The following is a 57,483-nucleotide window of genomic DNA, read 5'->3' as shown; positions in this document are numbered from 1 at the left end:
GGTTCCCTCGGAGCCGACGAGGGCCCCGAGCAGGTCGTAGCCGGGCGCGTCCGGTGACTTGGCCCCGATGTGGGCGATGTCGCCCGACGGCGTCACGAGCTCGAGGCCGGTGACGTGGTTGGCCGTGAAGCCGTACTTGAGGCAGTGCGCCCCGCCCGAGTTCTCCGCGATGTTGCCGCCGATGGAGCACACCTGCTGGCTCGACGGGTCGGGCGCGAAGTAGTAGCCGAGGGGCAGCACCTGGCGGGTGAGCTGGAGGTTGATAACGCCCGGCTGGACCACCGCGCGCTGGTTGTCCCGGTCGACCTCGAGCACCTCGCGCATCTTCGACATGACGACGAGCACGCCGTCCGCGTGGGGCAGCGCCCCGCCGGAGAGCCCGGTCCCCGAGCCGCGGGCGACGAAGGGTATGCCGTTCGCCGCGCACGCCTTGACGACCGTCGCGACGTGCTGCGTGGTCTCGGCGAGCACCACGACGGCCGGCACCACCTTGTAGTGGGCCAGTCCGTCGCACTCGTAGGTCCGCAGGCGCTGCTGGTCGGTGATGACCAGCTCCTCGCGGAGCGTCCGGCGCAGCTGCGCCGCGAGAGCGTGGGCGTCCATGACCTCAGGGCATCCGCTCGTACGCCGGCAGGGTGAGGAACTCGGCGAAGTCGTCGGCGACGGCGACCTCGAGGAAGGTCGACCTCGCCTCGTCGTAGTCGCTCGCCTCGCCGGCCAGCTTGTCGATCTCCTCGGCCACGATCCGGTCGACAAGCTCGCGCGTCACCGTCTCCCCGGTGTCGAGCCGAACGTCGTTGTGCAGCCACTGCCACACCTGCGAGCGCGAGATCTCCGCGGTGGCGGCGTCCTCCATGAGGTTGAAGATGCCGACCGCGCCGGTGCCCTTGAGCCAGGTGTGGAGGTACTGGATGCCGACACTGATGTTGTTGCGCAGGCCTGCCTCGGTCACGTTGCCGGGCGTCGACGCGACGTCGAGCAGCTCCTCCGCGGTGACGTGCACGTCCTCTCGCTTCTTGTCGAGCTGGTTCGGCCGGTCGCCGAGGACCTTGGTGAAGGCCTCCTTGCAGAGCTCGACCATGCCGGGGTGCGCGACCCAGGAGCCGTCGAAGCCGTCGCCCGCCTCGCGCGTCTTGTCGTCGATGACCTTCTGGAAGGCGGCCTCGTTGACCTCGGGGTCCTTGCTCGGGATGAACGCGGCCATGCCACCGATGGCGTGGGCGCCGCGCTTGTGGCAGGTCCGGACGAGCAGCTCGGTGTAGCTGCGCATGAACGGCACGGTCATCGTCACCTGGTTGCGGTCGGGCAGGAGGAACTCCTTGCCGCGCGTGCGGAACTTCTTGATGACGCTGAAGATGTAGTCCCAGCGTCCGGCGTTGAGCCCGGCGGAGTGGTCCCGCAGCTCGTAGAGGATCTCCTCCATCTCGAACGCCGCCGGGTAGGTCTCGATGAGCACCGTGGCGCGGACCGTGCCCTGCGGGATGCCGAGGCGGTCCTGGGCCCGGACGAAGACGTCGTTCCAGAGGCGCGCCTCGAGGTGGCTCTCCATCTTGGGCAGGTAGAAGTAGGGGCCCTTGCCCGCGTCGATCTGGCGCTTGGCGCAGTGGAAGAAGTAGAGGCCGAAGTCGACGAGCCCTCCGGCCATCGGCTCACCGTCGACGAGGAGGTGCTTCTCGTCGAGGTGCCAGCCGCGGGGGCGCACGACGATGGTGGCGAGCTGGTCGGCGTCGGCGAGCGCATACGTCTTGCCCTGCTCGGACGTGAAGTCGATGGTGCGGTCGAGCGCGTCCATGAGGTTGAGCTGGCCGCCCACGACGTTCTCCCAGGTGGGCGTCGACGCGTCCTCGAAGTCCGCGAGCCACACCTTGGCGCCGGAGTTGAGGGCGTTGATCGTCATCTTCCGGTCGGTGGGACCGGTGATCTCGACGCGGCGGTCGACGAGGCCGGGGGCCGGGGCCGCGACCTGCCAGTCGCCGTCCCGGATCTCCTGCGTCTCGGGGAGGAACTGCAGCGTGCCGCCGGCGGCCAGCTCGGCGTAGCGGTCCTGTCGGGCCTGGAGGAGCTCGCGCCGGCGGGCGTCGAACGTGCGGTGCAGGTCCGCGAGGAACTCGAGTGCCTCCGGAGTGAGCACCTCGTCGAAGCGCTCGCCGCTCGGGGCCGCCACGTCCACGTTGTCAACCGTCGTCATCGTCGGACTCTCACTTTCACCTTGCGGAATATGGTTTCTGCATCATGGAGGCTAATAGCCCGTCTCAGGCATGGTCAATGCTCTGGCGCAACGAATCCGCGCACGAGAAAGGGCCCTCCGAGCCGGGTAGGCAGTCGGAGGGCTGGGCTGTGCCGCGGCCGCTCAGGCCGGGGGCCGGACCCCGCGGATCTCAGCCGCGATGGACTCGGCGGTGCGCCGCAAGGGGTCGCACGCCCGGGCGACGAACTCGTCGGTCATCCGCGGCAGCGGGCCCGACACGGACACCGCCATCGGCTGCGCGACGTCGGGCACGGCCACGGCCACGCACCGCACCCCGATCTCCTGCTCGCCCTCGTCGAGCGCATATCCACGTTGCCGTGTGCGCTCCAGCTCCGCCATGAGCTCCTCGGGGCTGCTGATCGTGTGCTCGGTGCGAGAGGGCAAGCCGGTGCGCGCGATGAGCGCGCGCACCTCGGCCGGGTCGAGCTGGGCCATGATCGCCTTGCCGACGCCGGTCGAGTGGGGGTAGGCCCGCCGCCCCACCTCGGTGAACATCCGCATGGAGTTCTGGGAGGCCATCACCTGCCCGACGTAGACCACCTGGTCGCCGTCGAGCAGGGCGAGGTTCACCGACTCTCCCAGCTCGTGGGCCAGGCGCTCCATGTGCGGGCGCGCCCAGCGGCCGAGCATGCGGGACGTCGTCTCACCCAGGCGGATGAGGCGAGGCCCGAGGGAGTACTGCCGGGAGGCCTCCTGGCGCACGTAGCCGAGGTCGACCAGCGTGCGCACGAGCCGGTGGATCGTCGGCAGTGGAAGCCCCGCGTCGCTGGCCAGCTGCGACAGGCTGATGACGCCACCGGCGTCGGCCATCTTGTCGAGGATCGCGAAACCGCGCTCGAGCGACTGCACGCCGCCGCTCCTCGTGGCAGCCCCCTCCGACTTCGTGCCGGCCCCCTCCGACTTCATGCCGGACGTCGTGCCGGACGTCATGCCGCGGTACCAGCCGGGGCGAGGAGGGGACTCTTCCGCGACATGGCTGAAGTGTAGTGGGGCTCCCTCTCGGGCAACACACGCGTCATGGCGGCTCTTTTCACTGGCCGGAAAAGTGTTTCCGATGAGTGAGAGGCTAGGTATCGGGCCGATCCCGGTCAACCCGGACCAGCCGAGACGCACGTCGTGTCGCCCCGGGGCCGACCGGCTGCGTGGGACGATCACGGCCATGCCCGACAAGAGCTTCCGCATCAGCCGCGAGACGACCATCGCCGCACCCCCACCGCGGGTGCACGCGCTCCTCGACGACTTCCACGAGTGGCAGGCATGGTCGCCCTGGGAGGGACTCGACCCGGCCCTGGAGCGGACGTACACCGGTCCGGCTGCGGGCGTGGGCGCCGTCTACGCCTGGCGTGGCAACCGCAGGGCCGGCCAGGGCCGGATGGAGGTCATCGAGTCCGAGCCGCAGCACGTCGGCGTCGACCTGCTCTTCTCCGCGCCGATGAAGGCCCACAACCGGGTCGACTTCACCCTGACACCCGTCGACGGCGGGACCCACGTCGTGTGGTCCATGACCGGGCCGCAGAACGCCGTCATGCGACTCATGAGCAAGGTCTGGTCGATGGAGAAGCTCGTCGGTCCCGACCTCGAGAAGGGGCTCGCCCAGCTCAAGCACACAGCCGAGCACCCATGAGCCACAGCGTGATCCGGCCCGCGACCCGCGACGACGTGCCCGCGGTGGTCGCGATGCTCGCCGACGACCCGCTGGGCGCGGCCCGCGAGGACCTGGGCGACCTGGCGACGTACGACGCGGCATACGACCGGGTGGCCGCCGACCCCGGTCAGCACCTCGTCGTCGCCGAGCGCGACGGGACGGTGGTCGGGACGCTCCAGCTGAGCGTCATCCCCGGGCTGTCGCGCCGGGGCGCCACGCGCTCGGTCATCGAGGGCGTACGCGTGGCGCGGGGTGAGCGCGGCAGCGGGCTCGGCACCGAGCTCGTCATCTGGGCCGTCGAGGAGTCGCGCCGTCTCGGCTGCACGCTCGTCCAGCTGACGAGCGACGCGAGCCGGGTGGATGCGCGACGGTTCTACGAGCGCCGCGGCTTCGTCGCCTCGCACGTCGGCTTCAAGCTCCCACTCGACGACTGACCCCGCCGACCCGGGTGGGCCGGCGGGGCAGGTGGAGCCCGGGCTCCGACGCCGCTCGGAGCCCGGCCGGGTCAGAAGATGCGGACGCGCTCGCCCTCGTCGAGCCACATCCGGTCGCCCGGCTGCACGCCGAACGCCTCGTGGAACTCCGACAGGTTGCGCACGGCGTTGCCCCGCACGTCCTGCGGCGAGTGCGGGTCGACGGCGAGGAGCCGGATCGCCTCCGCCTCGCGCGACTTGCCCTTCCACACCTGCGCCCATCCCATGAAGAAGCGCTGCGGCCCGGTGAAGCCGTCGAGCTCGACCGTGCCGTCCCCCTCCGTCGCGATCCGGTAGGCCGCGTAGCCGATCTGCAGGCCGCCCAGGTCGCCGATGTTCTCGCCGACGGTCAGGCCACCGTTGACCTTGTGCTCCTCGGACAGCCCTGCCGGCGTGTAGCGGCTGAACTGCTCGATGAGGCGCTGGGACAGCGCGTCGAACCGCTCACGGTCTGCTTCGGTCCACCAGTCGCGCAGGGCGCCCGTGCCGTCGTAGCGCGAGCCCTGGTCGTCGAAGCCGTGCCCGAGCTCGTGGCCGATGACGGCGCCGATGCCGCCGTAGTTGACGGCGTCGTCGGCCTCGAGGTCGAAGAACGGCGGCTGCAGGATCGCGGCCGGGAAGACGATCTCGTTCATCGACGGCATGTAGTACGCGTTGACCGTCTGCGGCAGCATGAACCACTCGGTGCGGTCGATCGGCTTGCCGATCTTCGCGAGGTTGCGGTCCACCTCGAAGGCCGTGCTGCGCCGGACGTTGCCGACGAGGTCGGCGGAGTCGATCTCGATCGAGGAGTAGTCGCGCCAGACGTCGGGGTAGCCGATCTTCGGGGTGAACGCGTCGAGCTTGGCGACCGCCTGTGCGCGGGTCTCGGGGCTCATCCACTCCAGTGAGGAGAAGGACCGCCGGAAGGCCTCCACGAGGTTGCCGACCAGCTCCTGCATGCGCGCCTTGGCGGCGGGCGGGAACCACCGCTCGGCGTAGAGCTGCCCGACGGCCTCGCCGATGCACGACTCGACGACCGAGACACCGCGCTTCCAGCGCTCCTTGTTCTCCGGCTGCCCCGAGAGCGTCCGGCCGTAGAAGTCGAAGTCCTCGTCGACGAACGACTGCGGGAGCAGCGCGGCGAACTCGGACAGCACGTGCCAGGTGAGCCACGAGCGCCAGTCGGAGATCTCGACCGACTCGAGGGCGCCGCCGAGGCCCGCGACGAAGCTCGGCTGGCGCACGACGACCTTGTCGAAGGCGCCGGCCGGGGCCTCGAGCCCGGACAGCCAGCTCTCCCAGGCGAACTGGGGAGCGAGCGCCTGGAGCTCGTCGAAGGTCTGGGCGTTGTAGGTCTTGATGGCGTCGCGGTTGCTCACGGTGTCCCAGTGGGAGCCGGCGAGGAGCGTCTCCAGGCCCATGATCCGCGCGGCCGTGTCGTCGGCGTCCGGGATGCCGGCGAGGCCGAGCAGGCGCCCGATGTGCGCGACGTAGGCGGTGCGGATGTCGGCGTACTTGTCCTCGCGGTAGTACGACTCGTCAGGCAGACCCAGGCCGCCCTGCTCGAGGTAGACGACGTAGTCCTCCGGTGAGCGCTCGTCGGGCGAGACGAAGTGGTGCAGGGCGCCCGCCACCCCGTCCCGGGCGAGCCGCCCGAGCGCCCGCGCCAGGCTCTCGAGGTCGTCGACGCCGGCCACCTGCGACAGCGCACCCTGCAGAGGCGTGAGCCCCAGCTCCTCGATGCGCTCGGTGTCGGCGAAGCTGGCATAGAGGTCTCCGACCTGCCGCTTGGGGGTGCCTGCCGCCTCCGCCTCGGCCGCCCGAGCCGCCTCCTCGATGAGGTCGCGCACCCGCGCGGTCGACTCCTCACGCAGGATGTCGAAGGTGCCGAACCGGGCCCGGTCCCCGGGGATCTCGGTGGTGTCGAGCCACGTGCCGTTGACGAACCGGAACAGGTCGTCCTGCGGTCGCGTCGACCGGTCGAGCGCCTCGAGGTTGATGCCGGACTTCATGACCACGTCGTCTCCCCACTGCGAGTGCCGGGCCGTCCCGGCATGCCTGGGCCGAGCCTAACCACGCCGGAGGTACCGCCGGGGCGGACCTCCGGCAACGGCTCGCCGGCGGGGTCGGTCAGTGGCGGCGCAGGCGGCCGGCCACCACTCCGGCGAGCCCGACGAGGAGCAGGATCCCGCCGAAGGCGCCGATGAACGACGGACCGGTGACCGCGAAGCCGGTGTCGGAGTGCGTGAGGTTCGCGAGGAGGAGGTAGGCCGCCACGAGCACCGTCAGCAGTCCGAGCATGATCGAGCCCGGCCGCGGCCCCTTGTGCACCGTGACGAGGGCGGGCCGGGGCGCGGGCTGCGGGGCCGGCTCAGGCGTGGGTCGTGACACCGGCTGCGCGGACGCGGCCGGCGGCGGCAGGTGCGGGAGCTCCGATCCGGGAGTGACGACGTCGTCCGGCACCGGGCGGGACGGCTCGACGCGGAAGGGTGCATGGGCAGGGACGGCCTCTGCCGGCACGGCCTCGGTTGGCATCGCCTCGGTTGGCATGGCCTCGGTCGCCGTCGCCTCGGCCGGCACCGCCTCGGCCGGGAGCGCCTGGGTGGACGTCGACGGGATCTCCGTGGTGGCCGCAGGGTCGGCGGTCGGGTCGGCGGTCGGGTCGGCGGTCGGGTCAGTGGCCGGGCCGCTGGTCGGGCCGCTGGTCGGGTCGGCCGTCGGGTCCGATGCCGGGACGGTGGGGTGGTTGCTGTCGTGGATGCTCATCGCGTTGGTCTCCGCAGGTCTCGTGGTCTCGTTCGTGGAATCGCTCGTCGGTTCCCGTGTCAGGCCGTGGGGCTCGCCTCGCCCGTCGCTGCCCGGCCCGTGGCCCTCGGGGCTCATGACGCGCTCGCGCTGCGGACGTGGATCTCGCCGACGCCGACCTCGGCGTCCACGACGATCTCCGTCTGGCCGGTCTGCGGGCCGTACTGCAGGGTGCGCTGCCAGCTCATCCCGCCGTCGTGCATGCCCATTCCGGGTCCCATGCCCGACTGCCCGGACTGCAGGTCGACGGTGCCCTCGGTCGTGTCGGTGGCGTGCAGCGCGCCGGCCCGGCCGCTGGTGTTGACGGTGATGCGTACGCCCTTGGGGACGACCAGGTCGATCTGTCCGAGCGCAGCCTTCGCCGTCACGCGGTCGGTGCCGGGCGTCGACCGGTAGTCGGCACGCGTCAGGTCCACGGTCATCTGCCCCACTCCGAGCTCGTAGCTCGGCGGCGGCGTCAGGGAGGTGACCAGGTGCGTCCGGTCGCCCACCTGCCACGGCTGGGTGACCCCGGCCGGTGCCGCGGTGGCCGCAGCCGCCGCGATCATCCCGACGACGGCGAAGAACGCGAGCCCTCCCGCGCGCCGGCCGGCCAGACCGGCCACGAGGATGCCGAGCCCGAGCATGCCCACGCCGGAGGCGAGGCCGACGGCCACGTGGTTGCCCGACCACCCGGCCGTCTGGGCCACGGACGACATGACGACGGCGGTGATGATGGCCAGGCCGAGGAGCAGGAGGCCTCCGGCGAAGCCGATGACCGGGGTCCGCTCGTGCACGGGCGTCGGGGCCGGTGGGCGGGGGGCCGCCAGCGTCGCTCCCGCGTTGGCGGCCGCGTTTCCCGTCGAGGCGTATGCCGTCACGGGCGCAGGCGCCCCGGGTGCGGCGGTGCCGGCGCTCGGCTGGAAGGCCGTCGAGTCGCCGCTCGCACCCGGGCCCGGGTCCTGGGCACCGGTGCCCGGTGAAGGCGTCGCGCCGGTCGCGCCCGTCGGGCCGTAGGTGCCCGTCGGGTGGGTCGAGTGGGTCGGGTCGGTCGGGTCAGTGGTCGCGGGTGGAGCACCGCCCTGGTTGCGCCAGGGCGCCTGCGCCCTCAGGTCACGGCCGGCGCCCGTGCGGGTGAGGAACCACCAGGCTCCGGCGACGAGGAGCAGGAAGCCGAAGAAGCGGAAGCCCCGCGAGTCGCCGCCCCACCAGGGGCCACCGCCGGTGACCGAGATGGCGGTGACGACGAGCAGGAAGATCGAGCCGCCCTCGCCGTACTTGAGCGCCCGCTCGACGTGGATCTCGCCTCGCTCGTCGGGCATGAGCAGCCACAGCACGAGGTAGAGCGCCAGCCCCATGCCGAAGAAGATCGAGAAGAGGATGAAGCCGGCTCGGACCACGAGGGGGTCGACACCGAGCCACCGCGCGAGGCCGGTCGCGACGCCGGCGAACCAGCGCCCCTGCGACTGCCGCACGATGCCGGGCCGGCGCAGCGCACTGTAGAAGCCGTCCAGTCCGTGACCTCCGTGGCCACCATGCCGCTGTCCACCGTGCCCACCCTGCCCCTGGCCCGCCTGCTGCGGGGCACCACTGCTGTTCGTCATGACTCCACAGTGGCGCGGCGGGAGGCGCCCAGCCATGAGGGTCGACCCTGAGCGCACCCTGACGCGACCCCCAAAGGTGCCGGCGGAGGTCGCTCCCACCCGCCGGGTGGGCGAGGATGGGACGGTGCAGACGGCATACGAGAACGGAGCGGGGCCCGCGAGGCCGACGTGGCGGACGACGCCGCGGCCGCCACTCGTGCGCCACCGGCAGGGCAAGGTCATCGCAGGGGTGGCCGCCGGTCTTGCCGACCACCTCGGGCTGCCGGTCGTGGCCGTACGCGTGGCGCTCGTCCTGACGAGCATCCCCTTCGGCGCAGGGCTGGTGGTCTACGTCTTCCTCTGGGCCACCATGCGCGAGGTCGGCGACGTCGACCCGGCCGTGGCCGCCACCCCCGGTGCCACGAGCCCCGCCACCCAGGTGCCGGGGACGGCGGGCGCGTCCCGACCCCACGTCGACCTGACGAGCCTGCGGTCGTGGCTGCGCAGCGGCAACCAGGCCGTCGTCATCACCCTTCTCGGCGTCGCGGCACTCGCGGTCGCCGGCGCGCTGTGGCTCGGCAGCGCCGGCCTCGGCGTGCACGTCGAGGTGGTCCTGCCGCTCGTCGCCATCGTGATCGGCGCCATCTTCTTCTGGTCGCAGCTCGACGACACCGACCACCTCGGGACGCGTCGTCCCGTCCGCTGGATCTGGCTCGTGGTCGGGCTCGGCCTCACGATCCTCGGCCTGGTCGGCCTGCTCGTCCGCGGCACGAACCTGGCCGAGCTGTGGCAGGTCGCGGGCGCCGTCCTGGCCGCTCTCGTCGGCGTCGCCGTGCTGTGCGCGCCGTGGATCTTGCGACTGTGGAGCAATCTGCGGCTCGAGCAGGCCGCCCGCATCCGCGCCACCGAGCGCGCCGACATCGCCGCGCACCTGCACGACTCCGTGCTGCAGACGCTCGCACTCATCCAGCGCCAGTCCGGCGACGCGGCGGCCGTGGCGCGGCTCGCCCGCGCGCAGGAGCGCCAGCTGCGCAGCTACCTCTACGACGAGGACGCCCGTGCCGGCACCCTGGGCGCCGCCCTGACGGCCGCCATGGGCGAGGTCGAGGACCTCCACGGCGTGCCCGTGCAGCTCGTCGTCACCGGCGACCGCCCCATGGACGAGCACCTCGATGCCCTGGTCAAGGCGGTCCGCGAGGCCGCCTGGAACGCCGTGCGCCACGCGAGCCCGCCGGTCAGCACCTACGTCGAGGTGGGGCCGGACGCCGTCGAGGCCTTCGTGCGCGACCACGGCGCCGGCTTCGACATCGACGCGGTCCCGGACGACCGGGCCGGCGTGCGCCAGTCGATCATCGGGCGGATGGAGCGCCACGGCGGCACGGCCCGGATCCGCCGCCGCCCCGACGGCACCGAGGTCGAGCTGCGCCTGCCCGTCGGCCAGGCCCCCGACCCCGAGCAGCCCTCCCCCACCTCGCCCGCCGGCAGCTCCGCCGCCGCGACCGCCAGCCCGACGACCAGCGCCACCCCCAGCGCCACCCCCGGCGCCACCCCCGGCGCCACCCCCAGCGTCACCGAGACCCAGGAGCAGCCTTCATGACCGACCCGCGGCGGATCCGCATCGTCATCGTCGACGACCACCACATGTTCCGCACGGGCGTGCGCGCCGAGCTGACCTCCCTGGCTGCCACGCCCCGCGCCGGCTCCGTCGACCTCGAGATCGCCGGTGAGGCTGGGGCGGTCGAGTCTGCCGTGCAGGTCATCAAGGAGCAGCAGCCGGACGTCGTGCTCCTCGACGTGCACCTTCCCGGCGGTGACGGACACGGCGGCGCCGACGTCATCCGCGCGTGCAACGGCACACAGACGGCAGCGGGCACGCCGGTGCGCTTCCTCGCGCTGTCGGTCTCCGATGCCGCCGAGGACGTCATCGCCGTCATCCGCGCCGGCGCCCGGGGCTACGTCACCAAGACGATCAGCGCGGAGGAGCTGCTCACCGCCATCGGGCGCGTGGCCGACGGCGACGCCGTCTTCAGCCCGCGGCTGGCCGGGTTCGTCCTCGACGCGTTCGGCGCGGCGGCAGGCGAGGTCGCCGAGATCGACGAGGAGCTCGACCGGCTCTCGGCCCGCGAGCGCGAGGTGATGCGCCTCATCGCCCGCGGCTACCAGTACAAGGAGGTCGCGAAGGAGCTGTTCATCTCCGTCAAGACCGTCGAGACCCACGTCAGCTCGGTGCTGCGCAAGCTGCAGCTCAGCTCCCGCCACGAGCTGACCGCCTGGGCCATGGGCCGCCGCCTCCTCTGACTGGCCGCGCTGCCCGGCCCTGCCGTCAGGCGGGCGAGTGCAGGAAGCGCCGTAGTGCTGTCACGATGATGGTCGGCGCGTCGGTGTGCACCCAGTGGCCCGCGCCCTTGATGGTGAACAGGCGCGTCCGCGGGAAGTGCCGTCGCATGCGCTCGCCGTCCTCGCGCTGGATGTAGCGCGAGTCGCCGCCGGCGATCCACAGCACCGGGCCGTCGTAGGCCGGGAGCTCGTCGAGCGCCTCCGGCCAGTCGGCGATGCGCGAGCCCGCGCCACGGGCGGCGTCGCGGGCGACGAGGTCGAGGTTGACCTGCCACCGCCAGGCCTGGCCCTCCCGGCGCAGGTTCTGCAGCAGGAACGCCTTGACGCCAGGGTCGGGCTCCGCGAAGCGGGCCTCGGCGTCGGCGCGGCTCGTCAGCTCCTCGAGCGGCAGGGCCTGCATCTCGCGGATGTAGCCCTCGAAGCGCTCGAGGTTCCCGTAGCCCTTCGGTGCGATGTCGACGACCACGAGCCGCTCGACGAGCTCGGGGTGGCGCAGCGCGAGCACCATGGCGACCTTGCCGCCGAGGGAGTGACCGACGACGGCCCATGGCTCGCCCTCGGCTGCCCCCCGCAGCGTCGCCGCCACGGCGTCGGCATACGCGTCGAGTGAGAACTGCTCCGACCACGGCGAGCGCCCGTGGTCGGGCAGGTCGACGAGCAGGCAGCGCGCGTCGGTGCCCTCGGGGCCGGCGACCGCCTTGGCGATCTGGTTCCAGTTCCGGCCCTGGCCGAAGAGGCCGTGGAGGAACGCGATGCGGGGTCCGGCCGTGCCCACGGACAGGGTGTTGAGCAGGGCCTGGTCGGGAGCCGAGGTCATGGCCGCGAGCCTACGCGGCCGACCTCACGCCTCCTGCGACCGGCCGTGAGGCGACCGTCGTGGCCCCTCGTGCGTGACCTCACCGGGGCGGCCGAGTGCCGTGAGAGCGATGTAACCGCGGTGTCACCGCCGGTCGGAGGACGTGCAACACCGGCTTCCTAGCGTGGGCGCCACGCTCTCGCAGCGGCCCCCGACCCCGCCTCCCAGGAGGAACCCGTGAGCACGACCACCGCCACCACGACCGTCCCGAGCGCCGGCACCGGGCCACGCCCGAGCCGGCTGCGCACCCTCACCGCGCCGCGCAAGCGCGTCATCCGTGACTGGGACCCCGAGGACACCGCGGCCTGGGAGGCGGGCAACAAGGCCGTCGCCCGCCGCAACCTGGCCTGGTCGGTCGCGACCGAGCACGTCGGCTTCTCGATCTGGTCCATCTGGTCGGTCATGGTGCTGTTCATGCCGCAGGCCGTCTACGGCTTCACGGCAGCCGACAAGTTCGTCCTCGTGGCCGTGCCGACGCTCGTCGGCGCGGTGCTGCGGGTCCCCTACACGATGGCGACGGCCTGCTTCGGCGGCCGCAACTGGGCCATCGTCAGCGGCATCGCGCTCCTCGTGCCGACGGTCCTCACCTGGTGGCTCATGGTCAACCCGGGCCACTCGCTGGCGACCTTCCTCGTCGTCGCCGGCCTGGCCGGTCTCGGCGGGGGCAACTTCGCCTCGTCGATGACGAACATCAACGCCTACTTCCCCCAGCGGATGAAGGGCTGGGCGCTCGGGCTCAACGCCGGGGGCGGCAACATCGGCGTGCCCGTCGTGCAGCTCGTCGGCCTGCTCGTCATCGCGACGCTCGGCAACCGTTGCCCGGAGGTCGTCTGCGCCACCTACCTCGTGCTGCTGGCGGTGGCGAGCATCGGCGCCGCGGTCTTCATGGACAACCTCGACCACCAGACGGCCAACCCGAAGGCGATGCTCGAGGTCCTCCGGCACGCCGACGCCTGGGTGATCTCCCTGCTGTACGTCGGCACGTTCGGCTCGTTCATCGGCTTCGGCTTCGCCTTCGGCCAGGTGCTCAACCAGACCTTCCTCGCCGGGCTCACCGGCGGCGCGACGCCCACCCCCGCCCAGACCGCGGCCGCCAGCCTGCACGCCGCCCAGATCGCCTTCGTCGGCCCTCTCCTCGGCTCGCTGAGCCGCGTGTGGGGCGGCCGGCTGGCCGACCGCCGCGGCGGCGCGGTGGTCACCGTCTGGACGTTCGTGGGCATGGCGGTCGCCGGCGTCCTCGTCACGACGGCGGCGCGAGCCGACGACGTCACCAAGGGTGCAGCCACGGGCGTGCAGCTGACGGGGCTCATCGGAGGGTTCGTGCTCCTGTTCCTGCTCTCCGGCATCGGCAACGGCTCGGTCTACAAGATGATCCCCGCACTCTTCGAGGCCAAGGCGGCCGCCGTCCCCGGCTCGCGGCTCGAGCGCACCGCCTGGTCGCGTTCGATGTCCGGGGCGCTCATCGGCATCGCGGGAGCCATCGGCGGCCTCGGCGGCGTCCTCATCAACCTCGGCCTGCGGGCGTCGTACCAGGGCGCCGCCCACTCGGCGACGGCCGCCTTCGTGGTCTTCACCCTCTTCTACGTCGGCGCCGCCGTCCTGACGAAGGTGCGCTTCCGCCGATGACGACCACCACCTCACTGCACCTGTCGTCCGGACCGCTCCCGGCCGACGCACCCCGCGAGGCATCGGGCGTGGCGACCCACTGCGCCTACTGCGGGCTCCAGTGCGCCATGACGCTGACCGGGTCGTCGGCCGCCGACCTGGCGGTGACGCCCAGGCGCTTCCCGACCAACCGGGGCGGCCTGTGCCAGAAGGGCTGGACCAGCGCGGAGCTGCTCCGCACACCCGGTCGCCTCACGACGCCGCTGGTGCGCCGCGACGGAGCGCTCGCGCCGGCGTCGTGGGACGAGGCCCTCGGTGTCGTCGCGGACGCCATCCTGCGGACGCAGGCGGCATACGGCCGGGACGCCGTCGCGGTCTTCGGCGGAGGTGGGCTGACCAACGAGAAGGCCTACCAGCTGGGCAAGTTCGCCCGCGTGGCGCTGCGGACCAGCCAGATCGACTACAACGGGCGCTGGTGCATGAGCTCGGCTGCAGCGGCCGGGATCCGCTGCTTCGGTCTCGACCGCGGGCTGCCCTTCCCCGTCACCGACATCGGGTCGGCCCACGCGGTGCTGCTCCTCGGCGCTAACCCCGCCGAGACGATGCCACCCTTCCTCACCCACCTGGTGCGCGCGGCGGACGCGGGCGGCCTCATGGTCGCCGATCCCCGGCTGACCCCGACCGCGGCCAAGGCGCTCGACGGCGGCGGGCTGCACCTGCAGCTGCGTCCCGGCACGGATGCCGCGCTCGCGCTCGGGATGCTGCACGTCGCCGTCACCGAGGGGTATGCCGACCGCCGGTTCATCGCCGAGCGGACCACCGGCTTCGACGACCTCTGGCCTGTTGCGGCGCAGTGGCTCCCGGAGCGCGTCGAGCGGGTCACCGGCGTCGCCGTCACCACCCTGCGCGCGGCCGTCGCGACGCTGGCCAGGGCCCGGGACACCGAGCGCGGCGCCTACGTCCTCTCCGCCCGCGGCGGCGAGCAGCACGCGAGCGGCACCGACACGGTGACCGCGTTCATCGCCCTCGCCCTCGCGCTGGGGCTACCGGGCAACCCGGGCACCGGCTTCGGCACCATCACGGGCCAGGGCAACGGCCAGGGCGGGCGTGAGCACGGGCAGAAGGCCGACCAGCTGCCCGGCTACCGCAAGATCGACGACCCCGCGGCCCGGGCGCACGTCGCCGCCGTGTGGGGCATCGACGCCGCCGACCTGCCGGGCCCCGGGCGCAGCGCGTTCGAGCTGCTCGACGCGCTGGGCACCGAGGGTGGGGCGCGCGTGCTGCTCGTCCACGGCAGCAACCCCGTCGTGTCCGCGCCCGACGCGCGGGTCGTGTCCGAGCGCCTGGCCGCGCTCGACCTGCTCGTCGTCTCCGACTTCGTGCTCTCCGAGACGGCCGCGACGGCCGACGTCGTGCTGCCGGTGCTGCAGTGGGCCGAGGAGGAGGGCACGCTGACCAACCTCGAGGGGCGGGTCCTGCGCCGGAGGCGCGCCCTCGCTGCGCCCAGCGGGTATCGCAGCGAGCTCGAGATCTGGAGCGAGCTGGCGCGCCGGATCGGTTGCAGCACAGGCTTCCCCACCGACCCTCGGGTGGTGTTCGACGAGCTGCGCCGGGCCACTGCAGGTGGGCCGGCCGACTACTCCGCCGTGACGTGGGAGCGGCTCGACGCCGGGGAGAGCCTGCACTGGCCGTGCTCCACGGAGCGTCCGCAGGGCACCCCCCGGCTCTTCCTCGACGGGTTCGCCACGCCCGACGGCCGTGCACGGTTCGTGCCCGTCGACCACGTCGGTCCCGCGGAGGCGGGCGACACGGCATACCCCCTCGTCGCCACGACGGGACGCGTGCTGCAGCACTACCAGTCCGGCGCGCAGACGCGTCTCGTCGACGAGCTGTCCGCCGCGGCGGGCGAGATGTTCGTGCAGGTGCACCCCGACACGGCGGCGACCGCCGGCCTGGCCGACGGGGACGTCGCCGACGTCGTGAGCCGTCGAGGACGCACCCGAGCGACCGTGCGCGTCGACGAGGACCTCCGTCCCGACGTCGTCTTCCTGCCCTTCCACTGGGCCGGTGAGGGGCGGGCGAACTCGCTGACCCACGCCGCGCTCGACCCGACCAGCCGCATGCCCGAGTTCAAGGCGTGCGCCGTCCGACTGGAGGCCGTTCGGTGACGACCCTGACCACCCCCACCCGTCACGTCCTCGTGATCGGCAACGGCATGGCCGGGGCCCGCCTGGCCGAGGAGCTGCGCCACCGCGACCCCGACGCCACGCGGTTCGCGGTCACCGTCGTCGGCGAGGAGCCCCACCCGGCCTACAACCGGGTCCTGCTCTCGACCGTCGTCGCCGGAGGGATCAAGCCGCGCGACACCCGCCTCAAGCCCGACGGCTGGTGGGCGGCACGCCGCATCGACGTCGTCACCGGTGCCCGCGTCACGTCCGTCGACCACGAGGCCCGCACGGCGACGCTCGGTGCCGGTGACACGGAACGCGTCCTCCACTGGGACGAGCTGGTCCTCGCGACGGGGAGCGACAGCTTCGTCCCGCCCACCGACGGGTTGTATGCCGGCACGCCCGGTCCGGGCGCCCGGCTGGCCGACGGCGTCGTGGCGTTCCGCACGGTCGACGACTGCGAGCGCATCGTCGCGGCGGCCGAGTCCGCCTCCAGCGCAGTCGTGCTCGGCGGTGGCCTGCTCGGCCTGGAGGCTGCTCGCGGTCTCCTCGCCCGGGGCGTGGACGTCACGGTGGTGCACCCCCAGGACTTCCCCATGGACCGCCAGCTCGACGCCGACGGCGGCGCGGTGCTCTCCCGCGTCGTCCGCGGGGTCGGCGCCCGCCTCGTGCTCGGGCGCCTCGTCGTGGCCCGGCACCCCGCGCGCGACGGCGCCCCGGCCCACGTCGTCCTCGACGACGGCACGTCCCTCGCGGCGGACCTCGTCGTCGTCGCTGCCGGGGTCAGGCCCCGCACCGAGCTCGCCGTCTCGATGGGGCTCGAGGTCGCACACGGGGTCGTCGTCGACGACCGCCTCTCGACCTCGCTCCCCCACGTCCACGCCATCGGCGACTGTGCCCAGCACCGCGGCGTCGTGCCCGGCCTCGTCCAGCCCGGATGGGACCAGGCCCGCGTCCTCGCCGACCTGCTCACCGGCGCCGACCCGTCCGCCACCTACGAGGGCACGAGCGTGCTCACCCGCCTCAAAGCCCCCGACATCGACCTCGCCAGCATGGGGGCCGTCGACGTCGACGTGCACGACCCCGGGCACGAGGTGCTCGCCTTCACCGACCCCAGCCGCGGTCGCTACGCCAAGCTCGTCCTGCGCCAGGACCGGGTCGTCGGCGCGATCCTGCTCGGGGTCGGGGACGCAGCAGGCGCGCTGACCCAGCTCTACGACACCGGGTCGGCCGTGCCACGAGACCGCCTGTCCCTCATGCTCGGCCGCGCCATCACCCGCGCCTCCCCGACCGAGGGCGCCAACCTCGCCGAGATGCCGGGTGCGGCCGTCATCTGCCGGTGCAACAGCGTGACGAAGTCGACGATCGTCGGCGCCTTCCGCGAGGGGGCCGAGACCGTGCCCGCCATCGCGGAGGCCACCCGCGCGACGACCGGCTGCGGTTCGTGCACGAGCGCCGTCGACGGCCTCTGCTCCTGGCTGCGCTCGGCCGAACCCGTCGCCGCCGCGTCGCCCATCCAGACCCCCGAGCCGGAGCCCGCACCCGCCGCGCTGACCGAAGGAGCCGCCTGATGTCCACCACCACTCCCACCCGTCCCGGCACGGCAACCCGCACCGTCGTCGTCGTCGGCCACGGCATGGTCGGCCACCGCTTCGTCGAGGCCCTGCGCTCGCGCGACACGGAGAGCACGTGGAAGGTCGTCGTGCTCTCGGAGGAGGCGGAGGCGGCATACGACCGCGTGGGCCTGTCGTCCTACGTCGGGGCGTGGGACCGTTCGGCGCTCGCCCTGCCGGGGAACGCGTACGCCGGTGACGACCTCGTCGAGCTGCGCCTCGGCACGCGCGCCGAGCACGTCGACCGCGCGGCGCGCACCGTGACGACGAGCGCCGGCGACGTGATCGCCTACGACGCCCTCGTCCTCGCCACCGGCTCGCACCCGTTCGTGCCGCCCGTCCCCGGGCACGACTCGCCGGGCTGCTTCGTCTACCGCACGCTCGACGACCTCGACGGCATCCGGGCCGCGGCAGAGTCCGCGATCACGCGAGCCCAGGGCGAGGGACGCGCGGCCAATGGCCTCGTCGTCGGCGGCGGGCTGCTCGGGCTCGAGGCCGCCAACGCGCTGCGGCTGCTCGGGCTCACCCCGCACGTCGTCGAGTTCGCTCCCCGGCTCATGCCGCTCCAGGTCGACGACGGGGGCGGTGCGGTGCTCGCGCGGCTCGTCGGCAACCTCGGCGTGCAGGTGCACACGGGAGCCGGCACGAGCTCGATCGCAGCCCAGGACGACGACCGCCTCGCGGTCGAGCTCTCGGACGGCACGGCCCTGCTCACCGACCTCGTCGTCTTCTCCGCGGGGGTGCGCCCGTCCGATGCGCTGGCCCGCACGGCCGGCCTCGAGGTGGGCGAGAGGGGCGGCGTCGTCACCGACGTCGCCTGCCGCACGAGCGACGAGAACGTCTGGGCCGTGGGCGAGGTCGCCGCGGTGGAGGGTCGCTGCTACGGCCTGGTCGCGCCCGGCTACACGATGGCCGAGGTGGTGGCCGACCGGCTCCTGGGCGGGAAGGCGACGTTCCCGGGTGCCGACCTCTCGACGAAGCTCAAGCTGCTCGGCGTCGACGTCGCGTCGTTCGGGGACGCGATGGCCACCACGCCGGGGTCGCTCGAGATCGTGCACACCGACGCGACGAAGGGCACCTATGCCAAGGTCGTCGTCAGCGACGACGCGCGCACGCTCCTCGGCGGCATCCTCGTCGGCGACACCTCGGCCTACACGACGCTCAAGGCGTACGTCGGCCGTGAGGTCCCCGGGGACCCGGCCGCGCTCGTCTCCCCGGCCGGCGCGGAGCTCGGTGCGGACGCGCTGCCGGACGACGCCGTCATCTGCTCGTGCAACAACGTCACGAAGGGCTCCATCTGCGGCGCCATCGGCGAGGGCGCCTGCGACCTGGCAGCCATCAAGGGCTGCACCAACGCCGGAACCACCTGCGGCGGTTGCCTGCCCACCGTCAAGAAGCTCCTCGTCGACTCCGGGGTCGAGCTGTCCAAGGCCCTGTGCGAGCACTTCGAGCAGAGCCGGGCCGAGCTCTTCGAGATCGTCGCCTCGACCGGGATCAGGACCTTCTCGGGACTGCTCGCCCGCTACGGCACCGGCATGGGCTGCGAGGTCTGCAAGCCCACGGTCGCCTCGATCCTCGCCTCGACGAGCAGCGACCACGTGCTCGACGGTGAGCAGGCCGCGCTCCAGGACAGCAACGACCACTTCCTGGCCAACATCCAGAAGAACGGGACGTACTCGGTGGTCCCGCGGATGCCGGGCGGCGAGGTGACGGCCGACCAGCTCATCGTCATCGGCGAGGTCGCGAGGGACTTCGGCCTCTACGTCAAGGTGACCGGCGGCCAGCGCATCGACCTCTTCGGCGCGCGCGTGGAGCAGCTGCCGGTCATCTGGCAGCGCCTCGTCGACGCCGGCATGGAGTCCGGGCAGGCCTACGGCAAGTCGCTGCGCACCGTGAAGTCGTGCGTCGGGTCGTCGTGGTGCCGCTACGGCGTGCAGGACTCGGTCGGCATGGCGGTGGACCTCGAGCACCGCTACCGGGGGCTGCGGTCGCCGCACAAGCTGAAGTTCGGCGTCTCGGGCTGTGCGCGCGAGTGTGCCGAGGCACGGGGCAAGGATGTCGGGGTCATCGCGACCGACCGCGGCTGGAACCTCTACGTGTGCGGCAACGGCGGCCAGACCCCCGTGCACGCGAAGCTGCTCGCGAGCGACCTCGACGACGAGACGCTCGTGCGCTACATCGACCGCTTCCTGATGTTCTACGTCCGCACCGCCGACCGGCTGCAGCGCACGGCCCTCTGGCTCGACTCGCTCGAGGGCGGGCTCGACCACCTGCGGGCCGTCGTGTGTGACGACTCGCTCGGGATCGCCGCCGACCTCGAGGGCGCCATGGCCCGGCACGTCGAGGGGTACCGGGACGAGTGGGCGGCCGTGCTCGAGGACCCCGAGAAGCTGTCCCGCTTCGTGTCGTTCGTGAACGCGCCGGAGGAGCCGGACCCCACGGTCGCCTTCGACGAGTCGGGCCCACGCAAGGTCCCGGTGCTGCTCGGCCTGCCCACCGTCCGCGAGAACGTCTGAGCCCGAGAGGAACTCGTCATGACCACGCTCACCTCCGCGTCAATCGACAGCTCGCCCGTCGACGCCCTCCCAGCGCCCCTCCCCGTCGTCCGGGCCGTCGTCCGGCCAGTGGTCCGGCCGGGCATCCTCCCGGCTCCGGGCGCGCGGCACTGGGTGCCGGCCTGCCCCGTGAACCGGCTCGTGCCCGGCCGCGGGGTGGCCGTGCTCCTGCCCGGCGGGGCGCAGGCGGCGCTCTTCCTGCTGCCCAACGGCATGGTCTACGCCGTCGACAACCTGGACCCCTACACCGGCGCGGCCGTGCTCTCCCGGGGCCTCACCGGCGACCGCCGGGGCGAGCCCACCGTCGCCTCCCCGCTGCTCAAGCAGGTCTTCTCGCTGCGCACCGGCGTGGCGCTCGACGACCCGGACGTCGCCCTGCCGACGTATGCCGTCCGCGTCCAGCACGGCGTCGTCCGGGTCGGCCTCCCCCTCCCCTAGAACCGTCGAGAGGCCACGTCGTGCCGCTCAATCGACGTCGAAAGGCCACGTTCTGCCGCTCAACCGACGTCGAAAGGCCACGTCGTGCCGGTCGATCGACATCGAAAGGCCATCTTCAGCCCCGCCAAGATCGGCCCTTCGACCGTTCGAAGGCGACGCAACGTGGCCTTTCGACGGTTGCAAGGCGACGCAACGTGGCCTTTCGACGGTTGGGGGGCGACCAACCGTGGCCTTTCGACGGTTGGGGGGCGGCGCAACGTGGCCTCTCGACGGTTGAGAGGGGAGGCGTTCAGACGTTGAGGCGGTAGCCGCGGCGGACGACCGTCTGCACCAGGTTGCGGTCGGGAAGCGCGGAGCGCAGCCGGCTCACGGCCATGTCGAGCGCGTGCTCGTTCTCGGCCTCCGGCAGCACGTCGAGCAGTCGCTCGCGGCTGAGCACGGCTCCCGGCTCTGACAGCAGCGCGGCGAGCATGGCGCGGGGGCCACGGGCCAGCGCCACCGTCTCGCCGCCGAACGACACCAGCCGTCCGTGCACGACGAGCGGCCCCAGGGCGGTCTGCACCTCGCGCACCCCGTTGAGGGTCAGGTGCTCGATCACGGTGCGGATCAGCGCACCCATCCGGAACCGCTCCGGCACGATCGGCGTCACGCCGAGGTCGAGCAGCGGCGCCGCGGTGACCGGGCCGACCGCGGCGGCCGTCACACCGTCCCGCAGGGCGTCGACCAGGACGCCGTCCATGCCGAGCTGCGCTGCGGCAGAGACGAGCCCGTCCACGGCAGGCGCCGAGGTGAACGTCACGACATCGACCTCCCGAGCGGCCACGGCGGCGATGAGACGACCCAGCCGGCTCTCGTCGGTGGGCCGCACCCACCGGTAGGGCGCGACCGTCAGCACCGACGCCCCGGCCGACCGGAGGCGCGCGAGCTGCTCGACGTCCTCGTGACCGTGCAGCTGCACCGCCACGATCCTGCCGTCCACCCCACCCTCGATCGCGAGGCCGATGGTGGAGGCGGTCCGCTCGTCCTCGGCGATGCCGTCGTCGTCGTGACCTGCGGCGCGGACAGCCCCCCGGGCCTTCGGTCCGCGCACGATGATGCGCGCGCGGTCGAGCGTGCGAGCCAGCTCCTCCCCCAGTCCCGCGGCGTCCGCGGCCTCGACCCAGCGCCGGAAGCCGTAGGCGGTCGTGACCACCACGACGTCGGGACGGCAGTCGATGACTGCTCGGGTGTCGCCGATGAGGATCTCGTCCTCCTCGACGGGCGCGATGCGTACGGCAGGCGCATGGAGCACCTCGGCACCGCGTCGCGCGAAGGCGTCGATGAGGTCGTCCGACCGCCGGTCGGACGTGACGGCGATCCGGAAGCCCTCGAGCACCGGACCGGTCGGCACGGGACGCGCCGCATCGGAGTCGGGGCCCGACAGCTGGGCCGACCAGGCGGTAGGCGGGTGGTCCCGTCGGCCGGTCCCGCCGGGCAGCGCGGGCCTGGTCTCCGGGGAGGTCTCGTTCATGCCACTCCCACCGGCCCCGAGCGCACGCCGTGGCTGTCACTCCGCCGCTCCCACACCTCCGACTGCCGGACGACCTCGCCGACCACGATGACCGACGGCGAGGCGGCGCCGGCAGACGCGACCAGGTCCGGCAGCGTGGCGGCGGTGCCGACGATGCTGCGCTGGTCGGGGGTGAAGCCGCGCTCGACCACGGCGGCCGGCGTCTCCTCGGGCAGCCCGGCCCGCACCAGGGCCGTTGTGAGGGGCACGAGGTTGTGCATGCCCATGAGGAAGACGAGGGTGCCGCCCAGGTGGACCAGCGCCTCCGCCCGGCGCGGATCGAGCGGCACGTGCCCGGAGACCACGGTGAAGACGTGGCTCACCTCGCGGTGCGTGACCGGTATGCCGGCACTCCCGGGCACAGCGACCGCCGACGAGATCCCCGGGACGACCGTCACCGGCAGGCCGGCCGCCACCGCGGCCGCGACCTCCTCGCCGCCGCGCCCGAAGACGTACGGGTCGCCACCCTTGAGGCGGACGACCGTCAGGCCGCTGAGCGCTCGTTGCACCATGATCCGCTCGATCTCGGACTGCGGCACCGCATGGTGGCCGGCTCGCTTGCCGACGTCGATGATCTCCGCGCCCGGGGCCAGAGCGCCGAGGTCACCGACCTCGGCGAGCCGGTCTGTGAGCACGACGTCGGCGTCCGACAGCGCGCGGACCGCCGCGACCGTGAGCAGGTCCACGCCGCCGGGGCCCGCGCCCACCAGGGCGACGCGACCGCGCGTGACCTCAGCCGCCGGCTCCCTCACGACCGGGCACCGCCCGGCGAGGGCCTCACGCACTCCGCTCCACGTCGAGGCGGTTCCGACGAGCACGGCGAGGCGTACCCGGTCACGCAGCTCCGGCGTCAGCCCGTCGGGTGCGGTGATGACGTCCACGACGGCGCCGGCGCGCCGGTAGCGCCGCGCGACCGCTCCGACCAGCTCTGCGGGCCCCACGACGAGCACGGGCAGCCCCGTGAGGTCGGTCTCGATCAGCACGGCGATCTCCCGTCGCAGCTCGCGTCCACGTCCGCCCACGGTAGGAAAGGCATGTTTCCCCCGCGTTTCGGTCCCGCGATCCGGCGGTAACAGACCGCTCACCCGACCGTACGCGTACGGTGCGGTCCGCGCCCGCCTCACCTCGTGGCCGCCCTCGACGCGCGGCCCGCGCGACCTGAGAGAGTGGCGGCATGTCCAGCCCTTCGCCCGTGCTCGTGGCGACCGCGCACGGCACATCGTCGCCTGCCGGCCGCTCCGCAGTCGGCGGCCTCGTCGCCGCCGTGGCGGCGCGCCGGCCCGACCTGACCGTGCGGGCCTCCTTCGTCGACGTGCAGCCACCCGAACCGGCTGCGGTGCTCGCCTCGCTGTCGGGGCCCGCCCCGGCCCGGCTGGTGCCCCTGCTGCTCTCGGCCGGCTACCACGTCTTCGTCGACCTGACCCGGGCCGCGGAGGCGGTGCCCGGCACGACCGTCGCTCCTGCGCTGGGCCCGGACGACCGCCTCGCCGAGCTGCTCCGTCGACGCCTCGTGGCTGCGGGCCTGCGAGGCGACGACGTCGTGGTCCTCGCCGCGGCCGGCTCCTCGCAGCCGTCCGCCGTCGAGGACTGCCGCGCCGTCGCGGCCGCGCTGTCGCGAGCCCTGGGTCGACCGGTCACCGCAGGGTTCCTCTCCGCGTCAGAGCCCAAGCTGGCGGACGCCGTTGCCGCACAGAAGGTCTCGGGTCAGCGGGTGGTCGTGGCCACCTACCTGCTCGCGCCGGGCTTCTTCGCCGACCTCGCCGCACGTTCGGGAGCCGACGTCGTGACGCCGCCCCTGCTCGTTCCCGGAGAGCCGCCGCCGGACGAGCTCGTCGACATCGTCGTGGAGCGCTACCTCACCCCGTGAGGACGTGGACACCGCGCCGCCACGAGGCCGCCCGCCGGCCCTCGACAGCCCGTCCGCGGCAGTCCCGCGGCAGTCCCGCGGCAGTCCCGGGGCAGTCCCGGGGCGCGGTGGCACGCTATGGTGGCGTCGGCGATGGATCCCGCCGGGGCACCTGCCGGGTGCCCGAACCGCCGACCGGCTGATGGTTCCTGTTCATCCGCGGCGCGTGCCGCGACGATGGGCAGGCCTTGGCGCCGCGCCCGTCACCGAGTGTCTGGAGACCCCAGGATGGGCGAGCACGTGCCACCCCAACCGCACCCCTCCCGGATGACGGCTTTCACCGGGCACCCGCTCGTCGTCGGCGTCGTGCCGGACCAGTCTCCGCTCGTGGCCCTGACGGCCGTGTCCCTGGCCCGCGCCACCGGTGCGCCGGCGATCTACTTCGCGCACGTCGACACCTCCCGCTACGCCGACGTCGAGCACCCCGACGGGACCGTGACGCACCTGTCCATCGACCCCGACCTCGACGACGAGGACTGGCCTGAGCGCGAGGCGGCCCTCGTCGAGCAGGTCGAGCAGTGGATGGCGTCGGCGGACCTTCCGTGGCACTTCCGCTACCTCGCCGGGCGGCCCGACCGCGCCCTGACGCACCTGGCGCGGGCTGTGGACGCGTCGGCGTTCGTGGTCGGCTCGCACGTCCGACGCCACCACCGCCTCACCGACTTCGTCAACGGCTCGGTGTCGATGCAGCTCTCCCACCGCCAGCACCGCCCCGTCGTCGTGGTGCCGGTCAACGTCGTGGACTGGGAGGGTCGCGCGCCGTGGGAGTGAACGACCGGCCCCACCCCAGCTCGGCCACGCGGCGGAGAGCCGGGGCCGCGCACCGTCACCCCGGGCTGCTCGCCCTCATCTTCGTCGGCGGCACGCTCGGGACCGCCGCCCGCGCCGCGCTGGAGAACGCGGCCCCGGCTGCCCCGGCCGGCATCCCGTGGGCCACGTTGCTCATCAACGTCGCCGGCTCGCTGCTGCTCGGTGCGCTCCTCGAGGTCCTGGCCCGGACGGGCGGAGACACCGGCTGGCGCCGCGGCACGCGCCTGACCGTGGGGACCGGCGTCCTCGGGGGTTTCACCACCTACAGCACGTTCGCGGTCGAGACGGTGCAGCGGATGTCGCCGGGGTCGTACGCCGTCGCGCTCGCCTACGCGCTGGGCAGCATCGTGCTCGGGGTGTGCGCGGCCGCCGCGGGCTACTGGTGCGCGCGCCGCCTCACCACGCCGCGGCGCCGACCGACGGAGCCGCGCCGATGATGCTGCTGCTCGCGCTCGGCGGTGGCCTCGGTGCCGTCACCCGCTTCGTCGTCGACGCCGTCGTGGCCCGGCGCAACCCGTTCCGCGTCCCGCTGGGAACCATGCTCATCAACATCACCGGTTCCCTCGTCCTCGGCCTCGTGACCGGGCTGCTGGTCGCCGACTCCGCCGGTTCCGCCTCGGCGACGGTGCGCGCAGTGCTCGGCACCGGCTTCTGCGGCGGCTACACCACCTTCAGCACGGCCTCGGTCGAGACGGTCCGTCTGTGGGTCGCGGAGGGCCGCAGCACCGGAGCGAGGTATGCCGCCGTCACCCTCGTGGGTTCGCTCGTGGCCGCCGCCGTCGGGCTCGGGCTCGCACACCTCCTCGCGCCGACGAGCGCCGGCGCATGACCGGGCCGACGCCCTCGACGCCTTCGCGGCCGCTGCGCTACCTGACCCTGGCGGCTCCCGCCACGGCCGAGCTGGAGGTGAGGCGGTCGCGTTTCATCTGCGACGTCGCCCCGGCCTCCTCCGAGGAGGCCGCCCGCGCGTTCGTCGAGCAGGTGCGGTCGACCAGTCGCGATGCCCGGCACCACTGCACGGCATACGTCCTCGGTGCCGACGGTGCGACGCTGCGCAGCAATGACGACGGTGAGCCGTCGGGCACCGCAGGCGCGCCCATGCTCGACGTGCTGCGGGGTCGCGGGCTGACCGACGTCGTGGCTGTCGTCACGCGGTGGTTCGGAGGCACCCTGCTCGGGACGGGCGGACTCATCCGCGCGTACGGCGACGCGGTCTCGCTCGCCCTCGACGGCGCCACCGTCGTGGCCCGCGAGCTGCGCGAGGCGTGCTCGTCGACCTCGACCACGCGTCCGGACCACGGGTGGAGCACGCACTGCGCGCCCTCGCCGGCGTCGATGTCACGACCGTCGACTACCTCCCGAACGGGGTCCGGCTCCACGTTGCCGCTTCCCCCGCGGCGATGGAGGACGTGGTCCGGACCGTCGCGTCCCTGACCTCGGGTGGCGGCCGACTGGGTCCCGGGCAGCCCTCCTGGGTCGACGCCGAGCCGGGAACCGCGTGAGAACATGCGTCCATGGGCTTCCAGATCGCAGGTGACCCCGACGCCGACCGGGTCCTCGACGACCACCCCTTCGCCGTCGTCGTCGGCATGATGCTCGACCAGCAGTACGGCATGGAGCACGCGTTCCGCGGTGGCTACAAGGTGCTGAGCCGCTTCGGCACCCTCGACCCCGCGGCCATCGCCGCAGCGGATCCCGAGGAGTTCAAGGCCATGGCCAGCACCCCGCCGGCGATCCACCGCTTCCCCGGCTCCATGGCCGCGCGCCTGCAGGAGCTGGCCGCCCTCGTCGAGAGCCGCTACGACGGCGACGTCACGCGCCTGTGGACCGAGGCCAGCAGCGGCAAGGAGCTCCTCCGGCGCGTGCAGGAGCTGCCGGGCTTCGGGCGGCAGAAGGCGCAGATCTTCGTGGCGCTGCTCGCCAAGCAGCTCGGCGTGCGCCCCGAGGGCTGGGAGGCCGCGGCAGGCGACTACGCCCTGGACGGCTACCGCTCCGTGGCCGACGTCGTCGACGCCGACTCGCAGCTCAAGGTGCGGGAGTTCAAGCAGGCGAAGAAGGCCGAGGCCAAGGCCGAGCAGCAGGCCTGACCCACAAGCCCTTCCGTACGTATGCCGCTGGGCCCGCTTCCACGAGAAGCGGGCCCAGCGGCATACGTCGTCTCAGGCGGCGCCTGACGTCACGCTGGCCTCACTCGGCGAGGAAGCCCAGCAGGTCGGCGCGGGTGAGGACCCCGATCGGCTTGCCGTCCTCGACGACAAGCACCGCGTCGGAGTCCTCGAGCTCCTTGCGCGCCGCCGAGACCGGTGAGCCGGCGCCGACGAGCGGGAGCCCCGGCTCCATGTGCTTCTCGACCGAGTCGGCGAGGTGGGCCCGGCCGGTGAAGAGGGCCTCGAGCAGAACGCGCTCGCTCACCGAACCGGCCACCTCGCCGGACATGACGGGCGGCTCGGCCTTGACGACCGGCATCTGCGAGACGCCGTACTCGCGCAGGATCTGGACGGCGTCGCGGATCGTCTCGTTGGGGTGCGTGTGCACGAGCGCCGGCATGTCGCCGGTCTTGTTGCGCAGGACGGCGCCGACGGTCGTCTCGGTGTGGTCGTCGAGGAAGCCGTAGGAGTGCATCCACTCGTCGTTGAAGATCTTGCTCATGTAGCCCCGGCCCGAGTCGGGCAGCAGCACGACCACGACGGCGTCCTCCGGCAGGTCCCGGGCCACCCGCAGGGCCGCGACGACCGCCATGCCGCACGAGCCGCCGACGAGCAGGCCCTCCTCGCGGGCGAGCCGGCGCGTCATGGCGAAGGAGTCGGCGTCGCTGACGGCGATGACGTCGTCGACGACCGAAGGGTCGTAGGCGCCGGGCCAGAAGTCCTCACCGACACCCTCGACGAGGTAGGGCCGGCCGGTCCCGCCGGAGTAGACGGATCCCTCGGGGTCGGCCGCGATGATGCGCACGGCGCCGTCGCTGACCTCCTTGAGGTAGCGGCCCGTCCCGCTGATGGTGCCGCCGGTGCCGGCGCCCGTGACGAAGTGCGTGACGCGGCCGTCGGTGTCGCGCCAGATCTCGGGACCCGTGGTCAGGTAGTGGCTGTTGGGTCCCTCGGGGTTGTAGTACTGGTTCGGCTTCCACGCACCGTCGATCTCGCGCACCAGGCGGTCGGAGACGGAGTAGTAGGAGTCCGGGTGCTCGGGCTCCACGGCGGTCGGGCACACGACCACCTCGGCGCCGTACGCCTTGAGCACGTCGCGCTTGTCCTGGCTCACCTTGTCGGGGCAGACGAACACGCACTTGTAGCCGCGGCGCTGGGCCACGAGGGCCAGGCCGACACCCGTGTTGCCGCTCGTCGGCTCGACGATGGTGCCGCCCGGCTTGAGGAGCCCGTCGCGCTCGGCCGCCTCGACCATGCGCAGGGCGATGCGGTCCTTCACCGAGCCGCCGGGGTTGAAGTACTCGACCTTGGCCAGCACCGTGCACCTCACCCCCGCGTCCGCGACGACGGAGCCGAGCTTGACCAGGGGCGTGTTGCCGACGAGGTCGGCGACGTTCTCTGCGTACTTCATCCGCTCATCCTAGGAGGCGTCCACCCGACCGACCGACCGGCGCGTCCCGGCCGCCTCGCCGCGACCTGCCCGGACCGGGTACGGGACGGGGTACCGGCGGGTTACCGTTGTAGACCCCGGTTCAGCAGTGAGAAGGGAGACCCCGACATGGGGCGGGCACGGCGCGCGCGCAACATCGCCCAGGCGGCGGCATACGGCGGCGGCATGGGAGTGGCCGGCCTCGGGATGCTCGGCGTCCTGGGCTACGGCCTGTTGCGGGCCGAGGCGCTGATGGCACGACGGATCGTCGGCCAGCGCTTCGAGGGCGCGCCGTCGGACAGCGGGACCTACGGCTCGGGCTCGGGCGCTCCCCTGCGCTTCCTCGTGCTCGGTGACTCGACCGGCGTGGGGATGGGGGCCGACCACGCCCACGAGACGATCGGCGCCACCATCGCGACCGCCGTCTCCTCCTACAGCGGGCGACCGGTCGAGCTGACGAACGTCGCCGTCATCGGCGCCGAGTCGCCCGGCCTCGACGAGCAGGTGGAGCGGGCCCTCGCCGCGGTACCCGCCCCGGACCTGGCCGTCATCTCGGTCGGCGCCAACGATGTCACCCACCGCATCGACACGTCCGTCGCCGTCCGCCACCTCGGCGAGGCCGTGAGCCGGCTCCGCCGGGCCGGTGCCGAGGTGGTCGTGGGCACGTGCCCCGACCTCGGCGCCCTCGAGCCGCTGCCCCAGCCGCTGCGGTGGCTCGCCCGACGGTGGTCGCGCGACCTCGCCGCGGCCCAGACCGTGGCGGTCGTCGAGGCCGGCGGGCGTGCGGTGTCGGTGGGCGACCTGCTGAGCGAGGCCTTCTCCGCCGAGCCGCACGTGATGTTCAGCAAGGACCGCTTCCACCCGAGCCCGGCCGGCTACGCGCGGGTTGCCGCCGCCCTGCTGCCGACCGTGAGCGCTGCCCTCGACCTCTTCGGTGAGCGCAGTCACCCGACCGAGCCGAACGCCTGGCGCGGCGAGGGCGTGCGCCCGCTCGTGGTCGCGGCCACGCGCGCGGTCACGCGTCCCGGCACCGAGGTCGCGCCCGCAGAGGTCCGCGGCCGGACCCGGGGCGCTCGAGGCCGCTGGGCGATGCTGCTGCACCGGATGCGTCCCGTCCCGCCGCGGTCGGGCGCCGCCGCCGGCCCACCGGCCGAGCCTGCGCTCGACCGGCCCTCGGTGACGTCGGCCGGGGTCCAGTGAGCTGCTCGGCCCGGTGATCAGCCCGAGGGATCAGCCGGCGGATCAGCCGACGGATCAGCCGAGGGAGATGACCTGGCTCGCGGCCGGGGCCTTGATGCCGAGGTCGGCGTTCCAGTCCGAGAAGTCGAGCTGGCCCGGGTTGGACTTGGACCCGGTGAAGCGCACCACCTGGAAGGTGTCCTTCGAGACGTAGAGCGCGCCCTCGCCCTCGCCCTTCTTGTCGGTGATCACCCAGCAGTCGACGCCGCCGACGCTCTTGCTCCCGACCGTCTTGGCCACCTGCTGCGGCGTCACGGCACCGAAGGCCTTCTGGAGGAAGGACTTGAGGCTGAGGCTCTGCGTCATGGCCGCAGCGGACGCCGGCGCCTTGATGAACTTGTCGCCGGCGTTCTGCACCTTGGCCGGGGCGCCCTGCTTCTTCCAGAACGTCGCGTCGCCCTGGATGTAGACGCCATCGGCCACGGAGATGACGCGGGCCTTGCCGTCGCCCTCCATCTCGATGGAGATGTCGGCGGTCTTGCCGTCGCTCGTGCCCTTGAAGTCGATGTTGATCGTCTTGCCGTTCTGGTCGACCTGCCCGGCGAAGGCACCCGAGCTGGCCGCGAGCGCGTGGGTCTTCGCCTTGGCGAGGATGTCGGCGGCCTGGGGTGCGCCCTTCGCGTCCGTGGAGGCGGAGCCTGTCGTGGCAGAGCTCGAGGGGGATCGGCCGGCGCCGGCGCCTGCCGAGGAGCTGCTCGCCGTGGTCGTCGGCGTCTCGGACTTCGAGCACGCGGCGGCGCCGAGGGCGATCGCGCACGCGCCGGAGACGGCGACCGCGCGCATGGTGAGGTTCTTCATGTGATGGTGCTCCCCTGGTCGTCGGGTCGACCGGGCTCGTCCTGCGCGAGTCCCGCGCGAGTCCCGGACGCGTGTCGGCACCGGGCGGCGACGACGACCCGACCAGCCTAGCCGGGCGGGCGGGACGCCGAGACGCACGTCATGCCCGGCGGCCTGTCCAACCGGTGCGAGGACGTCCTACCATCGTGGGGACTGAGCAAGCGCTTAGTGGCCCGTCGCGCCGTCGCCCGGGCCGAACGTCGCACCAGGAGATCCCCGTGACCGAAGCCGTCATCGTCTCGACCGCCCGTTCGCCGTTCGGCCGGGCCTTCAAGGGCTCGCTCAAGGAGGTGCGTCCCGACGACCTCGCCGCGACCGTCATCCAGGCCGCGCTCGACAAGGTGCCCGCCCTCGACAAGAGCCTCGTCGAGGACATCTACCTCGGCTGCGCCGAGCCCTCCGGCCGCCACGGCTCCAACATGGCCAAGGTCGTCGCCACGCTGCTCGACATGGACTCCACGCCGGCCGCCACGATCAACCGCTTCTGCGCCTCCTCGGCCCAGACGACCCGGATGGCCTTCCACGCCATCAAGGCCGGCGAGGGCGACATCTTCGTCTCCGCCGGCGTCGAGTGCGTCTCGCAGTACACCGACTGGGCCGGCGCCGGCGGCGCGAAGGAGGACCAGCAGAACGGCCGCTTCGCCGAGGCCCAGGCCCGGACCAAGCGCATCGCCGAGACCAACGAGACGTGGACCGACCCGCGCGAGCAGGGCCTGCTGCCCGACATCTACATCGCGATGGGGCAGACCGCCGAGAACGTCGCGACGGCATACGGCATCTCCCGCGAGCGCCAGGACGAGTGGGGCGTCACGTCGCAGAACCGGGCCGAGGCGGCCATCGGGCGCGGCTTCTTCGACTGGGAGATCACGCCCGTGACCACGCCCGACGGCACGGTCGTGAGCAAGGACGACGGACCGCGCGCCGGCGTGACGCTCGAGGCCGTGCAGGGGCTCAACCCGGTGTTCCGCCAGCAGGGCACCGTGACCGCCGGCAACTGCTGCCCGCTCAACGACGGCGCCGCGGCCCTCGTCATCATGAGCGACACCAAGGCCAAGGAGCTCGGCCTCGAGCCGCTGGCGCGCGTCGTCTCGACTGCCGCCACGGGCCTGTCCCCCGAGATCATGGGCCTCGGCCCGGTCGAGGCGAGCAACCTCGCCCTCAAGCGCGCCGGCATGTCGATCGGCGACATGGACCTCTACGAGATCAACGAGGCCTTCGCCGCCCAGGTCATCGGCTCGGCCGACCAGATCGGCATGGACTACGACAAGCTCAACGTCAACGGCGGCGCCATCGCCATCGGCCACCCGTTCGGCGCGACGGGCGCGCGGATCACCGGCACCATCATCAACGCCCTCCGCGAGCGCGACCAGCAGTTCGGCCTCGAGACTATGTGCGTCGGCGGCGGCCAGGGCATGGCCGTCATCTTCGAGCGGCTCAGCTGAACACCCTGCGACGCCGCATCGGCCGCCACTCGGCGGCTGATGCGGCGTCGCACTGTGAGGACGGCCGCATTCGCCGCCAGTCGGCGCGGTCCCGCTGGCGACCACGGGCCTGTGGACGGGCTGGCGTCTCCCTCGCCGGCCACTGACACGCTGCAGTCATAGCATCGCTCGACCGAAGCAGGCCCTTCACCCTCGCCGAGGCCCGCGCTGCCGGTCTGACGCGCTGGCAGGTCGAGGGACGCCGCTTCCAACGCGTCGTCACCGGGGTCTACGTCGCCGCAGACGTCGAGCTCACGACGCCGCTCCGGGCCGCCGCAGCCCTGCTCGTCTGCCCGGGCGGTGCCGTCGTCTCGCACCACACCGCGGCAGCACTCTGGGGCGCCGTCGTGCCGCACTCCCCTGACGTCCACGTGTCCGTGCCGGGCCAGCGACGCGTCGACGTCCGCGGTGTCCGGGCCCACCGGCCCAGTGTGGTACCGCCGACCTCGGCGCGACGTGGCCTGCCCGTGACGAGCCCGGAGCGCACGTTCCTCGACCTGGCCTCGGTCCTCGACCTGGTCGACCTCGTCGTGCTCGGTGATTCTCTGGTCCACGCACGGGTCACCTCCCCGGCTGCTCTCCGGACGGCAGCGTCGAGGCACCGAGGTCGCGGGGCAAGGCTCGCACGTCGGGCGGCGGAGCTCGTGCGCGTGGGTGCCGAGTCCGCCATGGAGACGCGGGTGCGACTGCTCGTCGTCCTCGCCGGGTTGCCTGAGCCAGTGCTCCAGCACCCCGTGAGCACCCGCTTCGGCTCCTACCGCCTGGACCTCGCGTGGCCGGCGGTCGGAGTGGCCCTGGAGTACGACGGGCGCCACCACATCCAGCGAGAGCACCAGTGGGCTGCCGACCTGGGTCGTAGGGAGCAGCTCGAGGGCGACGGCTGGCGCCTCCTCGTCGTGATCGCGGGTGACGTCTTCACCACGCCGGAGACGACGGTGCACCGCGTCGAGACCGCGCTGCGCGCGGCGGGCCTGCCCGTGAGAGCGGGCTCGGGCGAGTGGCGGCGCCACTTCCCCGGTCGGGCCGCCGCCTGACCGGGGACCGCACGAGCCACCACTCGGCGACCGATGCGCCGCCGGGAGCGCAGAGCGACCGCACGAGCCACCACTCGGCGGCCTGCGCAGCCTGTCAAATGGAGCGGCGTATGCCGGCCAGCTCGTCCGCGACCGCGGCTGGGTCGCTGCCCGGCTGGGCGTCGAAGAGGTCGAAGACCATGACGGTCAGCTGGTCCATCACCACGGCCGGCCCGAGGTCGGGCACCGGCCGGGAAGGGCCACCCCGTGATGCCGCCACCCGGTCGGCCATGCTCTGGACGACGGCCTGGACGGACGGCACACGCGAAAGCGCGTGGTCGAGCGGCAGCTGGTGCCACCGCTCGACCACGCGCCGGAGCTCGTCCGACACCTCCTGCGGGATCGGCGAACCCACGCGCGAAGGTGTCATCGGGTGTCAGTCGCGCATGCGCGCGAACAGGCGGACGAACTCGATGTAGAGCCAGACCAGGGTCACGATCAGGCCGTGGGCCAGCAGCCAGGAGTACTTCCTCGGGGCCCCGACCTGGACGGCGCGGTCGATCGAGTCGAAGTCGATGGCCAGGGAGTACGAGGCGAGGCCGACGCCGATGATCGACAGGACGAGGCCCAGGCCACCGCTGCCGCCGAAGCCCCAGCCGCTGATGACGCCGGTCATGAGCAGTACGACCTGCAGCAGCGAGAAGAGGCCGTAGCCGACGAGGGCGAAGAAGAACATGCGCCGCGTCTTGTCGTTGACCTTCACGAAGCCCGTCGCGTAGCCGATGTACATCGCGACGAAGACGCACAGGGTGGCCAGCACTGCCATCTGCACGACGCCGTCGTACCTCGGGATCGAGGCGATGTACTGGCTGAAGGCGCCGAGGAAGGCACCCTGCAGCACCGCGTACGCCATGAGCAGCGGCACCGAGACCTTCTTCATGAAGGCGATGACGAAGCCGAGGACCAGCGTGCCGAACATGCCGCCGAGCCAGAACGGCAGCGTCATGTCGGAGTTGGCCTCGGTCCAGAACCACGAGACGCCGGCGACGGCGACCGTGACGACGAAGAGCGTCAGGCTCTTGACGACGACGTCGTCGACCGTGACCCGACCGGTGTCGACCGGACCGGCCGGCGCCCGGTTGTAGAGGTCGTTGAGCTGCCCGGCCGTCAGGGTGTCCTGGGTCGCGTAGCCGGTGGCCGGCTGCTGCGGGCTGCCCTGAGGCGAGCCGAAGCCGGCGTAGCGCTCCTTCTCGATCTGCTTGTTGAGCCGGTCGAAGACCGGGTTTCCACCTGCCATGTGAGTGCGCTCCTAAAAGCACTGGGTGCCACGACCCGCTCATGGGCGTGGCGACTGTCCCCAAGAGTAAGCGAACGCACCCCGGCCGAAGGTTCCCGAGAGCGTTTCCCGAGAGCGTTTCCCGAGGCAGCTCCCGGGACCGGCGCGCGCGGTCGGCGGTCACGGGAGAGCGGGTGCACCCGGCATACTGGGCGCCTTGCCCCCGTGGCCCAATCGGCAGAGGCAGGCGACTTAAAATCGCCAACGGTGAGGGTTCGAGTCCCTCCGGGGGTACAACAGACGGGTAGGTCGTCGGCGTCGGTGACGCCGGTGCTGCCGGAACGGGCGTGGCGCAACCCGCCCACAGCCGCTGCACCTACAATGACCTGCAGGAACGAGGTCCAGGGGGTCATTCGACGCGCCCTCCGACGGATCGGGCCGCACCAGACGGTGCGACCCCAACCAGATGAAGGAGCAGCGGGTGCTGGAGCATCGTGTCGCCGGAGCGACCACGACGGCTCACCCACCCACGTCCTGGGGCCTCGACCCCCGCGTGGAGGACGTCAAGGACCGGCTGGTCGCAGCGCTGCAGCGCACGTGGGCCGACCCCATGGTGCGTCGCGGCACGCTGGGCATGTCGCTCGTGGCCGCCGGCTCGATCAGCCCGGCGTTCCTGCCCGCCGACACCTTCGAGGAGCCGGCCTCCCCGCTCATCCAGCGCTTCGGGCTCGAGTGGCTCGGCACGGGCGCCGGCCGGGTGGTGACCACCATCCTGCTCGCCGTCGGCATGGCCCTGCTCGTCGACGCCTGGCTGCGCATGCGGCCGACCCACGGTCGCGGGGCGCCGTCGATGGCCTGGCTGTTCTGGAGCCTGCCCGTCATGCTGGCGCCCCCGCTCTTCAGCCGTGACGCGTACAGCTACGCGGCGCAGGGCAAGATCATCTCCCGCGGGATGGACCCGTATGCCGTGGGCCCCTTCTGGGTGCCCGGTCCCTTCGCCGACCAGGTCGACCCGATGTGGGTCGACACCCCGGCGCCCTACGGCCCGTTGGCCCTGCAGGTCCAGCACGGCGTCGTCAGCCTCTTCCCCGACAACGCGTACGTCTCGGCCGTCGCCATGCGCCTGCCCGCGCTGCTCGCGGTCGGGGTGCTCGCGTACGCCCTCCCCCGCCTCGCCGAGCGCTACGGCGTGAGCGGCCGGCACGCCCTGTGGCTGGGCGTGCTCAACCCGCTCGTGATGATGCACTTCATCGGTGGCGCGCACGGCGACGCCGTCATGGTGGCGCTGGTGACGGTGGCGCTGCTGCTGGCCAGCCGGGGACAGCTCGTCGTGGCCTCGATGACGATCGCCGCCGCGGCGGCCTACAAGCAGACGGCCGTCCTGGCCCTCATCGGGGTCGTCGGCATGGCCCTGCAGGCGCAGGCCGACCTCGCTCCCGGCGCCACGGCCCGGTTCCGGGCGATGGTGCGGCACGGCCTCGTGCACGGCGCGGTCGTCCTGGCGACCTTCGCGGCCATCACCGAGGTCACCGGCCTGGGCTGGGGCTGGATCCCCAACCTGTCCGTGCCCGTGACGCTGCGCTCGCTGCTCTCACCGCCGACCTTCGTCGGCAGCACCGTCGAGTGGTTCATGCGGATCGGCGGCATGCCCGAGAGGGTCTACTCCGCACCGGTGCCGATCGCCCAGACCATCGGGCTGCTCCTCGGCCTCGCTGCGATCGGCTGGGTCACCTGGCGGGTGGCGCCGCGCAATCCCGTGCTCGCCACCGCCGCTGCGCTGCTCGCGCTCTGCGCCTCGGGTCCGGTCCTGCACCCGTGGTACCTCCTGTGGGGCGGGCTCCTGCTCGCCGCCGTGCGGCTGTCCGCCCGGCAGGAGCGGGTCATCATCTTCGTGACGCTCTTCTTCGTCACCTACGGCGTCGTCGACGCGACCGTCGTCAACGGGACGTGGGCCCTCGGGGTGTCGGCGGCGCTGTGGATGGCCGCTCGGCTGCGGGCCAACCGCCGCCGAGCCCAGGAGCAGGCCGACGAGCCCGTGCTCGCCGCTCTCTTCCCCCGGCGCTGAGGGGCGGCGCGAGGCCACCTGCGGCGGTCAGCTCCGTCGGGCGACGCTCAGGGCGATGCCGTCGAGGATATCGTGCTCGGACGTGATGACCTCGGTGATGCCGGCACGGCCGACGACCCGCTCGACGACCCGCTGCCACACCAGCGCTCCCGCGCCGATGACATCGACGCGCCCCGGGTGCATGTAGGGCAGCCGGGCGCGGTCCGCGCGGGTCATCGCGAGCAGGTCGTCGCACGCGACGACCATGTCGGCGGGCGCGGAGCGGGCCAGGTGGATGCGGTCCGCCTCGTATGCCGTCAGGCGCAGCAGGTGCGCGGTGATAGTCGTGACGCTGCCGGCGAGGCCGACGAGCGTGGCGACGCCCTCGATCGGCACGACCGACTCGGCGAGGTCGAGCGCCTCGTCGATGTCACGGGTGGCGGCGGCGATCTCGGCGTCGGTGGGTGGGTCGCTCGCGAGGTGGCGCTCGGTCATCCTCACGCAGCCGATGTCGACCGAGCGGGCCGCCTCGACGTGGTCGGTGCCTCGCACCAGCTCGGTCGAGCCACCGCCGAGGTCGACGACGAGGTAGGGGCCACCGACACCCTGGGCGGCCAGGCCGCCGGTCGCCCCGGCGAAGGACAGGGCCGCCTCCTCGTCGCCGGAGACGACCTCGGGCGACACCTCCGAGCCGAAGTGCTCGGTGAAGGCCGCCCGCACGCCCTCGATGAAGTCGGCGGCGTTGCGCGCGTCGCGCGAGGCCGAGGTGGCCACGAACCGCGCACGGGTGGCGCCGAGCTCGCGGCACGCGGCGGCATACTCCCTCGTCACTGCCAGGGTCCGCTCCATGGACTCGGGGGCGATGACACCGGTGCGGTCGACCCCGTGGCCGAGGCGGACGATCTCCATCCGGCGCAGCACGTCGGTGAGCGCCCCGGTCGCGGGGTCGACGTCGGCGACGAGCAGGCGGATCGAGTTGGTGCCGCAGTCGATCGCCCCGACCCGGACGGTGGTGTCGCTCACGAGGCGCTCTCCTCGGTGCTGGGGCGGGCGGCGTCCTCGGCCGCGTCCTCGGCGGCGTGCACGGCGGCGCACGAGGTGGGCTGCCACCAGTCGTCAAGCATCGCGAGGGCCTCGTCGCCGAGCGGGTTGACGCCGGGGCCGGCCGCCAACGCGTGACCGACCAGCACGTGGAGGCACTTCACGCGCGTGGGCATGCCTCCGGCGGAGATGCCCGCGATCTCGGGCACGTCGCCGAGCTCGGCCCGCTGGGCGAGGTAGTGCTCGTGCGCCCTGGCGTACGCCGCGGCCAGCTCCTCGTCACGGGCGAGCCGCTCGGTCATCTCCTTCATCACGCCTGCGGTCTCCAGCGTGCTGACGGCGCCGGTCAGCCGGGGGCACGTGGCGTAGTACGTCGTCGGGAAGGGCGTGCCGTCCGGCAGGCGCGGCTGCGTACGCAGCACGTCGGGCTCGCCGCACGGGCAGCGGTGGGCGACCTCGGCGACGCCACGCGGGCGTCGGCCCAGCTGGCGCTCGACCGCGTCGAGGTCGGCTGCCGAGGGGGTGGGACGGGCGGGGTCGTTCACGCGGGGCTCACTTCGGGCTCACTTGACGGGCTCGGAGCCGACCGCGCGTCACTTCGGACGTGTGACACCCGCGGTCGGACGGTCGGCGATCTGGATCGACTGCCACACCTTGCCATACCAGGGCGACGCGGCGTTGGCCATGGGTGCGGCGACGACCGGGCGAGCGGGGGCGGGCGCGGCCTTGGCGTCGGCGTCGGGGTCGATGACGGTGTAGGCGCGGTCGCCGACACGGACGAACTTGAGGCGCTCGCGGGCCTGCACCTCGATGAAGGCGGGGTCCTTCCAGAGCGCCGCCTCGTGCTGGAGCTGTTCGACGGTCGCGCGCTGCGCGGCCACCTTGTCCTGCATCGCTGCCGTGTCGCCGCGCTGCTGGACGAGCGAGCGGAGCGTGGGGACGATCGTCACGGCGAGGATGACGAGGATCCCGAGGAGGATGACGCCGCGCACCCAGGCGGTCGACGCCGACGGTGGGCTCGTCTGCGGGGTGCGTGGGCGGGCCGCGAGGGCCGGGCGCTCCTTGCCCGCCCCGGGACGGTTGGAGCGGGCTGCAGCCGCCCGGGGCTGGCCGGGCCGCGTCGCGGAGGGGCGACGGGCGGCGCTCGAAGCGGCGCCGGAGGTGGAGGACGCCCGCGGGGTCTGGCGGGCGGTGGCCGGCCGCGCGCCCCCGGCCGGACGGCCCGTCGACGACGGGCGGCCGGGGCGGGACGGCGTGCGGTCGGCCACCGGGATCAGCCCTCGGCGCCGAAGCGGCTCGCGTCGAAGCGGGGGAAGGCACCGGCGCCGGCGTAGACGGCGGCGTCGTCGAGCTCCTCCTCGATGCGCAGCAGCTGGTTGTACTTCGCGACACGCTCCGAGCGGGCCGGCGCACCCGTCTTGATCTGGCCGCAGTTGGTCGCGACGGCGAGGTCGGCGATCGTCACGTCCTCGGTCTCGCCCGAGCGGTGGCTCATCATGCAGCGGTAGCCGTTGGTCTGGGCCAGCGTCACGGCGTCGAGGGTCTCGGTCAGCGTGCCGATCTGGTTGACCTTGACGAGCAGGGCGTTGGCCGTGCCGGAGCCGATGCCGCGGGCGAGGCGCTCGGGGTTGGTGACGAAGAGGTCGTCGCCGACGATCTGGACCTTGCTGCCGAGCAGCTCGGTCATGGACTTCCAGCCGTCCCAGTCCTCCTCGTTGAGCGGGTCCTCGATGGAGACCAGCGGGTAGGCGGCGACGAGCTCGGCGTAGTAGGCGACCATCTCGTCGGCCGACTTGCCGGCACCCTCGAAAGCGTAGGAGCCGTCCTCGTAGAACTCCGAGGCGGCGACGTCGAGGGCCAGCGCGATGTCGCGTCCCGGCTCGTAGCCGGCTGCGCGGATGGCCTCGAGGATGAGGTCGAGAGCGGCCCGGTTGGACTCGAGGTTGGGCGCGAAGCCGCCCTCGTCGCCGAGGCCGGTGGCCAGGCCCCGGTCGTGGAGGACCTTCTTGAGCGAGTGGTAGACCTCGGTGCCCCAGCGCAGGGCCTCGCGGAAGGTGGGCGCGCCGATCGGCGCGATCATGAACTCCTGGATGTCGACGTTGGAGTCGGCGTGCGACCCACCGTTGAGGATGTTCATCATCGGGACGGGGAGCACGTGGGCGTTGGGCCCGCCGACGTAGCGGAAGAGTGGCAGGCCGGCCGACTCGGCCGCCGCGTGGGCCACGGCCAGGGAGACGCCGAGGATGGCGTTGGCGCCGAGGTTCTCCTTGTTGGACGAGCCGTCCAGGGCGGTCATCTCGGCGTCGACGAGGCGCTGCTCGCTCGCGTCGAAGCCGACGAGGCGCGGGTTGATCTCCTCGATCACGGCGTCGACGGCCTGCTCGACGCCCTTGCCGAGGTAGCGCCCCTTGTCGCCGTCACGGCGCTCAGAGGCCTCGAAGGCGCCGGTCGAGGCACCCGACGGGACGGCCGCGCGAGCGAACGTTCCGTCGTCGAGTCGGATCTCGACCTCGACCGTGGGGTTGCCGCGAGAGTCCAGGATCTCGCGGGCGCCAATCTCCTCAATGCTGGCCACTGTGGCTCTCCTGTGCATTCGCCTCTGACGTCCGCAGCGGTCGCGCGGACGCGTCGACCGGGACCGCGCGCAGGCCACCGTGGCGACTGGCGCACGACGCGTCCCGATACCGTCCGCAGCCTAGTCGGTCGCCCCGCGGTGGTCCGTCACCGACGCGGTGGTCGTCCACGACGTGGACCCTGGGCCCAAGTGCAGCAAAGGCTGACAGACATTACTGACACCGTCGTCCAAACGCCGCCAAACCGACGAGGAGTTTACAGATTCTTTACCTCGGGCTCCCAGCGACGGGACATACTCCGAAGTAGTCGCCGGGGGGGTGACACTTCATAGCGGATGTGCGAGGCCAGCGGGGGGTTGGTACTCATGGGTCAAGCTGTCGGTCAGCCAGGAACGATTCTCCTGGACCTCAGCGCGAGAGTGGATGCACGACGTACGACCGCCAGGGCACGCAGCGAACGACTGCTGCAGCTGGCCATCGCCACCGGCGACGTCTTCGTCATCGGGACAGCGACGCTGCTCGCTGCGGCGATGCGCTTCGACGTCCCGGTGGTGCCGACCTCCGGCGACGTCAACTCGATCGCGGTCTCGCTGGGACCGTGGATCCTCGGGGTCTGGATGCTGGCGAACGCCATGCGGGGGACGTACGCCAGGCCGCACCTGGGGGTCGGCACCGTGGAGTACGCCCGGGTGCTGGGGGCGGCAGGGCTCACGGCGAGCCTCGTGGGGATCGCCAGCTACCTGACGAAGTTCGAGCTCTCCCGGGCCTTCTTCGTCCTGCTGTTCTCCATCGGCGCACCCCTGCTGGTGGTGTGGCGGTGGTCTGCCCGTCGCGTGGTGAAGAACCTCCGCCGGCGCGGGCACCTGCTGACGAAGGTGCTGATCTCGGGCGCCCAGGAACGCGTCGACGAGGTCGCGGCGGTCCTGCGCCGCGAGAAGTGGCTGGGCTACCAGATCCTCGGAGCGCTCGTGCCGTCGGCGCGGTCCGTCGACGCCACACCCGGGGGCGTCCCCGTCATCGGCTTCACCCACGAGACCGCGCAGAACGCCCTCGCCTCCGAGGCCGACCTGGTGCTGTTCGCCGAGGGAGCCTTCCCCTCGCCCGTCGACTTCCGGCGGATCGCCTGGGACCTCGAGGGCCACGACGTGCAGATGGCGGTCGTCCCCAGCCTGAGTGACATCTCGTCCGGTCGGATGGCGATGCGTCCGGTCGGCGGCCTACCGCTGGTCCACGTCGAACCGCCGCAGAGCCTTGCCGCCTCCCGCGGCCTGAAGCGCGCCTTCGACCTCGTGGGAGCCACGCTCGCCCTGCTGCTCGCCTTGCCGGTGATGATCGTCTTCGCGCTGCTCACCAAGCTGCAGGACGGAGGTCCGGTGCTCTTCCGCCAGACCCGGGTGGGCCGTGACGGCCAGCTCTTCGAGTGCCTGAAGTTCCGCAGCATGGTCGTCGACGCGGAGGCGCGGCTCTCGAGCATCAGCCACCTGAACAAGAACGCGGGAGGAGTGCTCTTCAAGGCGCAGAACGACCCCCGCGTCACGAAGGTCGGTGCCTTCATGCGTCGGTTCTCCATCGACGAGCTCCCGCAGCTGGTCAACGTCATCAACGGTGACATGAGCCTCGTCGGGCCGAGGCCGGCCCTGCCGGCGGAGGTGCGCCGCTACGAGACCGACGTCCAGCGCCGGCTCCACGTGCGGCCCGGGCTCACCGGCCTGTGGCAGGTCTCCGGCCGCAGCGACCTGTCGTGGGACGACACGGTGCGCCTCGACCTCTACTACGTCGACAACTGGTCGATCGTCCAGGACCTCACCATCCTGGCCCGGACGGTCAAAGCGGTCTTCGCCTCACACGGGGCCTACTGACGACGCCACTGCCACCGACTCCTCACCGGTGTCGGCACGCTCTCCCCTCCGTGCCGACGCCGGTGCAGGTACTCCTGCCGGAGACACCGGCCGACGGCGTATGCCGGGTGGCGCCCTCAGCCGCTCTCGTGCGGCGGGAGCACGACGGCGGCGTGCAGCTGTCGCAGCGTGGCGCGCAGGGCGGCCTCGGCGTCCACGCCCTCGGCGCGGGCAGCCCGGACGAGCGCGAGGGCCCGGGCGCCGACGTCGTCACCCGTCGCCGCCGCGTCGACCACGTCGCCGAGACCGGCCTTCTCGAGCCGGGACACGACCTTGTCGGCTCGCGCGAGCGCCGGCAGGGCGGCCGGCACGCCGTCGAGCGGGTGGGTGCGGTGCGGCTTCTCGCCCGCCTTGATGGCGGCCCAGTTGTCGGCCACCTCGTCGGCCGTGTCGGCCTGCACGTCGGCGAAGACGTGGGGGTGGCGCCGAACGAGCTTGTCGACGAGCGAGCCCGCGACGTCGTCGATGCCGAAGGGCTCGCTCGGGTGCTCCTCGGCGACCCGGGCCTGGAAGGCGACCTGGAGCAGCAGGTCCCCCAGCTCCTCCTGCATGTGGGCGGGGTCGCCGCTCTCGATGGCCTCGATCGCCTCGTGGGCCTCCTCGAGCAGGTAGGGCACGAGCGAGGCGTGGGTCTGCTCCGCGTCCCACGGGCAGCCGCCGGGCGAGCGGAGCCGGTCCATCACGGCGACGACGTCGAGCAGCCGGGCGCCGGGGACGTCGAAGGAGCCGATGAGCAGCTCGACGTCGGGCGGCTCCGGCAGGCGGGAGACCTCGACCGCGATGGCATCGCTCAGTCCGGGGTCGCCGTCGGAGGAGCCGACCCAGACGACGTCGCCGGTCCGGGCCGCCGAGACGAGGTCACGGGCCAGCTCGGTGGGGTGGTCGCCGTCCCGGGGCAGCACCTCGACGCCGGCCTCGACCACGGCGGTGACCTGGGGCTCGTCCGGACGGCCCCACACGGCATACGCCCGCTCGAGCGTGGTCCAGGCCTCGCGGGTGAGCAGGCCCGGCGCGACGCGGGGGGTGGTGACGAGCAGGACGACGCGTGGGGCCACGGCTGGGCGGTCGCTACTGGGCAGTGGGCGGGGCGGAGTTGGTGCCGGGCTTGACCCAGTTGGGGGTCTTCTGGCCGATCGTGAAGTAGACCGGGCCCTCGTCGGACGGCACGACGGTGCCGTACTTCGGGTTGACGGTGATGTCGGCCTTCTTGAGGTCGGCGCGGTAGGCGGCGACATCGGCGGGCGTCATCTTCTGCGACTGGATCAGGGCGACCGCCTCCACGAACTCCTTCGTGGTGTCGGTGGCGTTCGGGATCGAGGCGATGACCGACGCGTAGGTCTCGTCGGGCTGCCAGCTGCCCGACTTGCTGACCGCGTCCTTGAGCAGCGGCGCCGCGACGAGAGCCGTGACGACGATGTTCTCGGCGAAGTCGAGCTTGGCCGACTTCAGCTGGTCGTGGGTCTGCTGCACGTCGGACTCGCTGATGACCTCGCCGTTGACGATCGCAGCAGCCTGCTGACGCGTCTCGAAGCCACACCCGCCGAGCAGCGACACGGCGCCGATCGCGGCGATGCCGAGAACGGCCACGCGCCTGGCGGGTTGAGCAGACCTAGCCTTCACGAACTTCCTCCTCTGGCGGATGCGTGTGCCATCCTACGGTGCCCCGGCGGTCGATCTCGCCGACCCCGAGGCCGCGCCGGGGGCCGTGCCCCGGGAGGCGTTCGCGGCCGCGGCGATGTCGTCGAGGAGCACTGCGGTGATGAGCTGCCGAGCCCAGGTGAGGACCTCGACGTCGCGAAGCGGCTTGCCGCCGACGCGGGCGGTCATGGGCGCCGGGACGAGGATCGTGCCGAGCGCCTCCTTGACGATCGTGCCGGGGTAGAGGCGCATGAGGCGCAGGTGCTGGCTCTCGCGCAGCTCCTTGACCGGACCGAAGCGCACGACCTTGCCCTGGATGCCGATGTCGCCGATGCGGGCGGCCCGCGCCACGACCCGCAGGCGGGCGACCTCGAGGAGGTTCTGGACCGGCTTGGGCGGCGCGCCGTAGCGGTCGCGCAGCTCGGCCTCGATCTCCTCGACGGCCTCGAAGGTCTCGACGGTCGCGAGCTTCTTGTACGCCTCGAGCCGCAGCCGCTCCCCCGGCACGTAGTCGTGGGGCAGGTGGGCGTCGACCGGCAGCTCGATCTTGATCTCGGCCGGCACGTCGACGGCGTCGCCGCGGAAGTCGGCCACGGCCTCGCCGATGAGCCGGACGTAGAGGTCGAAGCCGACGCCCTGGATGTGGCCGGACTGCTCGCCGCCGAGCAGGTTGCCGGCGCCGCGGATCTCGAGGTCCTTCATGGCCACGGCCATGCCGGAACCGAGGTCGGTGTTGCTGGCGATGGTGCGCAGGCGGTCGTGCGCCGTCTCGGTCATCGGCTTCTCGGGCGGGTAGAGGAAGTACGCGTACGCCCGCTCGCGCCCTCGGCCGACGCGACCGCGCAGCTGGTGCAGCTGGCTGAGCCCGAGCATGTCGGACCGCTCCACGATGAGGGTGTTGGCGTTGGAGATGTCGAGGCCCGTCTCGACGATCGTGGTGCAGACCAGGACGTCGAAGCGCTTCTCCCAGAAGTCCTCGACCACCTGCTCGAGCTTGTGCTCGCCCATCTGTCCGTGGGCGGTCGCGATGCGCGCCTCGGGGACCAGCTCGCGCAGCCGCGCGGCCGCCTTCTCGATGCTGCTCACCTTGTTGTGGACGAAGAAGACCTGGCCCTCGCGCAGCAGCTCGCGGCGGATCGCCGCGGTGATCTGCTTCTCGTCGTAGGCGCCGACGAAGGTCAGCACGGGGTGGCGTTCCTCGGGCGGCGTTGCGAGAGTGGACATCTCGCGGATGCCGGTGACCGCCATCTCGAGCGTGCGCGGGATCGGGGTGGCCGACATGGACAGCACGTCGACGGCCGTGCGCATCGTCTTGAGCAGCTCCTTGTGCTCGACGCCGAAGCGCTGCTCCTCATCGATGATCACGAGGCCGAGGTCCTTGAACGTGACGTCCTTGGCGAGCAGGCGGTGCGTGCCGATGACGAGGTCGATGGTGCCGTCGGCCATGCCGGCCATGACGTCCTTGGCCTCCTTGTCGCTCTGGAAGCGTGAGAGCGAGGCGACCTTGACCGGGAACTGGGCGTAGCGCTCGGAGAAGGTCTGCTGGTGCTGGCTGACGAGCAGCGTCGTCGGCACGAGCACCGCCACCTGCTTGCCGTCCTGGATCGCCTTGAAGGCGGCGCGGACCGCGATCTCGGTCTTGCCGTAGCCGACGTCGCCGCAGATGAGGCGGTCCATCGGGACCTGCTTCTCCATGTCGGCCTTGACCTCGTCGATGCTGATGAGCTGGTCCGGCGTCTCGACGTAGCCGAAGGCGTCCTCGAGCTCGCGCTGCCACGGCGTGTCGGGACCGAAGGCGTGTCCCTTCGTGGCCTGGCGCGCGCTGTAGAGGCGGATCAGGTCGGCCGCGATCTGCTTGACGTAGCGCTTGGCCCGCGACTTCGTCTTGGTCCAGTCGGAGCCGCCCATCTTGTTGAGCGTGGGCTCCTCGCCGCCGACGTACTTCGTCACCTGGTCGAGCTGGTCGGTGGGGACGAAGAGGCGGTCACCGGGCTGGCCGCGCTTGCTCGGGGCGTACTCGATGACGAGGTACTCGCGGGTGGCCCCGGCGACGGTGCGCTGCATCATCTCGACGAAGCGACCGACCCCGTGCTGCTCGTGGACGACGTGGTCACCCGGGCGCAGCTGCAGGGGGTCGACCTGGTTGCGGCGGCGCGACGGCATGCGACGCATGTCCTTGGTGGACGTGCTGCCCGGCTGACCGGTGAGGTCGGTCTCCGTGAGCAGCTCGATGCGCGCTGCCTCGTCGACGAAGCCCCGGCCGAGCGATGCGGTCGCGACCAGGGCCCGGCCACTCGGGACGGCGTCGGCGAGCCGCTCGACGGGCACCTCGTGCTCGCGCAGGACCTCCTCCACCCGCTTGGCGAGACCCGGCCCCTCCGTGACGACGGCGACGCGCCACCCGTCGCGGGTGCGTTCCCTGAGGTGGGCGACCGCCCGCTCCGTGTCCCCGTGGAACGCCTCGGGGTCGACCGTGCCCAGGGAGAGCCGGACGTCGACGTCGTCGTCCTCGATGACGAGCTCGGCGTCGGAGCTGAAGGGGGTCAGGGTCCACCACGGCCGACCGGACGCGACGGCGTGGGCGCGCAGCTGCGCGAGCGTCCAGTAGGAGGCCGTGCCGAGGACCGACTGCAGGTCGACCGGCACGTCGTTGCCGGCGGCTGCGTTGGCCCAGCTGGCCTGGAGGAACTCGTCGCTGGTGAGGACGAGGTCGTGGGCCCGGGTGCGGATGCGCTCGGCGTCGGCCAGCACGACGATCGACTCGGTGGGCAGCACGTCGAGCACGGACTCCATGCCGTCCACGAGCGCCGGGGCCAGCGACTCCATGCCCTCGACAGCGATGCCCTCCGCGACCTTCGTCAGCATGTCGGCGACCCCGGGCAGCTGCGTGGCGAGCTCTGCCGCGCGAGCTCGCACCTCGTCCGTGAGCAGGACCTCCCGGCACGGCGGGGCCCAGAGACCGTGCTCGGCGACCTCGAGGCTGCGCTGGTCCGCGACCTTGAACCACCGCACCTCCTCGACGGTGTCGCCCCAGAACTCGATGCGGACCGGGTGCTCCTCGGTCGGCGGGAACACGTCGAGGATGCCGCCGCGCACGGCGAACTCGCCACGGCGCTCGACCAGGTCGGTGCGCGTGTAGGCCGCGGCGGCCAGGGCCTCGACGACGTCGGTCAGCGGGCGCTCGTCGCCGGGACGGAGCGCCACCGGCACCAGGTCTCCCAGCCCCTTCGTGATCGGCTGGAGGACCGCGCGGACGGGGGCCACGACCACCGACAGGGGTCCGTATGCCGCGTCGTCCGGATCGGGGTGCGCGATGCGTCGCAGAACCGCCAGCCTCCGGCCGACGGTGTCACTGCGTGGCGACAGCCGCTCGTGCGGGAGCGTCTCCCAGCTCGGGAAGACTGCGACGGCATCCGGGGACAGGAAGGCTCCGAGGGCTGCGGCCAGGTCGTCGGCCTCCCTGGTGGTGGCCGTCACCGCGACGAGCGGTCCCTGCTCGCCGAGGGTGCGTGCCAGCGCCGCCACGAGGAACGGCCGGATGCCGTCGCTGCCCGAGACGTCGAGGAGCCGGGCGCGCCCCACCTGCTCGAGCACGCGGCCGGCAGCGGGCTCGGCCTGCCAGGCGTCGAGGAGCCCGGACAGCCGGGCCGGGGTGCGGGTGGTGGTTGCGGTCATGAGCAGACGTCCCAACATTCTCAGGCAGCGATCGACGACGACGGCGCGCGCGCAGCACGACTGACCCACGTCGACCGGACACGGGGTGCCCCACCAGAGTAGTCGCGCCGGGCGACACCCTCGCTCAGCGCAGGCGCCACCCTCCCCCGGCGCGGACGGCTCCCCCGCGCCTGGTCGCGGCAGCGGCGGTTCAGACGCTCTCGGTCAGGCCGAGCGGACCGGCCGGTCGCGTGAAGCCGGACAGGTCGGCCCAGTCGTAGCCGAAGGCGGCGATCTCCTCGGCGTGCCGGGAGCCGATGATCCGACGCTGCCAGCCCCCCGGACGCCACCAGCTCCGGTACGACGCCCACCGCTCGGCGTAGGGGTCGCCGTGGCTCGAGCTCAGCTTCGACGAGTCGATCGGCTCCTCGAGCCCGAGGAAGGACTGCACCCGCTGGAGCTCCTCGGCCGGGCTCTGGATCAGGCGCTCGTAGTGCACCACGAGGAGTCGCTCGAGGTGCCGGGCGTCCGCCGCGAGGATCCGGTGGGCGGCCAGCCAGTGCTCCACCATCTGGTTCAGCGACTGGAACTTGCGGGGGTTGGTGGAGGCGAGACGGCGCCACTTCTTGTTGGACAGGGCGACGGCCACGGGATGCCGGACCACCACGATCAGCCCGGACCCCGGGAACTGCGCCTGCAGGAAACGACCCATGATGATGTTGGGCGGCGACTTCTCGACGAGCAGCCGGCGGCTGGTGTCCCAGAAGGGAACCCAGCTGTCCAGCATCGCCTGGGCGCTGGCCGCCGACGCGAGCGGCGAGGCCTCGGTGAGGTGCGCCTCCGGCCGGTGGGCGAAGCGACCTGAACCGCCGTGCACCTTCGCCTTGGGGTAGACGGGCTGCAGGTGCTGCCCCTCGTCCTCACGGACCCCGGTGGCCGCCAGGCCACTCACATCAGGGTGGCCGTCGAGGACCTTCGCGAAGGGCGTCGTGCCGCTGCGGTGCAGACCGCCGACGAAGACGAGCCGCTCCGGGTCCGGTTCGATCCTCACAGGGCGCCCACCAGCTCGGCGGCCGTGCGGTCGGAGACGACCTGGACGGGTGTGGACCCGATCACGGCAGAGCCCGTGGCTGCCGACGGGCTCGGCGCCCCCATCTGCTTGACGGTCTCGCCGGGCCGGAGGCTGACCTTGACGTCGCCGCCCGTGCTCCACACGTACGCCACGGTCTTGCCGTTCTTCTCGAGGGCGACGCCGGTCAGGCCCTTGCCCGCGATCGCAGTCGCCTTCGCACCGGCGGAGGCCTGCGCCATCGCCTCGAAGGCGGCGCCGGTCGACCGGGTCGAGCCGTCGGGGTCGAGCAGGCCGTAGCGCGGCTCGGCGCTGTTGCGCCCAGCCGGGTTCATCACGAGAGGCAGCCACAGCACGCGACGGATGCCTCCGCCCAGCAGGATCGACACCGTCTTGACCAGCTCCTCCGCGCGCTTCTCGTCGGTGAGGTTGCCGTCCTTGAGGAACTGGCCGACCTCCCAGGCTTCGACGGGCATCCCCGCGGGCGTCGTGGCCGACAGGTAGCCGACGAAGAGAGGCGCTGCCTCCCAGCTCTCGTAGAAGTGCACCTGCCGGATGTCGACGACCTTCTCCTTCTGGAGCTTCTCCGCCAGCGCGAGGTACTGGAGGTTGCGCGTCGACTGCGGGGACGCGAGCGCCGCGCGCAGACCCGCCACGTCGTTGACCGCCGGCAGCTGGTCACCGCGGGTGCCGATGCGCCGGGAGTAGTAGGTGTTCCACGCCTTGACCGCCTCGGCCTCCTTGCCCTGGTCGAGCAGGCGCGTGGCGATGGCTGCTCCATAGGCCGTGCTGCTGATGCCGGGGTCGGCGACGGCGGCAGAGGGGTCCGCCGCACGGATGGAGTCCGCCGCGGCCCTGACCAGGGTCTCCAGGTCGGATGTGCTGCCGCCCCAGAACGACTCGGAGTTGACCTCGTTCTCGACGGCATAGGTGTGGACGCCCACGGCGGAGTACCGCTTGACCACCGAGGTGACGAAGGCGCGGTAGCGGTCCAGGTCCTTGGGCATGAACGACTCGGTCTTGTTCTTCGTGCCGCGCACGTGCTGCGGGTTCGACTGGGTGGTGGCCCAGCAGGAACCCACCCGGATCTTGATCATCAGCCGGGCATCGACCGTCTGCGCCTTGCGCACGACGGCGTCCATCGTCTTCCAGTCCTGCTGGCCGTCGGTCGGCTCGATGTCGCACCAGACGAGCTCGTAGAAGGTCGAGCTCCCGGACAGGGTCTTCAGGTACGGCGAGACGACGTCGAACCGCGACCAGTCGTACTTCGCCCCCAGCGGCGCGCTGAGGGGCCCGGACGCGGGCGTGCTGTCCGGGCCCGTCGGGGCCGGGGTGGAGCCGGGCGACGAGCCCTGGGACGCCGATCCGCCTGACGTCCGCGCCGTCCCGCCCGTGCCGGTCCCGTCGCAGGCGCCGAGCACGAGCCCTGCGACGAGCACGGCTGCGACTGCGAGCACCCACGCCTTCGACGTCCTCACGGTGCACTTCTCTCGCTCGGCGAGTGAGCGCTGCCCGCCGCCGTCCGGCGGTCCTGGGCCTCACGCGCGGCCTCGAGGCGCGCATGGACCTCGGTCGCCAGTGCGCGGACCCGGGGGTCGATGTCGAGAGGCTGCGTCCCGTGGGAGACCCTGCGGTCGACGTGCTCGTCGAGCTCGGGCCGGTAGGTGACGCCCACGAAGCGACAGAGGCGCTGCATCTCCGTGGACGGGTCTGCGGCGAACGCATCGTAGGAGACGAGCAGCACGTCCTCACGCCGGTCGAACCCGAGCTCGAAGTAGAGCCGGTTGCGGATGGCCCAGAAGAGGACCGCCGCAGTGAACGGCGTCATCGTGTCCAGGTCGAACGACCGGATGAGCCTGACGCTCTCCTCCGGCAGGCGCTCGCCCTGCCAACGTGTCTCGCCCCGGCCCGCCGCGATGTCTCGCAGGGCCAGCAGGTTGGCCGGCCCGAACTTGGACACCTCCGAGCGGGCCCGGGAGTCCGGCTCGCGGTACACCCAGACCCCACGTCCAGGGGCGAGCCCCTCGAGGTCGAGGAACGTGTCGAGCAGCTGCGAGTCACAGATCGGCTTGACGAAGACGAACTGCTGCTTGCTCGCCAGGACGGTCGCACGCAGCACGTCGATGGAGCGGATCCTGAAGCGGTGGAACAGCGCCCGGTCGTTCTCGTTGCGCACCTCCGTCTCCGGCGCCTCGTCGAGCCCGCGCATGAGCATGTTGGTCCCGGACCGCTGGAGGCCGACGACGTAGACGGGCACGGCCGAGCCGGGAGGAAGCGGGTGGCTCCGGCGCCACCGGCGCTTGCGGATCGCGGCGCGCAGGCGAGGTCGCGGGTCCAGCCGGTCCTCCTCGACGACGCGGCCGATGCCCTCGGTGCGGGCCCAGTGGATCCGGCGCACGACCTTGCGAGTCAGGTGCTGCCTCGAGGACTGCGGCCCGGTCGGCGGGTTCACGTACCGGTCCCACCACGTGCTCACGGCTGCACCCTGTCCAGCCACTGGGCCGCGACCAGGGCTTCGAGCTCGCCGAGACGGTCGGGGCAGGTCTGCTCGACGGCCACCCAGAGCGCGTCCAGCGAGCTCGCCCTCTCGTCGAGGAAACCCAGGGAGAGGAAGGCGGCGTAGTCCTCCTCGCGCAGCCCGAGCGCGGGCGCGAGGATCGCGGTGTTGTCGATGACCTTGCTCGGGCGTGGGTCGATCCGGTGCATCGACGGCTCCAGCCGGCTTCCCGAGCGGTAGAGCAGCGCAAGGCGGTGCCCCCCGTCACCGAGGTGCAGCGCTCGACGGACGAGCACCCCCGAGTCGCTCGTCGTGGGGTGGGCCAGACAGCGCAGCATGATCGGCTTGCCGGTGTCGAAGCCGCGCCGCTGGAACGACTCGAAGGTCGCCACGGCGCGGGCCACGCGAGCGGCGTACGCGGCTGCGACCTCCCGCCGGTCGTCCAGCATCCACGGGAAGAAGCGGCGCAGCTCCACCTCGCGGAACCACACGGCGTAGGGATGTCCTGCAACGGACGCGACGAAGTCCTCGATCGAGCCGCCCTCGGGGCGGTCGGCGACCGCGTCGAACAGCTGTGCCCGGACGACGACGTCGTAACGGAACGGGCTGATCAGCCGTCCCACGTCCAGGCTCTCGGTGCCGTCCTGCTTGGGCCGCCACGTCGCCGCACGGCGCACCGTTCGTCGTGCAGTAGCCACCACGGATCGTGCCACGCTGCCAGGTCCCCCTCCGTGAACATCGACAGCAGGCGGTCCCCACCCCCCCCGGTGGCGCCCCAGAGCCGATGCTGTCCTCGCTCATTATTGATCGGCCCCGGAACTCGTACGGGAGAAACGGCGAAACGCGCCAAGCATGCCTAAAGGATCTGGCGTTGTGCACGATTCACGGACATAGCGGCCAGACGTGTGGTCAACTGTGCGGGGTCAGGAGGGAATGTGATGCGCATTCTTCACGTCAACAAGTTCCTCTACCGGCGCGGGGGCGCAGAGGGATACATGCTGGACGTCGCAGCCCTGCAACGCTCCGCCGGACACGAGGTCGGCTTCTTCGGGATGCAGCACCCCGAGAACGACACCCCTCAGCCGCTGGGCGGGACGTTCCCGCCGTTCGTGGAGCTCGAGCCCGCGCCCGCCGGGCTGTCCGGGCTGATGGCGTCGGCCCGGATGGTGTGGTCGACCTCCAGCGCCCGCGGGATCGAACAGGCGATCCGCGAGTTCCGGCCCGACGTGGTGCACTGCCACAACGTCTACCACCAGCTCTCGCCCTCGGTCCTGCGCCCGGTGAGCCGCGCCGGCATCCCGTGCGTCATGACCCTGCACGACTACAAGCTCGCCTGCCCGAACTACCAGATGCTCGACCACGGACGACCGTGCGACGCCTGCGTGGGGCACGGGACCTGGCACGCCGCGGTCCGACGCTGCAAGAACGGCTCACTCGTCGGCAGCGTCGTCCTCGCCGTGGAGTCCGGCGTCCACCGGGCTCTCGACGCGTACGGCACCGTCGACCAGTTCGTCAGCCCCAGCCGGTTCCTCGCCGCCGTGATGGCGCGCCAGGGCATCGCCGAGGACCGGATCACCGTGGTCAACAACTTCACCCACATCCCCGCACTCACGCACGCTCCCGAAGCCGGGGAGGGTTTCGTCGTCGCGGGTCGGCTCTCGCACGAGAAGGGCATCGACACGGCCGTCCGGGCGATCGGCCGCCTGCCGGGGGCGAGCGTGCTCCACGTCGCGGGGGACGGCCCGGAGCGAACGAGCCTGGAAGAGCTGGCGGCCCAGGTCGCACCCGGCCGCGTCGTCTTCCACGGCCGCCTGAGCGCGAGCGAGCTGGGGACGCTCGTGCGGCGCAGTCGCGCACTGCTGGTCCCCTCCCGCTGGTACGAGAACCAGCCGATGACGATCCTCGAGGCCTTCGCCGCCTCGACGCCCGTGGTGGTCACGGACCTGGGTGGGATGCCGGAGCTCGTCGAGCCGGGCGTCCACGGTCTCGTCGTGCCGGCCGACGACGACGCACGCCTCGCAGAGGCGCTCGCCCGACTCGAGGCAGATCCCGACCACGCCCTGGCCATGGGCATGGCGGGGAGGCGCCGGCTGGAGCAGGACTTCTCGGCCGAGGCCCACCTGTCGCGGCTCGACTCCGTCTACGAGCGAGCCGCGGCCAGAAGGGGCCGACCGGCCCCGCCCTCGGTCGGCGCACGCTCGGGGACTTCCCGGTGAGCGACCAGACGCCCTCACCGAAGGTGCTGTTCGTCGCCGGAACGGGGCGGAGCGGGACGACGATCCTCAGCACGATCCTCGGTCAGCTTCCCGGCGCGATGTCCATCGGCGAGCTGCGCTACGTGTGGGAGCGGGGCTTCATCGAGGACCACCGGTGTGGTTGCGGTCTGCCGTTCAGCGAGTGCCCGGTGTGGAAGGCCGTCGTCGAGCACGCGTACTGCGGCGCGACGCCGCCCGACGCGGGCGCGGTGTCGCGGGACCTGCTCTCCCGCCTGCGGATGTTGCGCATTCCCTCGATGGTGGTGCGACAGCTCCGGGGCCGGCCGGCGGTGCCACCGCACCCCAACGACGAGAAGATCGCGGCGCTCTACACCGCCCTGTCGCAGCTCGAGCATCCCGCTGTGATCGTCGACTCGTCGAAGCTCCCTCCCTACGGCAAGATCCTCGAGCGGCTGCCCGGCATCGACCTCTACGTCGTGCACGTCGTCCGGGACCCGCGGGCCAACGCGTTCTCGTGGCGCCGGGTGAAGGTCACGGGCGACCGCGACGACGACGCCACGATGGAGCGTCTCGAGCTCTGGCGTTCGTCGGCGATGTGGGTGGTGTGGAACTACCTCGTCGAGTTCTGGTGGCCGGTCGAGCGGGGACGCGTGGTGCGCGTGCGCTACGAGGACTTCGTCGACCGCCCCCGGGAGACCGTCGAGCAGATCGCGCAGATGCTGGGCCTGGACACGAGCCGGACGCCCTTCGTCGGCGAGCGCAGCGTGAGGATGCACACGACCCACACGGTGGCCGGCAACCCCAACCGGCACGACCGAGGCCTGGTCCAGCTGCGGCCGGACGAGGAGTGGCGGCGTGCCATGCCGAGGCTCCAACGCGCCGTCGTGTCACTGTTCACGCTGCCGGGGCTGCGCCACTTCGGCTACTCCCTGCGCAGCTGACCGCCGGTGCGCCGGAGCGCACCGGCGAGGCCCGGCGGGAGCGGTTGGCGCGCCCGCCGGGCCCGGTCTCTCCGACCTGGGTCGGGCGTCAGGGCGTGCCGCGGAACAGGGTCAGTCCCTGCGCCACGGTGTTGCGGTCACCGGCGACCGTGAAGTCACCGCCGACCAGCAGGCCCTGCGGGATCGCGGCGAAGGACCACACGCCCATCGGTGAGTCGAACTGGGGGGCGTAGTCGGTCAGCGCCCCGTCGCCGGCCCGGAAGGCGAAGAACCGTTGCTGGGCGATCTCCGTGGTGTTGCTCGGGGACTGCCAGCAGTAGCCGCCGCTGCCCTTGGTGCCACCGTGCGTGCCGTAGTAGAAGGTGCCGTTGACCTCAAGGGCTCCCTGCATGCCGCCGTTGCAGGCCGTGTCCCAGTTGAGGCCGTTGGCCTTGGTCTGCGAGAGGTTGACCGCGTCCCACTGGTAGATCCAGTCGGGACAGACGTCGCCTCCGTAGAGGCGCTGGCCGTCGTCACTGAGCTTGAGGGCGACGACCCAGTGGTAGGTCCCACAGCTCTGGACTCCTCCCAGCTGGCGGGGCAGCACCGCCCCGGTGGCCCCGCTGAGGGCCACGATGCCGTCCGGGAGTGCCACCCCGTTGACGGTCTTGAACGGTCCGGCGAGGAAGACCCGCGAGTTGTCGGGAGCGACGGCCAGGGACAGGACCATGCCCTCGTGGTAGGTCGTTCCGGTGGGTCCGTTGGTGTCGGCGGTCCAGGTGGTGTCGACCGAGCCGTTGAGCGCGGAGATCCGGGCGGCATGCTGGCGCGTCACGGCGCCGATGGCGGTGAACTGGCCTCCGAGGTAGACGTAGCCCTGCCGGACCGCGATGGTGTAGACGTCCTTGTTGACCTTCGGCGCGAAGCCCGTGACCAGCGCCCCGGTGTTGGCGTCGACGGCGGCGAGCCGTTGACGCGTCACCCCGTTGACGGACTTGAACGTGCCGCCGAGGTAGAGCTTGGTCCGGTCCGCCGTCAGCTCGAGGTCGAGCACCATGTTGTCGGCGTCCGCCCTGAAGGTGGGATCGAGCGTCCCGGTGGCGAGGTCGATCTTGGCGACGCCCCGACGGTACTGGCCGCCGGCGCTCACGAAGTCGCCGCCCATGACGGTGGTGCTGCCGAGGTTCGTGAACGTGCGCACCCGCGCCCCCGGCATCGGGAGCCACGAGGTGAGCTGGCCGGTGGCGACCGAGTACGACGCCGCGTCATGGCGCAGGCTGCCCTGGCTCGTCGTGAACACACCACCGACGAAGACCGTTCCGGCCGCCACCTGCAGCGCCTGGACCTCCACCGTGCAGGGCGGGAGGGTGTAGGTCGACTTGAGCGTGTGCGGAGCCTGGCATCCCGCGAGTGCGGCGTTGAAGCCGGTCAAGGCCCCCGCGGCGTCGTAGGCGCCGACCTGGGTGCGGTTCTGCCCGTTCAGCTGGCTGAACGTCCCACCCACGAAGGTGGTGCCTGTTGCGGTGTCGGTCGTGACCGCCCTGACCGGCCCGTTGGCCGACGGCGCCCACGAGGTGATCGCGCCGTTCCCGTCGACAGAGGCGATGCGCGTGCGGGTGGAGGTGACGCCCGAGCCGGTGACCGCCGTGAAGTCACCGCCGAGCTTCACCCTGTCCTGGGCCCTCGTCGCCCCCGCGCGGACGTCGAGCGCGTAGACCGCACCGTTCGTCGTCGCCGTGAAGGTCGGGTCCGTCGCTCCGTCGAGCAGGCGCAACCGCGAGAGGTGGCCGCGGCCCGCTCCGTTGAGGTTGGTGAACGAGCCCCCCACGTAGACGCTGTCGCCGGCGACTGCGACGGCGTTGACCGGGGCGTTCGCCGATGCCCGCCACGTGGAGATGACGTTGCCGTCCAGCCCTATCGCGGCCAGGCGTGACGAAGGCACGCCGTTGACCGCGTCGAAGTCCCCTCCGATGATGAGGCGGTCGCCCGCGACGGCGATCGACGTGACGGAACCGGTCTGCGACTTGGCCACCCCGCCCACCGTCACGGTCGTCGTCACCGCGGACGCCGGCCAGGAACGGTCGACGGTTGCGTCGGGCTTGATGTGCACCAGGCCCTGCCGACGCAGGTCGGACACCCTGGAGAAGTCACCGGCCAGGTAGTAGCCCCCCTTGCCGTCGGGCGCGGAGGCGTTGACCGTTCCGTCGACGATGTTCGAGGAGGGCACGGTGGCGCCCGAGCTGGAGTCGACCGTCACCGCCCGGCCCGTGTTCGGACCCACGTAGTCGAAGCCGCCCGCGATCCACGCCTTGGTCCCGTTGGAGACGATGTCGTCGACCCGACCGTTGGCGCCCCAGAACGAGCTGTCGGCCGTGAGCGAGAGAGCAGGACCCGGCGGCAGGACCGGTGCGGCCGACGCGGTCGGTACCGTCGCCGCCAGCGCCGCCGCGACGACGACGAGCGTCGTCGTGGCCGCGCTCGCCAGGGCGAGCCCGCCCAGGCGTGGTCGTCCGGACGTTCCCGCCCTGCTCGGCCCAGGTCGACCAGATGCACGCAGACGAGACGCACTCATGAACGCTCCCCCAGCTACGAGCGGGCCTCGGCCCGCCTCCCCCAGGTGGTGCACCAGCCGGCGCCCACCGGTCCCCCCCAGGACCCTGAAATGGGACTTTAGCCAAGCCAGGCGGAAATGAATCGCGCTTTGGCAAAAGTCGGACAGAGAACACCACAAGCTTTGATAAAAAGGGCACGTCGGTTAAATACGACTTGGCGCTCCTCCTTTCCCGAGTTGGGAAATGGTATTCAATTTGCGCTTCGTATCTGGGGCCATGCGGCGAGCCGGACTGTTAATTTGCTGAGAGGGCCGTGCTGTCCGCTCGTGCACCGACGGTCCATCGCAGAGCAAGTCTCTTATCTGGGGGGAACCACATGCGTACTCGATTCACGCTTGCCGCGGTATGCGCCGCGGCACTGGTGGCGCTGGGGGCATCCGCCGCCGACGCTGCCGTCGCGCCGACCGCCGTTCGGCCGTGCGCCCAGCCGAACGGGCGCGTCAGCGCCATGGCCATCAGCAACGGGACCCTGTTCATCGGGGGCACCTTCACCTCGGTCCAGGACCGCAGCGGAGTGGCACGGGCGAGGACCCGGCTGGCCGCCATCGACGTCGCCACCTGTGACCTGACGTCCTGGACCGCGCCGGCAAACGGCGAGGTCCTGTCGATCGCGGTGGCGGGCTCCACCGTCTACGTCGGCGGGTCCTTCACCAGCGTCGGGAGCGCCAGCCGAAGCTACCTGGCGGCCCTGAGCGCCTCAACTGCACAGGTGCAGTCGTTCAACCCGGTGGTGAACAAGACGGTGCGGGCGCTCGTGACGTCCTCGACCACCCTGTATGCCGGCGGCGACTTCGCCAAGGTCGGTGCCGCCAGCCGCGCCAAGCTGGCGGCCTTCTCCCTCTCCACCGGCGCCCTCAGCTCCGGCTGGCAGCCCAAGGCCAACGGCAAGGTGAACGCCCTGGCGCTCAGCGCCGACGGAGGGCGGGTCTACGCAGGGGGGCTCTTCACCACCCTCAACGGTCTGGGCGCCTACCAGTACCTCGGAGCCGTCGACTCCAGCACCGGCAAGATCGACGACGGCTTCGCCCCGCACTCGGTGTTCGGCGTCCTCGACCTCGTGACCGACGCGAACGGCGTGTATGTCGGCCAGGCCGGCTCGGGGGGCCACCTCCTGCTGCTCAACCAGGACGGCACCCTGAAGCAGCCCGTGTACCAGCTGGACGGCGACGTGCAGGCTGTCGCCGTCGACGGCGACTCCGTCTACGGCGGTGGCCACTTCACCAACTACTGCGTCGGCAACACCGGCTCCGGCGCACCGTTCAAGTGCGACCAGAACCTCTCGAGGCGCAAGCTGATCGAGGTCTCCGTGTCCGGTGGGCAGGTCACCTCGTGGGCGCCCAGCCTGGA

48 protein-coding genes, 1 tRNA gene and 1 riboswitch (2 of these 50 running past the window's edge) are annotated in these 57,483 nt (G+C 72.2%); of the genes, 24 read left to right on the top strand and 25 right to left on the bottom strand.

All coding sequences use genetic code 11. From position 1 onward, the window contains the following. The 3 genes from ABD241_RS00485 to ABD241_RS00475 all read right to left on the bottom strand — a co-directional run. A protein-coding gene (locus tag ABD241_RS00485; RefSeq protein WP_344057318.1) for an FAD-linked oxidase C-terminal domain-containing protein crosses the window boundary here: on the bottom strand, positions 1-603 show its 5' portion. 855 nt of this gene lie to the left of the window's left edge; only the first 603 of its 1,458 coding nucleotides appear in the window; the start codon lies at positions 601-603; the stop codon falls past the left edge of the window. Between the two features lie 4 nt (positions 604-607). Continuing rightward, on the bottom strand, positions 608-2,188 hold the full coding sequence (gene aceB, locus ABD241_RS00480; RefSeq protein WP_344057316.1) for a malate synthase A: 1,581 nt from the start codon (positions 2,186-2,188) through the stop codon (positions 608-610). A gap of 162 nt (positions 2,189-2,350) precedes the next feature. After that, positions 2,351-3,154: an IclR family transcriptional regulator gene (locus ABD241_RS00475; protein ID WP_344057648.1), complete on the bottom strand. Its 804-nt coding sequence runs from the start codon at positions 3,152-3,154 to the stop codon at positions 2,351-2,353. 148 nt (positions 3,155-3,302) lie between these two features. Between ABD241_RS00475 and ABD241_RS00470 the strand changes: the two genes are divergently transcribed. Continuing rightward, complete coding sequence (locus ABD241_RS00470) at positions 3,303-3,872, top strand: SRPBCC family protein (protein ID WP_344057314.1); 570 nt, start codon at positions 3,303-3,305, stop codon at positions 3,870-3,872. Then, positions 3,869-4,327 (top strand): GNAT family N-acetyltransferase, encoded by a 459-nt coding sequence (locus tag ABD241_RS00465; protein WP_344057312.1) that lies wholly within the window; start codon positions 3,869-3,871, stop codon positions 4,325-4,327. Before ABD241_RS00470 ends, ABD241_RS00465 begins: the two co-directional genes overlap by 4 nt. A gap of 71 nt (positions 4,328-4,398) precedes the next feature. Here ABD241_RS00465 and ABD241_RS00460 read toward each other — a convergent pair whose 3' ends face one another. The 3 genes from ABD241_RS00460 to ABD241_RS00450 form a co-directional block, all read right to left on the bottom strand. After that, the gene (locus tag ABD241_RS00460; protein ID WP_344057310.1) at positions 4,399-6,360 is read right to left on the bottom strand and encodes a M13 family metallopeptidase; all 1,962 of its coding nucleotides are present in this window, start codon (positions 6,358-6,360) and stop codon (positions 4,399-4,401) included. A 118-nt stretch (positions 6,361-6,478) separates the two neighbouring features. Next, positions 6,479-7,114 carry a hypothetical protein gene (locus ABD241_RS00455; protein WP_344057308.1) on the bottom strand — a complete coding sequence of 212 codons (636 nt, stop codon included), beginning with the start codon at positions 7,112-7,114 and terminating at the stop codon, positions 6,479-6,481. Positions 7,115-7,227: 113 nt separating this feature from the next. Further along, a complete protein-coding gene (locus ABD241_RS00450) occupies positions 7,228-8,736 on the bottom strand; it encodes a PspC domain-containing protein (protein ID WP_344057306.1) in 1,509 nt (502 codons plus the stop codon). A 34-nt stretch (positions 8,737-8,770) separates the two neighbouring features. Here ABD241_RS00450 and ABD241_RS00445 point away from each other — a divergent pair, with 34 nt between their 5' ends. Both ABD241_RS00445 and ABD241_RS00440 read left to right on the top strand, forming a co-directional pair. Continuing rightward, a complete protein-coding gene (locus tag ABD241_RS00445) occupies positions 8,771-10,312 on the top strand; it encodes an ATP-binding protein (protein WP_344057304.1) in 1,542 nt (513 codons plus the stop codon). After that, positions 10,309-11,013 carry a LuxR C-terminal-related transcriptional regulator gene (locus ABD241_RS00440; protein WP_344057302.1) on the top strand — a complete coding sequence of 235 codons (705 nt, stop codon included), beginning with the start codon at positions 10,309-10,311 and terminating at the stop codon, positions 11,011-11,013. Before ABD241_RS00445 ends, ABD241_RS00440 begins: the two co-directional genes overlap by 4 nt. Before the next feature lie 25 nt (positions 11,014-11,038). Here ABD241_RS00440 and ABD241_RS00435 read toward each other — a convergent pair whose 3' ends face one another. Further along, positions 11,039-11,869 carry an alpha/beta fold hydrolase gene (locus ABD241_RS00435; RefSeq protein ID WP_344057300.1) on the bottom strand — a complete coding sequence of 277 codons (831 nt, stop codon included), beginning with the start codon at positions 11,867-11,869 and terminating at the stop codon, positions 11,039-11,041. Positions 11,870-12,085: 216 nt separating this feature from the next. Between ABD241_RS00435 and ABD241_RS00430 the strand changes: the two genes are divergently transcribed. The 5 genes from ABD241_RS00430 to nirD are packed head-to-tail and all read left to right on the top strand — an operon-like array spanning position 12,086 to position 20,287. Continuing rightward, entirely contained in the window at positions 12,086-13,534 is a 1,449-nt protein-coding gene (locus ABD241_RS00430; RefSeq protein ID WP_344057298.1) for an MFS transporter, read from the top strand. Then, positions 13,531-15,681, top strand: coding sequence for a molybdopterin oxidoreductase family protein (locus tag ABD241_RS00425; protein WP_344057296.1), 2,151 nt, complete (start codon positions 13,531-13,533; stop codon positions 15,679-15,681). The genes ABD241_RS00430 and ABD241_RS00425 overlap by 4 nt, the downstream gene beginning before the upstream one ends. After that, positions 15,678-17,252, top strand: a complete 1,575-nt coding sequence (locus ABD241_RS00420) for an FAD-dependent oxidoreductase (protein ID WP_344057294.1) — start codon at positions 15,678-15,680, stop codon at positions 17,250-17,252. Before ABD241_RS00425 ends, ABD241_RS00420 begins: the two co-directional genes overlap by 4 nt. Further along, complete coding sequence (nirB, locus tag ABD241_RS00415) at positions 17,252-19,810, top strand: nitrite reductase large subunit NirB (protein ID WP_344057293.1); 2,559 nt, start codon at positions 17,252-17,254, stop codon at positions 19,808-19,810. Before ABD241_RS00420 ends, nirB begins: the two co-directional genes overlap by 1 nt. A gap of 18 nt (positions 19,811-19,828) precedes the next feature. Further along, a complete protein-coding gene (gene nirD / locus ABD241_RS00410; RefSeq protein ID WP_344057292.1) occupies positions 19,829-20,287 on the top strand; it encodes a nitrite reductase small subunit NirD in 459 nt (152 codons plus the stop codon). 289 nt (positions 20,288-20,576) lie between these two features. Here the strand turns inward: nirD and ABD241_RS00405 are convergent, their stop codons facing one another. Together ABD241_RS00405 and cobA are read right to left on the bottom strand one after the other, a co-directional pair. Then, complete coding sequence (locus tag ABD241_RS00405) at positions 20,577-21,797, bottom strand: uroporphyrinogen-III synthase (RefSeq protein ID WP_344057291.1); 1,221 nt, start codon at positions 21,795-21,797, stop codon at positions 20,577-20,579. Then, the gene (gene cobA / locus ABD241_RS00400; RefSeq protein WP_344057290.1) at positions 21,794-22,819 is read right to left on the bottom strand and encodes a uroporphyrinogen-III C-methyltransferase; all 1,026 of its coding nucleotides are present in this window, start codon (positions 22,817-22,819) and stop codon (positions 21,794-21,796) included. Before cobA ends, ABD241_RS00405 begins: the two co-directional genes overlap by 4 nt. 191 nt (positions 22,820-23,010) lie before the next feature. On the opposite strand from cobA, the gene ABD241_RS00395 reads away from it, so the two are divergent. The 6 genes from ABD241_RS00395 to ABD241_RS00370 all read left to right on the top strand — a co-directional run bounded on the left by ABD241_RS00395 (position 23,011) and on the right by ABD241_RS00370 (position 26,639). Further along, entirely contained in the window at positions 23,011-23,703 is a 693-nt protein-coding gene (locus ABD241_RS00395; protein WP_344057289.1) for a sirohydrochlorin chelatase, read from the top strand. Between the two features lie 119 nt (positions 23,704-23,822). Beyond that, positions 23,823-23,901: riboswitch (Fluoride riboswitch) on the top strand. A gap of 108 nt (positions 23,902-24,009) precedes the next feature. Next, entirely contained in the window at positions 24,010-24,513 is a 504-nt protein-coding gene (locus ABD241_RS00390; protein WP_344057288.1) for a universal stress protein, read from the top strand. Further along, positions 24,504-24,989, top strand: coding sequence for a fluoride efflux transporter FluC (locus ABD241_RS00385; protein WP_344057287.1), 486 nt, complete (start codon positions 24,504-24,506; stop codon positions 24,987-24,989). The genes ABD241_RS00390 and ABD241_RS00385 overlap by 10 nt, the downstream gene beginning before the upstream one ends. Next, a complete protein-coding gene (gene crcB, locus ABD241_RS00380) occupies positions 24,986-25,381 on the top strand; it encodes a fluoride efflux transporter CrcB (RefSeq protein WP_344057286.1) in 396 nt (131 codons plus the stop codon). Before ABD241_RS00385 ends, crcB begins: the two co-directional genes overlap by 4 nt. Then, the gene (locus ABD241_RS00375) at positions 25,378-25,986 is read left to right on the top strand and encodes an IMPACT family protein (protein WP_344057285.1); all 609 of its coding nucleotides are present in this window, start codon (positions 25,378-25,380) and stop codon (positions 25,984-25,986) included. Before crcB ends, ABD241_RS00375 begins: the two co-directional genes overlap by 4 nt. An 80-nt stretch (positions 25,987-26,066) precedes the next feature. Continuing rightward, positions 26,067-26,639: an HhH-GPD-type base excision DNA repair protein gene (locus ABD241_RS00370; protein WP_344057284.1), complete on the top strand. Its 573-nt coding sequence runs from the start codon at positions 26,067-26,069 to the stop codon at positions 26,637-26,639. Positions 26,640-26,739: 100 nt separating this feature from the next. On the opposite strand, the gene ABD241_RS00365 is transcribed toward ABD241_RS00370, so the two are convergent. Then, positions 26,740-28,110 (bottom strand): cystathionine beta-synthase, encoded by a 1,371-nt coding sequence (locus tag ABD241_RS00365; protein ID WP_344057283.1) that lies wholly within the window; start codon positions 28,108-28,110, stop codon positions 26,740-26,742. Positions 28,111-28,257: 147 nt separating this feature from the next. Between ABD241_RS00365 and ABD241_RS00360 the strand changes: the two genes are divergently transcribed. Next, positions 28,258-29,328, top strand: a complete 1,071-nt coding sequence (locus ABD241_RS00360; protein ID WP_344057282.1) for an SGNH/GDSL hydrolase family protein — start codon at positions 28,258-28,260, stop codon at positions 29,326-29,328. Between the two features lie 54 nt (positions 29,329-29,382). On the opposite strand, the gene ABD241_RS00355 is transcribed toward ABD241_RS00360, so the two are convergent. After that, positions 29,383-30,165 carry a LolA-like protein gene (locus ABD241_RS00355; protein WP_344057281.1) on the bottom strand — a complete coding sequence of 261 codons (783 nt, stop codon included), beginning with the start codon at positions 30,163-30,165 and terminating at the stop codon, positions 29,383-29,385. A gap of 257 nt (positions 30,166-30,422) precedes the next feature. Here ABD241_RS00355 and ABD241_RS00350 point away from each other — a divergent pair, with 257 nt between their 5' ends. Then, positions 30,423-31,646: an acetyl-CoA C-acetyltransferase gene (locus tag ABD241_RS00350; protein WP_344057280.1), complete on the top strand. Its 1,224-nt coding sequence runs from the start codon at positions 30,423-30,425 to the stop codon at positions 31,644-31,646. Between the two features lie 506 nt (positions 31,647-32,152). Continuing rightward, on the top strand, positions 32,153-32,719 hold the full coding sequence (locus tag ABD241_RS00345) for a hypothetical protein (RefSeq protein WP_344057279.1): 567 nt from the start codon (positions 32,153-32,155) through the stop codon (positions 32,717-32,719). Between the two features lie 94 nt (positions 32,720-32,813). Here ABD241_RS00345 and ABD241_RS00340 read toward each other — a convergent pair whose 3' ends face one another. Next, entirely contained in the window at positions 32,814-33,113 is a 300-nt protein-coding gene (locus ABD241_RS00340) for a hypothetical protein (protein ID WP_344057278.1), read from the bottom strand. A 21-nt stretch (positions 33,114-33,134) separates the two neighbouring features. Continuing rightward, positions 33,135-33,995: a Bax inhibitor-1/YccA family protein gene (locus ABD241_RS00335; protein WP_344057277.1), complete on the bottom strand. Its 861-nt coding sequence runs from the start codon at positions 33,993-33,995 to the stop codon at positions 33,135-33,137. Between the two features lie 198 nt (positions 33,996-34,193). On the opposite strand from ABD241_RS00335, the gene ABD241_RS00330 reads away from it, so the two are divergent. Further along, a tRNA-Leu gene (locus ABD241_RS00330) sits at positions 34,194-34,268 on the top strand. A gap of 187 nt (positions 34,269-34,455) precedes the next feature. Then, the gene (mptB, locus tag ABD241_RS00325) at positions 34,456-36,039 is read left to right on the top strand and encodes a polyprenol phosphomannose-dependent alpha 1,6 mannosyltransferase MptB (protein WP_344057276.1); all 1,584 of its coding nucleotides are present in this window, start codon (positions 34,456-34,458) and stop codon (positions 36,037-36,039) included. Between the two features lie 27 nt (positions 36,040-36,066). On the opposite strand, the gene ABD241_RS00320 is transcribed toward mptB, so the two are convergent. The 4 genes from ABD241_RS00320 to eno are packed head-to-tail and all read right to left on the bottom strand — an operon-like array spanning position 36,067 to position 39,634. Next, a complete protein-coding gene (locus ABD241_RS00320; RefSeq protein WP_344057275.1) occupies positions 36,067-37,041 on the bottom strand; it encodes a Ppx/GppA phosphatase family protein in 975 nt (324 codons plus the stop codon). Then, complete coding sequence (locus ABD241_RS00315; RefSeq protein ID WP_344057274.1) at positions 37,038-37,604, bottom strand: DUF501 domain-containing protein; 567 nt, start codon at positions 37,602-37,604, stop codon at positions 37,038-37,040. The genes ABD241_RS00320 and ABD241_RS00315 overlap by 4 nt, the downstream gene beginning before the upstream one ends. A gap of 48 nt (positions 37,605-37,652) precedes the next feature. Then, positions 37,653-38,327: an FtsB family cell division protein gene (locus ABD241_RS00310; RefSeq protein ID WP_344057273.1), complete on the bottom strand. Its 675-nt coding sequence runs from the start codon at positions 38,325-38,327 to the stop codon at positions 37,653-37,655. A gap of 5 nt (positions 38,328-38,332) precedes the next feature. Next, positions 38,333-39,634 (bottom strand): phosphopyruvate hydratase, encoded by a 1,302-nt coding sequence (gene eno, locus ABD241_RS00305; RefSeq protein WP_344057272.1) that lies wholly within the window; start codon positions 39,632-39,634, stop codon positions 38,333-38,335. Between the two features lie 417 nt (positions 39,635-40,051). Here eno and ABD241_RS00300 point away from each other — a divergent pair, with 417 nt between their 5' ends. Further along, positions 40,052-41,491 (top strand): sugar transferase, encoded by a 1,440-nt coding sequence (locus ABD241_RS00300; RefSeq protein WP_344057271.1) that lies wholly within the window; start codon positions 40,052-40,054, stop codon positions 41,489-41,491. A 116-nt stretch (positions 41,492-41,607) separates the two neighbouring features. Here ABD241_RS00300 and ABD241_RS00295 read toward each other — a convergent pair whose 3' ends face one another. The 7 genes from ABD241_RS00295 to ABD241_RS00265 form a co-directional block, all read right to left on the bottom strand. Then, positions 41,608-42,585, bottom strand: coding sequence for a nucleoside triphosphate pyrophosphohydrolase (locus ABD241_RS00295; RefSeq protein ID WP_344057270.1), 978 nt, complete (start codon positions 42,583-42,585; stop codon positions 41,608-41,610). Positions 42,586-42,598: 13 nt separating this feature from the next. Continuing rightward, entirely contained in the window at positions 42,599-43,150 is a 552-nt protein-coding gene (locus tag ABD241_RS00290; protein WP_344057269.1) for a SurA N-terminal domain-containing protein, read from the bottom strand. 33 nt (positions 43,151-43,183) lie between these two features. After that, the gene (mfd, locus tag ABD241_RS00285; protein WP_344057268.1) at positions 43,184-46,843 is read right to left on the bottom strand and encodes a transcription-repair coupling factor; all 3,660 of its coding nucleotides are present in this window, start codon (positions 46,841-46,843) and stop codon (positions 43,184-43,186) included. A 190-nt stretch (positions 46,844-47,033) separates the two neighbouring features. Next, positions 47,034-47,873, bottom strand: coding sequence for a sulfotransferase family protein (locus ABD241_RS00280; RefSeq protein ID WP_344057267.1), 840 nt, complete (start codon positions 47,871-47,873; stop codon positions 47,034-47,036). After that, positions 47,870-49,369, bottom strand: coding sequence for a hypothetical protein (locus tag ABD241_RS00275; protein ID WP_344057266.1), 1,500 nt, complete (start codon positions 49,367-49,369; stop codon positions 47,870-47,872). The genes ABD241_RS00280 and ABD241_RS00275 overlap by 4 nt, the downstream gene beginning before the upstream one ends. Then, a complete protein-coding gene (locus ABD241_RS00270) occupies positions 49,366-50,367 on the bottom strand; it encodes a hypothetical protein (protein WP_344057265.1) in 1,002 nt (333 codons plus the stop codon). The genes ABD241_RS00275 and ABD241_RS00270 overlap by 4 nt, the downstream gene beginning before the upstream one ends. After that, a complete protein-coding gene (locus tag ABD241_RS00265; protein ID WP_344057264.1) occupies positions 50,364-51,086 on the bottom strand; it encodes a hypothetical protein in 723 nt (240 codons plus the stop codon). Before ABD241_RS00265 ends, ABD241_RS00270 begins: the two co-directional genes overlap by 4 nt. 240 nt (positions 51,087-51,326) lie before the next feature. Here ABD241_RS00265 and ABD241_RS00260 point away from each other — a divergent pair, with 240 nt between their 5' ends. Next, entirely contained in the window at positions 51,327-52,604 is a 1,278-nt protein-coding gene (locus tag ABD241_RS00260) for a glycosyltransferase (RefSeq protein WP_344057263.1), read from the top strand. Continuing rightward, on the top strand, positions 52,601-53,545 hold the full coding sequence (locus tag ABD241_RS00255; RefSeq protein ID WP_344057262.1) for a sulfotransferase: 945 nt from the start codon (positions 52,601-52,603) through the stop codon (positions 53,543-53,545). Before ABD241_RS00260 ends, ABD241_RS00255 begins: the two co-directional genes overlap by 4 nt. Before the next feature lie 88 nt (positions 53,546-53,633). Here ABD241_RS00255 and ABD241_RS00250 read toward each other — a convergent pair whose 3' ends face one another. Beyond that, complete coding sequence (locus tag ABD241_RS00250) at positions 53,634-56,096, bottom strand: hypothetical protein (RefSeq protein ID WP_344057261.1); 2,463 nt, start codon at positions 56,094-56,096, stop codon at positions 53,634-53,636. Between the two features lie 488 nt (positions 56,097-56,584). Between ABD241_RS00250 and ABD241_RS00245 the strand changes: the two genes are divergently transcribed. Beyond that, a protein-coding gene (locus ABD241_RS00245) for an NHL repeat-containing protein (protein ID WP_344057260.1) crosses the window boundary here: on the top strand, positions 56,585-57,483 show its 5' portion. Its footprint extends 124 nt past the window's final position; 899 of the gene's 1,023 nt are visible here — the first part of the coding sequence; its start codon is at positions 56,585-56,587; its stop codon lies beyond the right edge, outside the window.

It is taken from the genome of Terrabacter lapilli, assembly GCF_039531305.1.
Lineage (GTDB): Bacteria > Actinomycetota > Actinomycetes > Actinomycetales > Dermatophilaceae > Terrabacter > Terrabacter lapilli.
The sequence above is the reverse complement of the archived record's forward strand: the minus strand, read 5'-3'. Positions and strand labels throughout refer to the sequence as shown.

Excerpts from the sequence above, each read along its gene's own strand:
- aceB (WP_344057316.1), bottom strand. The coding sequence starts at position 2,188 with ATGACGACGGTTGACAACGTGGACGTGGCGGCCCCGAGCGGCGAGCGC.
- ABD241_RS00475 (WP_344057648.1), bottom strand. The coding sequence starts at position 3,154 with ATGAAGTCGGAGGGGGCCGGCACGAAGTCGGAGGGGGCTGCCACGAGG.
- ABD241_RS00470 (WP_344057314.1), top strand. The coding sequence starts at position 3,303 with ATGAGTGAGAGGCTAGGTATCGGGCCGATCCCGGTCAACCCGGACCAG.
- ABD241_RS00465 (WP_344057312.1), top strand. The coding sequence starts at position 3,869 with ATGAGCCACAGCGTGATCCGGCCCGCGACCCGCGACGACGTGCCCGCG.
- ABD241_RS00460 (WP_344057310.1), bottom strand. The coding sequence starts at position 6,360 with ATGAAGTCCGGCATCAACCTCGAGGCGCTCGACCGGTCGACGCGACCG.
- ABD241_RS00455 (WP_344057308.1), bottom strand. The coding sequence starts at position 7,114 with ATGAGCATCCACGACAGCAACCACCCCACCGTCCCGGCATCGGACCCG.
- ABD241_RS00450 (WP_344057306.1), bottom strand. The coding sequence starts at position 8,736 with ATGACGAACAGCAGTGGTGCCCCGCAGCAGGCGGGCCAGGGGCAGGGT.
- ABD241_RS00445 (WP_344057304.1), top strand. The coding sequence starts at position 8,771 with ATGAGGGTCGACCCTGAGCGCACCCTGACGCGACCCCCAAAGGTGCCG.
- ABD241_RS00440 (WP_344057302.1), top strand. The coding sequence starts at position 10,309 with ATGACCGACCCGCGGCGGATCCGCATCGTCATCGTCGACGACCACCAC.
- ABD241_RS00435 (WP_344057300.1), bottom strand. The coding sequence starts at position 11,869 with ATGACCTCGGCTCCCGACCAGGCCCTGCTCAACACCCTGTCCGTGGGC.
- ABD241_RS00425 (WP_344057296.1), top strand. The coding sequence starts at position 13,531 with ATGACGACCACCACCTCACTGCACCTGTCGTCCGGACCGCTCCCGGCC.
- nirB (WP_344057293.1), top strand. The coding sequence starts at position 17,252 with ATGTCCACCACCACTCCCACCCGTCCCGGCACGGCAACCCGCACCGTC.
- nirD (WP_344057292.1), top strand. The coding sequence starts at position 19,829 with ATGACCACGCTCACCTCCGCGTCAATCGACAGCTCGCCCGTCGACGCC.
- ABD241_RS00405 (WP_344057291.1), bottom strand. The coding sequence starts at position 21,797 with ATGAACGAGACCTCCCCGGAGACCAGGCCCGCGCTGCCCGGCGGGACC.
- ABD241_RS00395 (WP_344057289.1), top strand. The coding sequence starts at position 23,011 with ATGTCCAGCCCTTCGCCCGTGCTCGTGGCGACCGCGCACGGCACATCG.
- ABD241_RS00390 (WP_344057288.1), top strand. The coding sequence starts at position 24,010 with ATGACGGCTTTCACCGGGCACCCGCTCGTCGTCGGCGTCGTGCCGGAC.
- crcB (WP_344057286.1), top strand. The coding sequence starts at position 24,986 with ATGATGCTGCTGCTCGCGCTCGGCGGTGGCCTCGGTGCCGTCACCCGC.
- ABD241_RS00375 (WP_344057285.1), top strand. The coding sequence starts at position 25,378 with ATGACCGGGCCGACGCCCTCGACGCCTTCGCGGCCGCTGCGCTACCTG.
- ABD241_RS00370 (WP_344057284.1), top strand. The coding sequence starts at position 26,067 with ATGGGCTTCCAGATCGCAGGTGACCCCGACGCCGACCGGGTCCTCGAC.
- ABD241_RS00365 (WP_344057283.1), bottom strand. The coding sequence starts at position 28,110 with ATGAAGTACGCAGAGAACGTCGCCGACCTCGTCGGCAACACGCCCCTG.
- ABD241_RS00360 (WP_344057282.1), top strand. The coding sequence starts at position 28,258 with ATGGGGCGGGCACGGCGCGCGCGCAACATCGCCCAGGCGGCGGCATAC.
- ABD241_RS00355 (WP_344057281.1), bottom strand. The coding sequence starts at position 30,165 with ATGAAGAACCTCACCATGCGCGCGGTCGCCGTCTCCGGCGCGTGCGCG.
- ABD241_RS00335 (WP_344057277.1), bottom strand. The coding sequence starts at position 33,995 with ATGGCAGGTGGAAACCCGGTCTTCGACCGGCTCAACAAGCAGATCGAG.
- mfd (WP_344057268.1), bottom strand. The coding sequence starts at position 46,843 with ATGACCGCAACCACCACCCGCACCCCGGCCCGGCTGTCCGGGCTCCTC.
- ABD241_RS00260 (WP_344057263.1), top strand. The coding sequence starts at position 51,327 with ATGCGCATTCTTCACGTCAACAAGTTCCTCTACCGGCGCGGGGGCGCA.
- ABD241_RS00250 (WP_344057261.1), bottom strand. The coding sequence starts at position 56,096 with ATGAGTGCGTCTCGTCTGCGTGCATCTGGTCGACCTGGGCCGAGCAGG.